This is a genomic window from Nocardia coffeae (assembly GCF_019890715.1).
Lineage (GTDB): Bacteria > Actinomycetota > Actinomycetes > Mycobacteriales > Mycobacteriaceae > Nocardia > Nocardia jiangxiensis.
The window spans coordinates 745,305-802,975 of record NZ_JAINZY010000002.1 but is presented as its reverse complement, the minus strand read 5'-3'; the positions used below and the strand labels follow the sequence as shown (position 1 = coordinate 802,975).

The 57,671-nt window shown below is 67.1% G+C and carries 47 protein-coding genes (2 of these 47 cut by a window edge); 16 read left to right on the top strand and 31 right to left on the bottom strand.

From position 1 onward, the window contains the following. The 6 genes from K7711_RS12770 to K7711_RS12745 all read right to left on the bottom strand — a co-directional run. Positions 1 to 1,086, bottom strand: partial view of a hotdog family protein gene (locus K7711_RS12770; protein ID WP_222968875.1) — the 5' portion only. Its footprint begins 930 nt before the window's first position; the window shows 1,086 of its 2,016 coding nt (coding positions 1-1,086); it begins with the start codon at positions 1,084 to 1,086; its stop codon lies beyond the left edge, outside the window. After that, positions 1,083 to 7,730: a type I polyketide synthase gene (locus K7711_RS12765; protein WP_222968873.1), complete on the bottom strand. Its 6,648-nt coding sequence runs from the start codon at positions 7,728 to 7,730 to the stop codon at positions 1,083 to 1,085. The genes K7711_RS12770 and K7711_RS12765 overlap by 4 nt, the downstream gene beginning before the upstream one ends. A 30-nt stretch (positions 7,731 to 7,760) precedes the next feature. Continuing rightward, positions 7,761 to 8,366 (bottom strand): SGNH/GDSL hydrolase family protein, encoded by a 606-nt coding sequence (locus K7711_RS12760; protein ID WP_222968871.1) that lies wholly within the window; start codon positions 8,364 to 8,366, stop codon positions 7,761 to 7,763. After that, the gene (locus K7711_RS12755; protein ID WP_222968869.1) at positions 8,363 to 9,616 is read right to left on the bottom strand and encodes an NAD(P)/FAD-dependent oxidoreductase; all 1,254 of its coding nucleotides are present in this window, start codon (positions 9,614 to 9,616) and stop codon (positions 8,363 to 8,365) included. The genes K7711_RS12760 and K7711_RS12755 overlap by 4 nt, the downstream gene beginning before the upstream one ends. Before the next feature lie 143 nt (positions 9,617 to 9,759). Then, complete coding sequence (locus K7711_RS12750; protein WP_308014666.1) at positions 9,760 to 11,436, bottom strand: AMP-dependent synthetase/ligase; 1,677 nt, start codon at positions 11,434 to 11,436, stop codon at positions 9,760 to 9,762. Between the two features lie 87 nt (positions 11,437 to 11,523). Continuing rightward, positions 11,524 to 12,456, bottom strand: coding sequence for a LysR family transcriptional regulator (locus tag K7711_RS12745; protein WP_222968867.1), 933 nt, complete (start codon positions 12,454 to 12,456; stop codon positions 11,524 to 11,526). Between the two features lie 547 nt (positions 12,457 to 13,003). Here K7711_RS12745 and K7711_RS12740 point away from each other — a divergent pair. The 3 genes from K7711_RS12740 (at position 13,004) to K7711_RS12725 (ending at position 15,643) form a co-directional block, all read left to right on the top strand. After that, positions 13,004 to 13,771: a tyrosine-protein phosphatase gene (locus K7711_RS12740; protein ID WP_222968865.1), complete on the top strand. Its 768-nt coding sequence runs from the start codon at positions 13,004 to 13,006 to the stop codon at positions 13,769 to 13,771. Between the two features lie 685 nt (positions 13,772 to 14,456). Further along, positions 14,457 to 15,185, top strand: coding sequence for a class I SAM-dependent methyltransferase (locus tag K7711_RS12730; RefSeq protein WP_222969360.1), 729 nt, complete (start codon positions 14,457 to 14,459; stop codon positions 15,183 to 15,185). A gap of 170 nt (positions 15,186 to 15,355) precedes the next feature. Further along, a complete protein-coding gene (locus tag K7711_RS12725) occupies positions 15,356 to 15,643 on the top strand; it encodes a hypothetical protein (RefSeq protein ID WP_222968863.1) in 288 nt (95 codons plus the stop codon). A 41-nt stretch (positions 15,644 to 15,684) separates the two neighbouring features. On the opposite strand, the gene K7711_RS12720 is transcribed toward K7711_RS12725, so the two are convergent. Genes K7711_RS12720 through K7711_RS12710 form a run of 3 tightly spaced genes read right to left on the bottom strand, consistent with a single transcriptional unit; the run spans position 15,685 to position 20,202 of the window. Beyond that, the gene (locus tag K7711_RS12720) at positions 15,685 to 17,331 is read right to left on the bottom strand and encodes a class I adenylate-forming enzyme family protein (protein WP_222968861.1); all 1,647 of its coding nucleotides are present in this window, start codon (positions 17,329 to 17,331) and stop codon (positions 15,685 to 15,687) included. Positions 17,332 to 17,379: 48 nt separating this feature from the next. Continuing rightward, on the bottom strand, positions 17,380 to 18,984 hold the full coding sequence (locus tag K7711_RS12715; protein WP_235747151.1) for an AMP-dependent synthetase/ligase: 1,605 nt from the start codon (positions 18,982 to 18,984) through the stop codon (positions 17,380 to 17,382). A gap of 9 nt (positions 18,985 to 18,993) precedes the next feature. Beyond that, positions 18,994 to 20,202: a CaiB/BaiF CoA transferase family protein gene (locus K7711_RS12710; protein ID WP_222968856.1), complete on the bottom strand. Its 1,209-nt coding sequence runs from the start codon at positions 20,200 to 20,202 to the stop codon at positions 18,994 to 18,996. Positions 20,203 to 20,478: 276 nt separating this feature from the next. Here K7711_RS12710 and K7711_RS12705 point away from each other — a divergent pair, with 276 nt between their 5' ends. The 3 genes from K7711_RS12705 to K7711_RS12695 are packed head-to-tail and all read left to right on the top strand — an operon-like array spanning position 20,479 to position 23,347. Then, the gene (locus K7711_RS12705; protein WP_222968854.1) at positions 20,479 to 21,273 is read left to right on the top strand and encodes an enoyl-CoA hydratase-related protein; all 795 of its coding nucleotides are present in this window, start codon (positions 20,479 to 20,481) and stop codon (positions 21,271 to 21,273) included. Between the two features lies 1 nt (position 21,274). After that, positions 21,275 to 22,411, top strand: a complete 1,137-nt coding sequence (locus tag K7711_RS12700) for an acyl-CoA dehydrogenase family protein (RefSeq protein WP_222968852.1) — start codon at positions 21,275 to 21,277, stop codon at positions 22,409 to 22,411. A 36-nt stretch (positions 22,412 to 22,447) separates the two neighbouring features. Next, a complete protein-coding gene (locus K7711_RS12695; RefSeq protein ID WP_372460126.1) occupies positions 22,448 to 23,347 on the top strand; it encodes an SDR family oxidoreductase in 900 nt (299 codons plus the stop codon). Positions 23,348 to 23,411: 64 nt separating this feature from the next. On the opposite strand, the gene K7711_RS12690 is transcribed toward K7711_RS12695, so the two are convergent. From K7711_RS12690 to K7711_RS12670, 5 genes are read right to left on the bottom strand one after another with little or no spacing between them, the layout of a single operon-like run. Then, positions 23,412 to 24,434: an Rv3169 family protein gene (locus K7711_RS12690; RefSeq protein ID WP_222968848.1), complete on the bottom strand. Its 1,023-nt coding sequence runs from the start codon at positions 24,432 to 24,434 to the stop codon at positions 23,412 to 23,414. A 16-nt stretch (positions 24,435 to 24,450) separates the two neighbouring features. After that, positions 24,451 to 25,524, bottom strand: a complete 1,074-nt coding sequence (locus K7711_RS12685; protein ID WP_222968845.1) for a phosphotransferase family protein — start codon at positions 25,522 to 25,524, stop codon at positions 24,451 to 24,453. A 6-nt stretch (positions 25,525 to 25,530) separates the two neighbouring features. Further along, the gene (locus K7711_RS12680) at positions 25,531 to 26,340 is read right to left on the bottom strand and encodes an enoyl-CoA hydratase/isomerase family protein (protein ID WP_222968843.1); all 810 of its coding nucleotides are present in this window, start codon (positions 26,338 to 26,340) and stop codon (positions 25,531 to 25,533) included. A 31-nt stretch (positions 26,341 to 26,371) separates the two neighbouring features. Continuing rightward, positions 26,372 to 27,181: an enoyl-CoA hydratase/isomerase family protein gene (locus tag K7711_RS12675; protein WP_222968841.1), complete on the bottom strand. Its 810-nt coding sequence runs from the start codon at positions 27,179 to 27,181 to the stop codon at positions 26,372 to 26,374. Between the two features lie 44 nt (positions 27,182 to 27,225). Next, positions 27,226 to 28,008: an enoyl-CoA hydratase/isomerase family protein gene (locus tag K7711_RS12670; RefSeq protein WP_372460125.1), complete on the bottom strand. Its 783-nt coding sequence runs from the start codon at positions 28,006 to 28,008 to the stop codon at positions 27,226 to 27,228. Between the two features lie 199 nt (positions 28,009 to 28,207). Here K7711_RS12670 and K7711_RS12665 point away from each other — a divergent pair, with 199 nt between their 5' ends. Continuing rightward, complete coding sequence (locus K7711_RS12665; protein ID WP_222968838.1) at positions 28,208 to 28,981, top strand: FadR/GntR family transcriptional regulator; 774 nt, start codon at positions 28,208 to 28,210, stop codon at positions 28,979 to 28,981. 11 nt (positions 28,982 to 28,992) lie between these two features. On the opposite strand, the gene K7711_RS12660 is transcribed toward K7711_RS12665, so the two are convergent. The 10 genes from K7711_RS12660 to K7711_RS12615 form a co-directional block, all read right to left on the bottom strand. Further along, entirely contained in the window at positions 28,993 to 30,042 is a 1,050-nt protein-coding gene (locus K7711_RS12660; RefSeq protein WP_222968836.1) for an LLM class flavin-dependent oxidoreductase, read from the bottom strand. Positions 30,043 to 30,077: 35 nt separating this feature from the next. Beyond that, positions 30,078 to 30,920: a 1,4-dihydroxy-2-naphthoyl-CoA synthase gene (gene menB / locus K7711_RS12655; protein ID WP_222968835.1), complete on the bottom strand. Its 843-nt coding sequence runs from the start codon at positions 30,918 to 30,920 to the stop codon at positions 30,078 to 30,080. Between the two features lie 8 nt (positions 30,921 to 30,928). Then, entirely contained in the window at positions 30,929 to 31,687 is a 759-nt protein-coding gene (locus tag K7711_RS12650) for an SDR family NAD(P)-dependent oxidoreductase (protein ID WP_222968833.1), read from the bottom strand. A 39-nt stretch (positions 31,688 to 31,726) separates the two neighbouring features. Next, positions 31,727 to 32,956, bottom strand: coding sequence for an acetyl-CoA hydrolase/transferase family protein (locus K7711_RS12645; RefSeq protein ID WP_222968831.1), 1,230 nt, complete (start codon positions 32,954 to 32,956; stop codon positions 31,727 to 31,729). After that, entirely contained in the window at positions 32,956 to 34,155 is a 1,200-nt protein-coding gene (locus K7711_RS12640) for a thiolase family protein (protein WP_222968829.1), read from the bottom strand. Before K7711_RS12640 ends, K7711_RS12645 begins: the two co-directional genes overlap by 1 nt. Position 34,156: 1 nt before the next feature. Then, the gene (locus K7711_RS12635) at positions 34,157 to 34,948 is read right to left on the bottom strand and encodes an SDR family NAD(P)-dependent oxidoreductase (RefSeq protein ID WP_222968828.1); all 792 of its coding nucleotides are present in this window, start codon (positions 34,946 to 34,948) and stop codon (positions 34,157 to 34,159) included. Beyond that, entirely contained in the window at positions 34,948 to 36,114 is a 1,167-nt protein-coding gene (locus K7711_RS12630; protein ID WP_222968825.1) for an acyl-CoA dehydrogenase family protein, read from the bottom strand. Before K7711_RS12630 ends, K7711_RS12635 begins: the two co-directional genes overlap by 1 nt. A 64-nt stretch (positions 36,115 to 36,178) precedes the next feature. Continuing rightward, on the bottom strand, positions 36,179 to 37,246 hold the full coding sequence (locus K7711_RS12625; RefSeq protein ID WP_222968823.1) for an acyl-CoA dehydrogenase family protein: 1,068 nt from the start codon (positions 37,244 to 37,246) through the stop codon (positions 36,179 to 36,181). A gap of 9 nt (positions 37,247 to 37,255) precedes the next feature. Continuing rightward, the gene (locus K7711_RS12620) at positions 37,256 to 39,202 is read right to left on the bottom strand and encodes an AMP-binding protein (RefSeq protein ID WP_222968821.1); all 1,947 of its coding nucleotides are present in this window, start codon (positions 39,200 to 39,202) and stop codon (positions 37,256 to 37,258) included. Positions 39,203 to 39,215: 13 nt separating this feature from the next. Next, positions 39,216 to 40,403, bottom strand: a complete 1,188-nt coding sequence (locus tag K7711_RS12615; RefSeq protein WP_222968819.1) for an acyl-CoA dehydrogenase family protein — start codon at positions 40,401 to 40,403, stop codon at positions 39,216 to 39,218. Positions 40,404 to 40,470: 67 nt separating this feature from the next. On the opposite strand from K7711_RS12615, the gene K7711_RS12610 reads away from it, so the two are divergent. Both K7711_RS12610 and K7711_RS12605 read left to right on the top strand, forming a co-directional pair. Then, positions 40,471 to 40,932 carry an FAS1-like dehydratase domain-containing protein gene (locus K7711_RS12610; protein ID WP_308014665.1) on the top strand — a complete coding sequence of 154 codons (462 nt, stop codon included), beginning with the start codon at positions 40,471 to 40,473 and terminating at the stop codon, positions 40,930 to 40,932. Then, positions 40,932 to 41,348 carry a MaoC/PaaZ C-terminal domain-containing protein gene (locus K7711_RS12605; RefSeq protein WP_222969356.1) on the top strand — a complete coding sequence of 139 codons (417 nt, stop codon included), beginning with the start codon at positions 40,932 to 40,934 and terminating at the stop codon, positions 41,346 to 41,348. Before K7711_RS12610 ends, K7711_RS12605 begins: the two co-directional genes overlap by 1 nt. A gap of 97 nt (positions 41,349 to 41,445) precedes the next feature. Here the strand turns inward: K7711_RS12605 and K7711_RS12600 are convergent, their stop codons facing one another. The 4 genes from K7711_RS12600 to K7711_RS12585 all read right to left on the bottom strand — a co-directional run bounded on the left by K7711_RS12600 (position 41,446) and on the right by K7711_RS12585 (position 45,767). Next, positions 41,446 to 42,423 (bottom strand): quinone oxidoreductase family protein, encoded by a 978-nt coding sequence (locus K7711_RS12600; protein ID WP_222968815.1) that lies wholly within the window; start codon positions 42,421 to 42,423, stop codon positions 41,446 to 41,448. 91 nt (positions 42,424 to 42,514) lie between these two features. After that, positions 42,515 to 44,209, bottom strand: a complete 1,695-nt coding sequence (locus K7711_RS12595; RefSeq protein WP_222968812.1) for an AMP-binding protein — start codon at positions 44,207 to 44,209, stop codon at positions 42,515 to 42,517. A gap of 200 nt (positions 44,210 to 44,409) precedes the next feature. Further along, complete coding sequence (locus K7711_RS12590; protein WP_222968810.1) at positions 44,410 to 45,318, bottom strand: HpcH/HpaI aldolase/citrate lyase family protein; 909 nt, start codon at positions 45,316 to 45,318, stop codon at positions 44,410 to 44,412. After that, positions 45,315 to 45,767 carry a MaoC family dehydratase gene (locus K7711_RS12585; protein ID WP_222969354.1) on the bottom strand — a complete coding sequence of 151 codons (453 nt, stop codon included), beginning with the start codon at positions 45,765 to 45,767 and terminating at the stop codon, positions 45,315 to 45,317. Before K7711_RS12585 ends, K7711_RS12590 begins: the two co-directional genes overlap by 4 nt. 199 nt (positions 45,768 to 45,966) lie before the next feature. Between K7711_RS12585 and K7711_RS12580 the strand changes: the two genes are divergently transcribed. Both K7711_RS12580 and K7711_RS12575 read left to right on the top strand, forming a co-directional pair. Beyond that, positions 45,967 to 47,115, top strand: coding sequence for a helix-turn-helix transcriptional regulator (locus tag K7711_RS12580; protein ID WP_308014664.1), 1,149 nt, complete (start codon positions 45,967 to 45,969; stop codon positions 47,113 to 47,115). Continuing rightward, positions 47,112 to 48,029, top strand: a complete 918-nt coding sequence (locus K7711_RS12575; protein ID WP_222968808.1) for a helix-turn-helix transcriptional regulator — start codon at positions 47,112 to 47,114, stop codon at positions 48,027 to 48,029. The genes K7711_RS12580 and K7711_RS12575 overlap by 4 nt, the downstream gene beginning before the upstream one ends. Here K7711_RS12575 and K7711_RS12570 read toward each other — a convergent pair. Continuing rightward, complete coding sequence (locus K7711_RS12570) at positions 48,001 to 48,324, bottom strand: 2Fe-2S iron-sulfur cluster-binding protein (RefSeq protein ID WP_222968806.1); 324 nt, start codon at positions 48,322 to 48,324, stop codon at positions 48,001 to 48,003. The genes K7711_RS12575 and K7711_RS12570 overlap by 29 nt on opposite strands. Positions 48,325 to 48,552: 228 nt before the next feature. On the opposite strand from K7711_RS12570, the gene K7711_RS12565 reads away from it, so the two are divergent. The 4 genes from K7711_RS12565 to K7711_RS12550 are packed head-to-tail and all read left to right on the top strand — an operon-like array spanning position 48,553 to position 53,737. Continuing rightward, complete coding sequence (locus K7711_RS12565) at positions 48,553 to 49,875, top strand: cytochrome P450 (RefSeq protein ID WP_222968804.1); 1,323 nt, start codon at positions 48,553 to 48,555, stop codon at positions 49,873 to 49,875. Positions 49,876 to 49,889: 14 nt separating this feature from the next. Further along, complete coding sequence (locus K7711_RS12560; RefSeq protein ID WP_222968801.1) at positions 49,890 to 51,134, top strand: NAD(P)/FAD-dependent oxidoreductase; 1,245 nt, start codon at positions 49,890 to 49,892, stop codon at positions 51,132 to 51,134. 34 nt (positions 51,135 to 51,168) lie between these two features. Next, the gene (locus tag K7711_RS12555) at positions 51,169 to 52,272 is read left to right on the top strand and encodes an NAD(P)-dependent alcohol dehydrogenase (RefSeq protein WP_222968799.1); all 1,104 of its coding nucleotides are present in this window, start codon (positions 51,169 to 51,171) and stop codon (positions 52,270 to 52,272) included. A gap of 25 nt (positions 52,273 to 52,297) precedes the next feature. Continuing rightward, on the top strand, positions 52,298 to 53,737 hold the full coding sequence (locus K7711_RS12550) for an aldehyde dehydrogenase (RefSeq protein WP_222968796.1): 1,440 nt from the start codon (positions 52,298 to 52,300) through the stop codon (positions 53,735 to 53,737). Between the two features lie 63 nt (positions 53,738 to 53,800). Here the strand turns inward: K7711_RS12550 and K7711_RS48910 are convergent, their stop codons facing one another. Beyond that, entirely contained in the window at positions 53,801 to 55,462 is a 1,662-nt protein-coding gene (locus K7711_RS48910; protein WP_222968794.1) for a sigma-54-dependent Fis family transcriptional regulator, read from the bottom strand. A 380-nt stretch (positions 55,463 to 55,842) separates the two neighbouring features. Further along, entirely contained in the window at positions 55,843 to 57,087 is a 1,245-nt protein-coding gene (locus K7711_RS12540; RefSeq protein WP_222968792.1) for an amidohydrolase, read from the bottom strand. 456 nt (positions 57,088 to 57,543) lie between these two features. Here K7711_RS12540 and K7711_RS12535 point away from each other — a divergent pair, with 456 nt between their 5' ends. Further along, a protein-coding gene (locus K7711_RS12535; protein WP_222968790.1) for an aldehyde dehydrogenase crosses the window boundary here: on the top strand, positions 57,544 to 57,671 show its beginning. 1,336 nt of this gene lie beyond the right edge of the window; only the first 128 of its 1,464 coding nucleotides appear in the window; it begins with the start codon at positions 57,544 to 57,546; the stop codon falls past the right edge of the window.

Genomic DNA, 57,671 nt, shown 5'->3' with positions numbered 1-57,671 from the left:
GCTGATGTAGGAGGCGCCATCCAGCACTCCACGCGCGCCGTCGAAGCTGAGCACCCGATCCACCAGCAACAGTCCGCCGGTCGGCAACCGGGTCGCGCGGACCCCGGTGTACGGCGCGAATTCGGGTCCCATCGCGATGGCCTGATCGCCCCGGGACAGGTGCACCATGTGGAATTCGTTGAGCAGCAGGCCCGATACCGCCGCGCCCGGTCCGGCTCCGGCACCGGCGGGTTCGGCCGCGGCGACCGTCACCGCCAGCGCCCCGGCCGCGGTGTGCGCGACCGCGTCCACGTGCGGCCGGGGGATCAGATCGACATCGCCGACCACCAGTTCGATCCGGCCCGCGCCGGAGCCGTCTGCGCCGTCCACCGTCGCGGTCAGGGTGCAACCGGACAAGCACAGATGCATACCGGTGAAGATCGCGAACACCTCGGCGGCCTGTACCGCCGCCGCCCGCACGTCACCGTCGAATTCCGCAGCGACCCGGCCTTTTCCGTCGCCGCCGCGCAACTCCAGTGCTTCGATCCGGGTAAGGACCAGCGGCTGCGCGGTGGCCAGGCGCACCGCCGACACCACGCCCGCACGCCGGTAGGCCGGGCCGAACACCTCGGCCACTTCGCCGCGGGTGAGTTGTTCCAGCGCAGCACGATCGAGCGTGGTGCGGGCGGATCGGGCGAGCGGTTTGAAGGCATCCTCCGCAGCGATTGCGGATCCACCAGCAGTGGCGATGAGCCGACCCGGCAGTCGAATCGCAGCGTCGGCCGCGATCGCCGCGGGAGCTGCCGTCGCGCCTGGATCCGTTGCGGCAGTGAATGCTCCGCCCCCACAGGCCCGCTGCCACAGCGCTCGCTGCAACGCGAGCTGTGCGTCCAAGGCGGCCCGGTGGGCGGCCACCACCCCGGCGCGGAGCTCCGCCAACGCGCTCGACACAGCGGGTTGTGGCGCGGCCGAACGTTTCTCGATCACCATCGGCGGGACCCGATCGCCGGTGGCCGGTGCCCGACCAGCGGACTCGACCACCTCGGTCCCGGCACGCGGCCCACCCGTCGGGTCGAAGGCGATACCGTCGAACTCCAGGACTGTCATTGCTGCCACCGCCTCACCGAGCTTCGAAACTTCTCTGTCAGGTCCGGGGTCGTCACCACGGTGACGCCCGCGAACCGTTGCAGCACTGTGCCGTTCAAGTCCGTCGCGGTCGCGTCGATGCTGACCTCGAACGACCCGCCGCGCGGATTGTCGACCACCACCAGGAACGGCTCCCCCACCGGCAGCCGTCCGTAGTACTCGGCCTTGCCGATTCCCAGCGGCAGGCAGGCCGCGTCGAGCAGCCGGTGTCCCAGTACCGGCGGGCACTGCAGGATCAGATCCGCGCAGACCGGATCGTGCAGCCGTCCGCCGTAGGAGCCCGCGCCGATTCGCGTTGCGGGCAGGACACATTCGAAGACCATCGCGGAGTCGGAGGCACTGCGCACCCGGCGCAGCCCCTGCAGGGCCGGACCGTGGAACTGCACACCGTCCTGGTAGATCCATGCCGCGCTGGACCCGGGTCCGGTCGGCACCGTCACCCGCGGTGAGCCCTCCGCCGTGCGGCTGCAGACCAACGTGGCCCGGTAGTGCGTGGTGCGGCCGCCCATCATGCGCACCTCCACCGCGACCGAATCACCGGCTGTCGTGGCGGGATCGACGACGATGTCGACCTCGTCCACCGGATGATCGAAGACGATCCCCTTGACGACCTCGAAGTCGTGCACAGCGGTGACCATCAGCCCGGGTAACCGGCGTTCGGTGACATTGATCAGCGCACCGAGCGCGAAGGTCGCGGGCAGCACGATGTGCTCGCCGACGCGGTGCGCGGCGATCACCAGCTCCTCGGTGAGCCCGGCGAAGTTGCGTCGCACCCGTGCCGGTGCGAGCGGAGGCGTCGCACTGGACAGCGCCACCGCCTCACCGACCAGCACCACGGTGTCGGCGCGGTGCGCCGGGGTGAACTGTTCGGCGAAGGCCGCGGCCCCGGTTTCCGGCGCCAGCAACGGAATTCCGCGATCCACGAAGTGCCGACGCAGTTCCGGGGTGACCATCCCGCCGTCCCAGGCGCCCCAGTCGATCGCGACACAGTGGCAGTCCGGATGGCGGGTGCGCCAGCTCGTCACGAACCGGCACAGGGCCTCGTTGGCAGCCGCGTAATCGGACTGCCCGGCATTGCCGAACAGTCCGGCGACCGAGGTGAACAGCACCAGATGCCGTGGCTGGTCCACCACCGCCAAGGCCGCGGCCAGTCCCGCGAGCTTGGGGCGCAGCACCCGGGTCACCGACTCCGCGGTCTTGTCCGCGATCATCGAATCGGCGAGTACTCCCGCGCCGTGCACGATCCCGGTCAGCGTGTCCCGCCACGGTTCGACCGCCGCACGGACCGCCGCGGCATCGGTGACATCGGCCGCCGCGTACACGGCTCGGTCGCCGAGTTCGGTCAGGGTGGAACGGATCTCACGGACCGCGCGCACCTCGGCGCAGCTCCGGTCGATCTCGCGCGGGGTCGTGCCGGTACCGGCGAGGGCGCGCACGGCGGCCGTTTTGAGATCCGAATCCGGTACGCCCGCAGCCCATTCCGGCTCGGGTGTGAGTTCGGTGCGGCCCAGCAGCACGAACCGGACCGGACTGCGCCGGGCCAGCGCGAGCACACACAGTGCGGTCACGCCGCGCGCGCCACCGGTGACCAGCAGGACATCGTCGGCCGACAGCGTCGTCGGGTCCGGAACACGGTCCGGATCCACCCACGTCACCGTTGACGCGGGTGCGTACCTGCTGGGCACCGGCGCGCGGCGCACGCCCGCCGCGTCTATGCCGATCTCGGCGGTATCGGTCGCGGCGTCGAACAGTTCGGTCACCACGTGCGCCGCGGCCACCGTCGCGTCCACTGCCGGGTCGATATCGAGTGCCCGGCAGAACAGCGTGGGCTCCTCGGCCGCGACCGTCTTCACGATCCCGCCGATGCCGCCCAGCAGCACGGACACCGGATCCTTGTCCCCGCGATAGCCGAGTTCCCCGTCGAGCCGGGTCACGGTGACGAAGGCCGCTCGTTGCGTGGCCTGCCGCAGTTCCGGCACCGCACGACCGGCGGCGAGGATGGTCTCGGTCAGGACATCCTGCGCCGCTTGCCATTCCGAGGTTGTCCCGGCGACCACGAGGACCGCGTCCACCGGATCGGTGGTCAGCGTGGCGAGGTCGGTCGTATGCCGTGCGGTCCAGCCCAGGCCCCGCAGTGCGGCGGTGAGTGCGGCGCAGTCGGCCTCGGTGCCGGCCCCGATCCCGAGCACCACCGCGACGGCGTCCGCGGGATAGGGGTCGACGAGCGTGTCCACCGATGCGACGGTGATCAGATCGACGGCGTGCCGCGGCGCACCCGCCGCGGCCTCAGCTTTTGGGTCCGCATCACCACCGGTGCTGTCCGCCAGGCGGGCGGCGATGAGATCCAGCGTGCGCAGGGTGCCCAGTTGCTCGGGACCGAGACTGGGCAGATCCGGATATCGCTCCTGCAAGGCTCCGATCACCTGCACCCGCTTGATCGAATCCACCCCCAGATCCGCCTCCAGATCCATCGTCGGATCGACCATCTCCACCGGATAGCCCGTCTTCTCCGCAACCAATTCCCGTAGCGCGGAACGCAGTTCGTCCGCCGAGGCGCCCGATGCCGGGCCCGATTCGGAGGCCGCGGAAGCGGAGGCAGCCGGTGTGGTGAGCGCGTCGGCCACCTGGTTCAGCGTGCGCAGCGTGCCCAACTGCTCCGGACCGAGGCTCGGCAAGTGCGGGAACCGCTCCTGCAACGCCCCGATCACCTGCACCCGCTTGATCGAGTCGACGCCCAGATCCGCTTCGAGATCCATCGCGGGATCGACCATCTCGACCGGATAGCCGGTCTTGTCCGAGACCACTTCCTGCAGAGCGCGGCGCAGTTCGTCAGCGGTCGCCCCGCTCGCGGGGGTCGGTGCCGCGGCGGGAGCCGGAGCTTCGGTATCGGTACCGGCGAGCAGTGTCGCCACCTGGTCCAGAGTGCGCAGCGTCCCCAACTGCTCCGGACCGAGGCTCGGCAAGTGCGGGAACCGCTCCTGCAACGCCCCGATCACCTGCACCCGCTTGATCGAGTCAACGCCCAGATCCGCTTCGAGATCCATCGCGGGATCGACCATCTCGACCGGATATCCCGTCTTGTCGGCGACCACTTCCTGCAACGCACGACGCAACGTCGCCGCATCGGCCGTGGGCTCGGCAGCCGGGGCGGCACCGTTCGACACCGTATTGCTCGAAGCAGTGGTGTTCGATACGGCACCGGCCGAAGTGCTCCCGTTGGCGGCCGGTATCGAGACCGGGCGAGCCGGCTGCGATTCGATCGGCACAGCTGCCGGAACCGACTGCCGCGCCGGACTTTCCGCGACCGGGGCAGCGGCCAGAGCACGCGGTGCAGGCTGCGGCACCGCGGCGATCCGCTGTACCGGTGCGACCTCCACGCCGCTCTCCAGCCCGGCCAGCTGCGCCAGTACCGCACTGGCGCGGGAATGGCTGTCGCTGATGGCGATTCCGTGGTCCTTCACCGCCTCGATGGCCCGGACGGTGCTCTCGTCCAGCCCACCCTGGCCGAGCGCACCGGCCAGGCTGCGGGCCAGATCCAGCTGGCCGTCGAGGTATTGGCGGTGGATGTCCAGATGCTGTACCAGCGCGGAGTCCAGAGCGCTGTAGTCCGCAACGGCGGCGGCCCCGGCCTCGCGGTGGGGCGGTTGGGATGACACGAAATTCTCCGGTAGGTCGGCCGAGCGGACCACGGGCGGCTCGGCGGCGGGGACGATGTCGGTGTGTGGCGCAACACCATTCGAGGGCGGTGCCGGCGGGGCGACCACCGGCTGCGGCGCTGCGGCGGCGGTGACCAGGTAGCCGTCGCCGAGAACGGCGGCATGGGCGGCCCGGCGGGTGTCGGGCACATACTCCGGCGCGGACAGGGTCACGGTCATACCCCGCTTCGGCGCCGCGGCGGGCGCGGGCGCGGCATAACGGTTGATCCCGCGAATGTCGAAGCCCAGCACCGCGAGTCGCACGGCTGCCCGCTTCAGGGTGAGGTCACCGTCGCCGATCGGCCCGGAGTCGGTCGCGATCGCGATCACCTCGTCGCCGAGGGTGCGCCGGACCAGCGAGGTGAGGATCTGTTTGGGCCCGAATTCGACGAAGACGTTGCATCCGGCCGCGCGCATCGCGCTCAGCGCGGACGCGAATTCCACCGGCTTGCTGAGCTGTCCGGTCAGGGTGGCCCGGTTCGCCGCGGCATCGTCGCCGTATCCGGCGTCCGGCGAGTTCGCGTAGACCGGGACAGCGGGCGCGCCGATCGGCACCTCGGCCACCGCTGCGGCGAAGCGGTCCACCGCGTGCGCCACGTACGGGGTGTGGAAGGCGCCGGAGACCGGCAGGTCCCGGGTGGCGATCCCGCGCTCCGCGGCACGGGCGGCCACCTCGGCGATTCCGGTGGCGCCACCGCCGACCACCACCTGATCGGGCGCGTTGTGGTTGCAGATCCACACATCGGCGACCCCGGCGATCAGCTCGGACACCACCTCTCGGGTGGCGCCGACCGCGGTCATGGTGCCGGCGTCCTCGCCTTCGGGGACCACCATCGCCGCGCCACGCGCGCGTGCCAGGGCGAAGTAGTCGTCGGTGGACACCGAGCCGGACGCCCACAGCGCGGTGAGTTCACCGAAGCTGTGCCCCAGCAGCCCGTCGGGCCGGAAGCCGAAGTCGTTCAGCACCCGGAACTGCCCGACCGCCAGCGCACCGATCGCAGGCTGCGCGAAATCGGTGCGGCGCAACAGGGTTTCCTGCTCGGCCTGTTCGTCCTCGTCGAATGCCGGAGCCGGGAACACCACACTCGCCAGCCGCCGCGGCGCTTCGGCGAAGACCGCGTTGGCGGCGTCGAAAGCCGCACCCACGGGCGGATTGTTCAGTGCCGCAGTCGATCCCATATCGACGTACTGGCTGCCCTGACCGGCGAACAGCGCACCTGCCGTGCGCTGCGGCAGTGCCGCCGCGCGGAAGTGGACGCCCTCCGGATGATCCCAGGCCGTGGCGTCCGGATTGCGCAGCAGCTCATCGACCGCCAGGTCCCGCAGATGCTCGGCGTGCTCGTCGTCGATCGCGACGAACCCGATCCGGGCGTGCTGCTCCGGAATATCGCCGCCGTCGCCGGATTCACTGGAGCGCAACGACTCTGCCAGGCTCGCCGCATCCGGCGCATGCCACAGGTGCGCGCGCGGCACCCGGTGCAGCACCTGCTGCCCGGACCGGTCGGCGTCGGCCTCCTCCAGCACCACGTGGAAGTTGGTGCCGCCGAATCCCATTGCCGACGCGGCGGCGCGGCGCACCGGACGCTGCGGATCGAGAATCCACGGCCGGGTGCGGGTGTTGACGTAGAACGGCGCTGTGCCCCAGTCGAAGTCGGTATTCGGCGCGGCCACGTTGATGGTGCCCGGCAACACCTTCTGATGCAGTGCCAGGGCCAGCTTCATCACACTGGCGGTACCGGCCGCACCCTTGGTGTGGCCGATCTGCGATTTCACGCTGCCCAGCGCGGCGAACCGGGATTCCTGGCTCGATTCGGTCAGCAGCCCGTTCAGCGCGGTCAGTTCGGTCCGATCACCGACCGCGGTGCCGGTGGCGTGCGCTTCGATGAGTTCCACGTCGGCGGGCGAACATTCGGCGTCGCGGTAGGCGCGATCCAGCGCGACGCGCTGTCCCTCGGCACGCGGTGCGTAGATGCTCTTGGAGCGCCCGTCACTGGAGGAACCCAGCCCGCGGATGACCGCGTAGATCCGGTTCCCGTCGCGGCGCGCGTCTTCCAGCCGGCGCAGCGCGAGCATGGTGATGCCCTCGCCGAGCAGGGTGCCGTTGGCCTCGTCGGAGAACGGGCTGATCCGCCCGGTCGGCGAGAGCGCACCGACCTTGCTGAAGCACATGTAGATGAAGATGGTGTTCTCGGTGTCGACGCCGCCGGTGATCATCATGTCGGCGCGGCGGTCCTGCAATTCCGCGATCGCGGTGCGGATCGCGGCCAGCGAGGCCGCACATGCCGCATCGACCGTGCAGTTCATCCCGCCCAGGCCGAGCCGGTTGGCGACCCGGCCCGCGACCACATTGGCCAGCAGTCCGGGGAAGGAATTCTCCTCCCACGGCGCGAAAGCCGTCACGAACCGCTGCGCGATCGCGTCGGCGTCCCGCTCGCTCAGGCCCACCGACCGCGCCGCCTCCATCAGCACCGGTGTGGAGAGCCGGGCCGCGAGCGGATGCATCAGCGGCACCGGGCCGGTGGTGCCCAGCACGACTCCGGTGCTCGCGGCGTCGTACCAATCCGACCCGACCGCCCCGGCGTCGAGAAGCAGATCGCGCGCGACGCCCAGGCTCAGCGTCTGCATGGTGCTGGTGACCTCGAGCTGATTCGGCGGCAGCCCGAACTCCAGCGGATCGAAGTCCACATCGGGCAGGAACGCGCCGCGCCGCGAGTAGGTCTTGTCCGGCGCGGCCGGGTCGGCGTCGTAGTAGTCGTCGAGCTTCCACCGCGACGGCGGAACCTCCTCGATGCAGTCGACACCGTCGACGATGTTCTGCCAGAACTGAACATGGTTGTGGGCTCTGGGCAAGAGCCCCGACATCCCGACGATCGCGATCGGGTCGCGCGCCAGGCGTCTGTCGTCCGTCACAGGGAATCCTCTCGAACCTGGTAGGCCGCGTCAGGCGGCCACGGTGGTGGCGGTGGTCGACGAGATCGCTTCGGCCGCCGCGGCCGCGAAGACGCGATGCCCGAGCGAACTGGGATGCAGGCCGTCCTCGGTCCACATCTCCGGGCGCGCCCACTCCGGGCGGGCCGCGATATCGATCAGCAGGGTGCCGGTCCGGGCGGTCACCTCGGCCAGCGCGGAATTGGCGTAGGCGAACCGCTCACGCAGCAGCTCCCGGAATCCGTCCGGAACCGGCAGGCGCGCCGGGATGTCCGGGTAGGTGGCGGTGAAAACCGTTGCGCTGCCTTCGTTCAGCGTGCCGAAGACCGTGTCGAGGTTGTCCGCGAACCGATTCCGGTCGTAGTCGCTGACCAGATCGTTCACCCCGACGACCACGCCGTACACCGCCGACCGCGCGGAAACCGCCGCGGGCAGCTGCTGCGTCACCAGAGTCGTGGTGGTCGCGCCGTGGGTGCCCAGATTACGGACGGCCCCGCCCCGCAGACCGAGCTGGCTGCCCAGGCGCGGCACCCAGCCGCGGAACGCGCCGTCCGGCCGGACATCTCCGCGACCCTCGACGAAACTGTCACCGATCGCGGTGAGCGCCACCCCGCTCATGCCGGCACTCCCGCGTCGCGGGTCAGGTGGCGGCGCTCGGACGGGAAGCCGACCTTCTCGTACAGCTCGGCCAGCTCGGCCTCGCCGAAGAACTTGTCCGGCGGGTACAGCCCCGCGATCAGGCCGAAGAACTTCTTGGAGTAGTCCGGGCTCATGCTGGTCGCGCGGAACACCGAGTCGTAGTACGGGGTCAGCGACAACTCCGAAATGCTCTGCGTCAGTTCGTAGGTGCTCGCACTCTGCGCGTCGCGCTCACGCTGGTACTCGGCCAGGGTCTGCTCGAACGGCCGTACCCCGGACAGGCTCTCGTCCACCAGATCCGACAGCAGCTGAGCGTACTTGAACGCGTCGGTGATGCCCCAGCCGGTGAACGGGTCCTTGTGGTATCCGGCGTCGCCGACCAGCGCCCAGCCCGGTCCGAAGGAGCGGCGGCGGTAGTTGTCCGGGTACAGCATCGGCCGGAACGGCTCCACCCGCTTACCGGTATCCCGCAGCCGCGCACCGATTTCCGGGTCCACCTGGTCCACGATCTCCTGGACACCGGCATCGGGATCGGCGCGGAACTCCCGGAACCGGTCGCGCTTGCGCATGACCGCCACCAGGGCCAGGCCGTCGTGCGTGGGCCAGGAGGCGAACTGCTGCTCACCGAATCCGGTGCGGTGCTGCATACCCCAGTCGACGCCCTCGTAGTAGGAGTAGAACACGAAGCACGCCGCCGCCGAGCCCTCGTAGACCTCGGCGCCGACCTGCTTGGCGACCGTGGAGTTGGCGCCGTCCGCGCCGATCACCAGCTTCGCCTCGAACTTGTGCTCGGCTCCGTCGGGGGTCCGACCGCGCAGGCCGGTGACCCGGTCACCGTCGAATTCCAGTGCGCTGACGGTGAATCCCTCGATCACCTCCGCGCCCGCGCCGCGCGCGGCATCCACCAGCATCTTGTCCAGTACGGTGCGCCGCGGGCAGTACACGGCGTCGATGCCGTCCGCCGACGGATCGGCCATCCCGTTGATCACGATGTCGGTGTAGGTGAAGTTCAGGTTCCGCACGGGCGGGCAGCCGGTGGCCACCAGCTGATCCAGCAGTCCCCAGGACTTCAACAGGCTCAGGCCCGCCTGGTGGATGTAGTGGGTGGAGACGGTGTCGCTCGGGAAGGTGGCGCGGTCCACGGCGAGCACGCGGTAACCCTTACGAGCCAGCAGCATGGCCAGCGGGGCCCCCGCGACGCGAGATCCGACCACGATGACGTCGTACATGTGCCCATCACTTTCGCTAGAGGAATTCCGGTTTCGAGTTTGTTCGCGATGCCGTCCGAGAACTACCGGCGGACACTGCAATTCATCGGCCGATCGGCCTCGGCTATCGCGACGGAGAAATTGATGAATAATTTGCGGCAGGTTCACTCACGCGCAATATAGAGCTGCCCGATATCGTCGGCATACGCCTCGGCGATCGCCGCGCGACGCAATTTCAGCGACGAGGTGAGCAGTCCGTTCGCAATCGTGAAGTCACCGGCGACGATCCGGAACGCGCGAATCGATTCTGCCCGGGAGACGAGTTCGTTGGCCTCGTCGACCGCCGCCTGCACGGCGGTGGCCGGATCGCTGTCCGGATGTTCGGCCCGCCACTGGTCGGCGTGCTGGGCATCCAGGGTGACCAGGGCGGTGACATAGGCCCGGCCGTCCCCGAGCACCATGCAGTTGCTGACCAGCGGGTGCAGCCGCACCCGATCCTCGAGCGGCGTCGGGGCGACGTTCTTGCCGCCCGAGGTGACCAGAATCTCCTTCTTGCGCCCGGTGATTCGCAGATGCCCGGCGTCGAGTTCGCCGATGTCACCGGTGTGCAGCCAGCCGTCGGCATCGACCGGCCGCTGCTCGCTCGCCGCACCCCAGTACCCGGGCGTCACGTGCGGGCCGCGGACCAGAACCTCCCCGTCCTCGGCGGCGATGCCGACCGCGGTGCCGGGAATGGGACGGCCCACGGTGCCCAGCCGGTTGGTCTCCGGAGCATTGACGGTCACCGCGGTGGCCGCCTCGGTGAGGCCGTAACAGTTGAGGATCACCACCCCCACCCCGGCGTAGAACCCGGCCGTCGAATCGTCCAGGGACGCACCGCCGGAGATCACATGGCGCAGCCGACCGCCCAACGCCGAGGCGATCGGTTCCACGGGCAGCGCCGGATCGCGCCGACGCAGCAATTCCAGCCCGCGCGTCACCGCCTCGTGCTCCGCGCCCTCGGCGAGCAGCGCGCGGCAGTGTTTGCGAATCTTCTCCAGCCCGTAGGGAATCAGCGGCAGGAAGGTGGGCCGCAGCCGGGTCAGGGCCGGGACCAGATCCGGAATCCCCGGCAGCAGATAGGTTTCGGTACCGCCGAACAGGCACGCGAACAACATGGTCTGGCCGAAGACGTGCGAGAGCGGCAATGCCAGCACGGTCGTCCCGTCGAACAGCGTCCCCGTCTGGCGGACGGTGTTGGCCGCCGAGGTGTACATGTTGCGGTGGGTGATCATGCACCCTTTGGACAGGCCGGTGGTGCCGCTGGTGTACACGATCATGGCCAGGTCGTCGGCGCGCACGTCGTCGGTCGGCGCCTCCGGATCGGCGCCGATCGCGTCCTGCGCCCAGCGCGAGATCTCGGTGAAGGTGAAGACCGCGCCCGCACCGGCGGCCAGCAGGCGGACCGCGTCGTCGTCGGTCTCGGCGGCGAAATACGTACTGCCGCTGTCGGTCAGGATGTGCTCGATCTGGCTGGGCGAGGAGGTCGGGTAGATCGGTACCACGACCGCGCCCAGCGCCAGCACCGCGCAGTCGAGCAGAACCCATTCCATGCTGGTGCGGCCCAGGATCGCCACCCGATCACCGTGCCGCACACCACGTTCGGCCAGCGCCGCGGCGACCGCCCGGATTCTGGCGTCCGCCTCCGCCCGGGTCAGCACCGTCCCGTCCGGGTAGCCCAGCAGCAGCCGGTGCGGATCCTGCCGGGCGCCGCCGGAGACAATCGAGTACAAACTCTCGAAATCCGCCGGCTGGATTCCGTTCTCGGTAACCGATATCTCGATGTCTGAGACTGTATTCACGCCTCCGAATTCTTCTCGGCGGCGACAAATACTGTCCGGGTCGCGGCCGCATTCCTACCGCGCGAACGTCAGGGCCTATCGAAGTGGTCAGGCGGAAATCGCCGGGGCAGTATCGATCTCCGATTCCTCCGGAAACTCCACACAGTCCAGGAACAGTGAGACGGCCGGATTCGTCTCCTCGGCATTCCACACCGCATACAGATCGAGAGTAGGTACCGGATCCACCAGTTTCACCGCCACCGAGGTGCTGCCCGGCACAACCATTCCCATCGAGATCGCGCGCGGCAGCGAAGCGAAGCCGACCAGCGGGCGCACCGCGACCATATGCGCGGTCGCCCCCGGATCGTCGGCCATCTGGGCCACGGTCAGCGAGATGCCGTTGTCGGCCGCCGCCCGCAGGATCGAGTCGTACATCGCCGGGCACTGGTCCCGCGCGAACAGCACACACTGCTGGCTCGCCAACTCGGCGAACCGGACACCGGGGCGCTCCGCCCAGCGATGCAACCGGCCCACCACCGCCACGAGCGGCACCCGGTGCAGCAACCGGCGGTAGCGGAACTCGGCGGTGCCGGGATGTCCGTACACCAGCGCGATATCCAGTGAGCCGTCCGATAGCCCGGCCAGTTGCGGCCCGGTTCGCTTCTCCCACAACGACACCACGATGTCCGGGTGGTCCGAGGTCATGCGGGCCAACGCCTTCGGTAGCACATGACGGCTGGCAGGGAGGTTGTAGCCGATGTTGAGGGTGCCCGACCGGCCCGCCGCGGTGGCCCGCGCCGAATGTGCCGCCCGCTCCAGTTGAGCGACGATCTGGCGGGCCTGACCCTCGAATTCCACTCCGGCCGCGGTCAACCGGACATCGTGCGAGTTGCGTGCGACCAGTTGCACGCCGACTGATTTCTCCAGCTTCTGCAGCTGGGCGCTCAGACTGGGCTGAGTGAGGTGAAGGCGCTGCGCTGCGCGGCCGAAGTGTAACTCCTCGGCGATGGCGATGAACGAAACGAGATGTCGGATCTCCACAGCCGACTCCTTCCGTGGTACTCAGCACGCTAAGCCCGGGCAGGTAACTGAGGATGAATCACACGGTCACGACAGACAGCGTGTGCGTTGCTAACCCGTGAACCACCGCCGGGCTCACCCCTGGGGCGTCAGCTCTTCGGTGCCGATACCACCGGAGATTCCCGCCACCGCGAGCCGAGTGACCAGGCGATCCGTGTGCGACGCTGCCGATCCGGGCCGCTCGCCCGGAAAGCCGGGAACTGGAAACACCCCTTGCCGACGCGGTACTCGTTGCGCGCCTTCGAAAACAACCCTGATGCGCGACCCGACGCACCGCCGACGAGCATACCACCCGCGCCGGCGTGGACCCGGTCCAAATCGGCGATCGCATCGCCGAGCCGATCTCGCCCCCATTTCTGTTGTGGCGCAGCGAGGTCCGGCCACCGGGCCGACCGAGACAGGGCCGCGCGAGGTGTGGTCCGGACGCCGCGGTCGCGGTTCAATATCATCGAGAGCGAGAAGCCGCCGATGCACTGGACGAAACCGGAAACCGATGACAAACGATGAGATGGCGGTCGCTGGCCGTGCCCTGCCCCTGCGCGGGGCGTGCAACGCTCGTGATCTGGGCGGACTGCGGACCGAGGACGGCCGCCGGGTGCGACGGCTGCGCGTGCTGCGGTCGGACGCACTGACCGAATTGGACGACGGCGACGTCTCGTACCTGCTGCGGGACTGCGGTCTGCGCAGCGTGATCGATCTGCGTGCTCCGACCGAGGCCGAGGCCGATGGGCGTGGGCCGGTGGCCGATTCGGTGCCCGTCTACCGCAACATCCACATCTTCGGGGCCGGTCGACTACGCCTGGACCTGTTGCAGGTGGCCGCCGACGGAACGATGTTCGATCGCTATCTCGAGTACCTCGAACACAGCCCCGGCAATATCGTCGAGGTCCTGGATCTGCTGGCCGAGGCGGGCAACCTGCCGGCGCTGGTGCACTGCGCCGCGGGCAAGGACCGCACCGGCGTGGTCGTGGCCGTCCTGCTGGGCGTCATCGGTGTTCGCGCCGACGATATCGTCGCGGACTATGCCGCGACCGGGGCGAATGTCGAGGCGTTGCGCGCCCGGGTACAGCAGGCGCGCTCCGCCCGCGAGCGCAGCGCCGATCTCGCCGAGATACCCGACTGGGTCTTCGCCGCGGAAGCCGACACGATACGAAAGTTGCTGGCGCACTTCGATGTCGAACATGGCGGACCGCCCGAGTGGGCACGTCGGGCGGGATTGGGTCAGGCCGCCCAGCAGCGCCTCGTGGACAGCCTGCTCGAACCAGCGGACTCGTAGCTTCAACTCGTCGGCGGTAGCGGCCAGTACGCGACCTGGTACCTCGGATTGTTCCGTGCGAGGTCCTAGACTGGATCATGAATCGACAGTTTCGAACGTCGCGCAAACAGTACAGACGGCTACGGCCTCGGCGCGTGCTCGGCGTGATGTCCTTGTCGGCATCCTCGCCTCGGCCTGGGCGGTCTCCCCTGTTGCGCACACGACGTGCGAACGGCGACCCGTCGATCCCTCGAGGAGTTATCGCCCGGAACAGGAGGCCCCGATGTCCACCATCCACTTCAAGGAGACCACGAGTTCGACACCGGAACAGTTCGTGGCGGCGCTGACCGATTTCGGGCCGGGCCGCTCAGAGGTGTTCGGCAACAGCGCCGACGAATATCTCGAGGTCCACGACCAGGGACAGCGTGATGCCGATGTCACCGAGGGATCACACGGCATCTGGGAACGCCTGCATTACGACTGGTCGAACCCGGACCGCGTCGTCATGACCACCACCGACTCGAACCTGTGGGGCGGCCACTCGGGTCACACCTACACCTTCACCCGCCGGCCCGACGGGATGACCGACGTGGACGTGGTCGTCGTGCGCGAGGGCAAGAACCTCAAGGGCCGGGTCCTGGGAGTCGTGGTGGGGACCGTCGGCAAACGCGTCCTGAAACAGGCGCTCGACAAGACCGTGAAAGCCATCGAAACCCGAGACGGTGACGGGGCATCAGCAGAAGGCGCGACCACACCGGCCGAGTTCACCTTCGAGGGCGCCTACAAGGGCGACGCCGGACCGTTCTGGGATGCCAAGCCCCCCTGGAGCCTGGGCGAGCCGCAGCCGGAACTGAAAGCGATCATCGAGCAGGGCAAAATCCACGGCGACGTCCTCGATGTGGGGTGCGGCGAGGCGGCGATCTCCCTGTATCTGGCCGAACACGGCTACACGACGGTCGGATTGGACTCCGCCCCGACCGCCATCGAACTGGCCCGTGCCGAAGCGTCCCGGCGCGAATTGACCACCGCGTCGTACGAGGTCGCCGACATCGCCTCGTTCACCGGCTACGACGGCCGTTTCGGCACCATCGTCGACAGCACCCTGTTCCATTCGATCCCGGTCGACCAGCGCGAGGGATACCAGCAGTCGATTGTCCGCGCCGCCGCCCCCGGAGCGTCCTACTTCGTACTCGTGTTCGACCGCAAAGCCCTCCCCGATCCACCCGCCGGTTTCGGCCCCAACCCGGTCACCGAAGCCGAACTGCGCGAAGTGGTCTCGAAGTACTGGGTGATCGACGAGATCCGCCCGGCACGCATCCACGGCACCAATCTCCCGAAGGACAAAGCGTTGCCGATCTCGTTCGAAGACGTCCGAGACGAGCCGGGTGGCCGCAGCTCGGTGCCCGCCTGGTTGTTGCAGGCACACCTGGGCTGAACCGACCCGCCGGCGATCGCGGGCCTCGGCCTGCCGAGGCCCGCGTCGAGGCATGCTCGCACGAGCGGCAGTAAATCGGCTGCGCCAGGCAGCGAACGAGAACTACTGTGAGAGCGCGGGATACCGCGGACGGCGTCGAGTGCCGGGCGGGTTGTCGGAGGGTGTGAAGAATGTTCGGTCGGAAAAAGGAAGATCCCGGCATCGTCGTGCTCGGCATGAGTGAAGCCGAACTCGTCGCTGTACTGGGACGCACCAGAAAACAATCGAGTACCGAGGATCTCCTCGCGTCCTATGGGACGGTGGTCGGCGGGCAGCGGCTACCCAGTCGGCGATTCCTGGTCTACGACAACAAGCCTCGAGGCTACGACACAAACCTGGTGTTGCAGGACGGCAAGGTTGTGCGAGTGCAGCAGACCTCCAGGCGCACCGGCGAAGTCGTGCGCGACGAGGGCGACTAGAGCATCGTCGGCTCGGCCGCCGCAGGTCTGGGCTCCGGCCGTCACGAAAGCAGCTCGCGCAGTTTGTATTTCATGATCTTCCCGCCGACGGTTTCCGGCATGCGGTCCACGACGACTATCTGTTTGGGAGCTTCGTGACCGGCCAACCGGGCGCGGGCGAAGTCCAGCAACTCGTCGACAGAAATTCCGTCGGTTTGCCGTAGCGTGACCACGGCAACTACTCGTTCGCCCCACTTCTCGTCCGGGAGGCCGATCACAGCAACTCGCTCGACCGCGGGATGCGTGGACAGCACTCCCTCGACCCGCACACTGGAGATGTTCTCACCGCCGGATTTGACGATGTCTTTGTAACGGTCGACCATGATCTGCATACCGTCAGCGTCGTAGGTGCAGCTGTCGCCGGAATGGAACCAGCCACCCCGGAAAGCTTCTTCGGTGGCGGGAACATCGTTGTAATATCCTGCGGTCAGCACCGGGCTCCGGTAGACCGCTTCCCCCGCTACGCCGGGTTGACCGCGCAGACTCTCCCCGTCGAAATCGACGATATTCGCCGCGAGCATCGGGTTCGGATGCCCCACGTAATTGACCCCGTTCATGGACTGCCGGAATTTTTCGGGTTCACTGTCCGGCCAGAACCGATAACACGACATCGCCTCGGTCTGTCCGAATACCTCCAGCATCTTGACGTCGTCGCCGCAGGCCGACCGCAGCCGCTCGCCGATATCCGGTCGGATGGCGCCCCAGGAGAACATCACCACCGTCAAGCTGGTCAGGTCGAAGCGCTCTTGCTCCATGGCGATGTCGGCCAGTTTCAGCACCCATGCGGGCGAGCCCGCCCACACCGCGGTGACGCGCTGCGCAGTCACGGCTTCGGCCAGGCCCACCGGATCCGGACGTCTGCCCAGCACCATCGTTCCGCCGGAGATCAACGCAGGTAGGACGGTGGAATTGTGCCCGCAGTGGTACAGGATCGGCAGGAACGTGCACATCGTCAGGTCGCGCTCGTTGTCGAGACCGCGGGACAACGACATCGCGTAGGCGAAGGCCGTTATGTAGGAGTAGGTGTGCGAGGTCATCGATGCCTTGGGCATCGACGTGGTGCCGGAGGTGAAGACCAGGCTCCAGATATCGTCGGCGTGCAGTACTTCCTCGACCTCGGTCTCCGGCTTTCCGTCGATCCAGTCGGCAAACGAACGCGTACCGGCAGGCACCGGGCCGCCGATCGGAATCGTCACGGTATTCAGGATTCCCGCAGCATCGAGCACTCCGCTCGTACGCGGCCGAAATTCCGCGTCGACCACAGCGAATTTTATTTCGACGTGCTCGATGACCCAGATCAGCACATCGGGAGCCAGATTGGGATTCACTGGAACAGCAACCAGCCCGGCCTTCGCGATACCGAACAGCAACAGCACGGCCTCGACGGAGTTCTCGCAATACAGCAGCACACGATCGCCACGCCCGAGCCCCTCCTCCCGCAGCGCATGCGCAATCCGATTCGCACAGGCATCCGCTTGCCGATAGCTGACTCGGGAGAATTCTTCGCTGCCGTACGCACCCGCCCACCCGACCAGCGCGAGCTTATCGGGTTCACTCCACGTCACGCGTTCCAGGACATCCCCGACAACCATACGATTCCAGCGCTGATCGGCACGACGCCCGTGCAAAGTTGTGACATCGAAATCCATTGCAACTCTTTTCGTCTGCCGACTTCTCGAAAACCTACGAGCTCTGCCTCACGTGTACATCCGGTCGATCTCCGTCGCGTACTTGTCGTCCACCGCGGACCGCCGGATTTTCATCGTCGCGGTCAACTCGTCCGACCCCGGTTGCCATTCCGCGGGCAGCAACACCCAATTGCGAATCGTCTCGGCTTTGGCGAGAACCGTATTCGCCTTCGCTATCGCACGTTCGATCGCGGCGCGGACTTCCGGATGGCGTATGAGCTCCGCGATCGGCCCCGCCAGACCTAGGCTGCGCGCGAATGCGGCGAGGTTCTCCTCGTCCGGAACCAACAGGGCAGTCACATAGCGCCGCCCCTCGGCGATCGCCACCACCAGCGACAACAGATCGGTGCGGTTGATCACCGCCTGTTCGACGACAGTGGGAACCACGTTCTTTCCGGTCGCCGTGACCAGCACGTCCTTCTTGCGACCGATCAGGAACAGATATCCGTCATCGTCGATTCGCCCCAGGTCGCCGGTGTGCAGCCAGCCCTGTTCGTCCAGCACTTCGGCGGTTCGCTCGGGGTCGCCGAGGTATCCGCTCATGACGTTCGAGCCCCGCACCAACAGCTCTCCGTCGGAGGCGACCGCGCCTTCACACGAGCCGAGAAAGACTCCGACCGACCCTTCCACGATTCGCTCGGGCGGGTTGACGGTGCACATGATCGCCTCGGACATTCCCCAGATATTCGAGACCGGACTGCCCAGATCGGCGAAGAAACGCAACAACTCCTGCGAGGACGGCGCTGTGGCGACGCCGCGATATTCGGTCTCGCCGAGCCCCAGGGCGGCGATCACTTCCGGACCGCTGAGGTTCGGCTCGGCGGCCCGCAGGGCGCGTGCGCGGGCCGAGAGTTTCTCGTAAACCCTTGGGACGGCGAAGAACCGGGTCGGCCGCACGCTGATTATCCGGTCGTAGAGTACGGCCGCGTCGGGCACGCAGTAGATCGTCGATCCGGTCGCCAGCGCGAAGTAGTAGCTCATGAACCGTTCGGCGATATGGGTCAGCGGCAGGTAGGACAGGACTCTGCCCGCCCGCCCCATCGGCGCTACGGCATCGGTACTGCGCAGGCTCGACACGATCGCGCGATGGGCCAGTTGCACAGCCTTCGGCGCTCCGGTGGTGCCGGATGTGAAGATCAGCGTGGCGATGTCCTGCGCGCCGGGCTGTGGCCGATCGGCGACATCAGTCGCCTCGCCGGGCTCCGGAATATCCGTCGCACACACGACTCGCGCCACGGCAGACTCGCTCGCCAGGCTTCGAGCCGTGGCGAGGTGATGGTCATCCGCGATCAGTATCGGCGGCGACGCCACCGCCAGCAGACCGGCGAGCCGCGCGGGCGCGTCACGCGGATCGATCGAGAACGGAACTCCTCCCGCGACCAGAACCGCCATATCGGCGATGTGGAACTCGGGACTGTTGTCCATCACCAGTGCGACTCGTTGTCCCCATTCGAGCCCCCAGGAAAGCAGCCTGGCCGCGAGCGAATCCACTTGTCGCGCATACTGATTCCACGACATGCTGCCGCCGGGGCCGATCAGCGCGGGCGCATCGCCACGGTCCGCCACAGCAGCCCGGAACAGCGCGACAAGTGTGTCACCGGTGTAGACGGTCATGCTCGTCACTCATCCTTCTGTACTGCTGGGCGATGGCACACCGCGCCGCAGCGCTCCCGTCCCGAGGGCGGCGGCGATCGCGGCGCGCGGGACTCCCCACTCGATCAACGCCGACACGGTGTGTTCCCCGGGAACGGGTGGCCGCCGATCCACCTCCGCGGGAGTCCGGCTGAACCGAGGCGCCGGCGCGGGCTGCACGAACCCGTCGACCTCGACGAACGACGACCGGGCGAGGCTGTGTTCGTGGACCGCGGCTTCGGTGGCGTCCAGGACCGGCGCGATACACACCGATCGTCCGCGGGCGGCCGCCACCCATTCGTCCCTGGTCCGCTTCCCGACCGCATCGGCGAAGATCAGTTTCATCCTCGGCCACTGGGCGCGATCGTTCTGGTCGGGCAGCTCGTCCCGGATGTCCAGGAGCTCGATCAGCTCCCGGTAGAAATGCGGTTCCATCGCCGCCACCGACAGCCATTTTCCGTCGGCGGTCTCGTACGCGTCGTAGAAGGGCGCACCGCTGTCGACAATGTTGGTCCCGCGCTCGGCACTCCAGGTCTCGTTCTGCCGGAATCCGAAGAACGCCGTTCCCAGCAGTGCCGCGCCCTCGGCCATCGACGCGTCGATCACCTGGCCGAGACCCGATTCTCGACGTTCGACCAGCGCGCCCAGCACACCCAGCGCGAGCAGCATGCCTCCCCCGCCGAAGTCACCGATGAGGCTCAGCGGCGGAGTCGGCGGCTGACCCTGCCGACCGATCATCGACAGGACTCCGCTCAGCGCCACATAGTTGATGTCGTGTCCGACCTCCTGCGACATCGGACCGGATTGGCCGTATCCGGTCATCCTGCCGTAGACGAGCCCGGGGTTGCGGGCGGCGCAGTCCTCGGGGCCGAGCCCGAGCCGTTCGGTGACACCGGGGCGAAAGCCCTCGATGAGGACGTCGGCACGGTCGATCAGTTGCAGGGCCATCTCGCGGCCGTCGGGCTGTTTGAGGTCGATGGCGACCGATCGACGACCACGGTTGATGAGTTCCGCGCGGTGGTCGCTGTTGGGTCCCACCAGGCCGCCACCCGTCACGCGGTCCACGCGAACGACGTCGGCGCCCAGGTCGGCGAGCAGCATCGCACAGAACGGCCCTGGTCCGATCCCGCCGAGTTCCACCAATCGAATACCTCGAAGCGGCCCGGTGCAGCCGGATTCGCCGGAGCCGTTGCTGTTCACGAGTCCTCCGTTCCTCGCCGATCAGGCTGCGCGTAATCCGCTGCGGCCCAACACGTCGATGTGATCAGATACTGAATAATTGCAATGGTATGACCAGAAAGTCAACAGGGTCGGAGCGAGCAGCTACGCACCCCATCCGCACCCGAACGAGCACACCCCCGCCCCGCTCCTCCCTTGCGTGCGAGACTCGACTAACGTTACTGTTGTGCAAATGGTCAGTCCTAATGACCACAAACTTGGCCCCCTGCTCACCAACCGGAAGGACACCGGAGTCTGATGACCGATTTCACCGATATCACCTATGAAGTGGACAACGGACTGGCGTGGATCACCATCAACCGCCCGGAGCGCTACAACGCCTTCCGCGCGCAGACGGTCGACGAGTTGGTCATGGCCTTCAAACGCGCCTGGGCGAGCAGCGAGGTAGGGGTCATCGCCCTGACCGGCGCCGGTGACAAGGCGTTCTGCGCCGGCGGCGATCAGAAGCAGCGCATGGAAACCGGTGACTACGGTCCGTCGGCCAGCGGCCTGTTCGAGGTCGAGGCGCTGCACCGCGTCATCCGCGACGCTCCCAAGCCCGTGATCGCGGCGGTCAACGGCCTGGCGATCGGCGGTGGCCACGTGCTGCACGTGCTGTGCGACCTGACCATCGCCGCCGACACCGCGCAGTTCGGACAGAACGGCCCGCGCGTCGGCTCCTTCGACGCCGGCCTCGGCTCGGGCTACCTGGCGCGAGTCGTGGGCGAGAAGCGGGCGCGCGAGATCTGGTTCATGCTCCGGCGGTTGTCCGCGCAGGAGGCTCTCGACTGGGGTTTGGTCAACAAGGTCGTCCCCGCCGCGGATCTGAAGGCCGAGGTTCGCGCCTGGGCCGATCAGATGCTCGACTTCTCGCCCACCGCGCTGAAGGTGCTCAAGCAGTCGATGAACACCGACACCGAGCACTTCGTCAGCATCGGCACCATGGCGTACTCCACGCTGGCGATGTTCGGCGAAACCCCGGAGGCGCAGGAGGGGATCAACGCCTTCAACGAGAAGCGCAAGCCCGACTTCACGCCGTTCCGGGGTAAGTGAGTTGTTGTTCTCGACAGAACAGCGCGAGTTCGCGGCGGCGATCACCCGGTACTGCCACCGCCACCTCGCGACCGTGGCACAACGCGACGCCGTCACCGAGGGCGGAACCCTCGCCAACAGTCCGCAGGTACTCGCGGACATGGCCCGGAACGGCTGGCTGGGTGTGTCCCTGCCGGCCGAGTTCGGTGGTGGCGGCGCCGGATTCGTCGACGAGTGCATCTTCCTCGAGGAGGCCGCTCGCGGCCTGGCGCCGATCACCGGGTACTCCACCGGGCTCACCGCGGCGCAGACGTACATGCGCTGGGGCACCGACGAGCAGAAGAAGACGATCGTCGCGAATATCACCGGCGGACGGCTCGAGGCCATCGCGCTCAGCGAACCCGGCGCGGGATCCGACCTGGCGGGCCTGCGGGTCAGCGCGCGCCTCGACGGAGACCGCTACCTGATCAACGGCCAGAAGACGTGGATCTCCGCCGCACATGTCGCCGAGCACATCCTGGTCCTGGCCCGTGAGGACACCTCGGGCACCAAACATCAAGGCATGACCTTGCTGATGGTGCCGACCGACGCGCCGGGCCTGACGATCCGCGGTATCGCGACCATGGAACCCCGGACCTGCAACGACATCTTCTTCAGCGATGTGGCGGTCCCGGTGTCCGCGGTCGTGGGCGAACCGCGCAACGCGTGGAAACAACTCATGCGCGGCCTGTCCATCGAACGCCTCATCATCGCCGCGATGAGCGTCGGAGGTGCACGACGCGCCCTCGACGACGCGGTCGCGTACGCGCGCAAGCGCGAGCAGTTCGGTCGGCCTCTGGCCACCTTCCAGGCGCTGCGGCATCGCCTCGCGGACCTGGCCACCGACATCGAACTGGCCCGCACGTTCGTCTACGACGTGGCGACGAAGATCGATGCCGGACTGGAGGACGATCTCGCACGCGAGAGTGCGATGGCGAAGATGCGGTGCACCGAAGTCGCGAAACACGCGACGTTGGAGGCGATGCAGATGATGGGCGGCTACGGCTACGCCCGGGAGTACGGCATGGAAGGCCAGGTGCGCAGAGCTCTCGCACCCCCGATCTACGGCGGTACCAACGAAATCCAGCGCGAGATCATCGCCAAACACATCGGTCTGTGAGCGGATCGCCGACACGACCATCGAGTTACGAGGTACATGATGACCGACACGATTTTCTCGCCGACGCTGTTGTCCGGGAAGAGAATCCTGATCACCGGCGGCGGCACCGGACTCGGCCGCGGCGTGGCGCGCCACCTGGTGGAACACGGCGCGGAGGTTCATCTGTGGGGACGGCGTGCGGCGGTCCTGGCCGAGGCGGCCGCCGAGGCATCCGCCTCCCGGCCCGGATCGGTGCACTACCACACCGTCGATGTCCGGGACTACGAGAACGTCGATGCGACGATGGACCGGATCTGGTCCGAGCACGGCGCGTTGACGGGTGTGCTGAACAACGCGGCCGCCAACTTCATCGCGCAGACGAAGGACTTGAGCCCTCGCGCTTTTCAGGCGATCACCAGCACCGTGATGAACGGCTCGTTCCACACCACCCACGCCGCGGGCAAGCGCTGGATCGCCGAGGGGCTGCCCGGCTCGGTCCTGTCGACGCTCACCACCTGGGTGTGGACGGGATCGGCCTTCGTCGTCCCGTCCGCCATGGCCAAGGCCGCGGTACATTCGATGACCATGTCGCTGGCCGTGGAGTGGGCCAAGTACGGGATTCGGCTCAATGCCCTTGCCCCCGGGCCCATTCCGACCGATTACGCCTGGGAGATGCTCAATCCGACCGACAAGTCGTCGGTCGGGGCCACCCAGGCCGATCAGATCCCAGCCGGACGCACCGGAACGGTCGAGGAACTGGCCAACTTGACGATGTTCCTGCTGTCGGACGCGTGTGACTACCTGACCGGGCAGACCATCGCCATGGACGGCGGGCAGATGCTCGCCGGCCCCGGCACCTTCGCCGGTCTGACCAGCCTGACCGACGCCGATTGGCAGCAGATCAAGGAAACGAGCAAGGCTGCCTCCGAGTCCAGCAAGGCTCAGCGAAGCGTGTGAGCCGGTCGGTTCGCAGAACGAGAAAGGGTGCGCATCCACAAGATGCGCACCCTTTCCGCTGCGATCACAGCGACGGCCGGTACAGGTACTTGCTGCTGCGGGTCGACGCGAATTCGAAGATCCCCGAACCGTGTACGTCACCGAGGGTGAACGCGCACAGCCGATCGGTCAGCGCCGAATCGAGTGAGCGCGGCGACACCGAACCGTCGAGCCGATAACGATCCGATTCGATGTGGTCGATCCGGGCCGAAACACCGTGGTGGCCACCATAACCGGCGCCTGCCATGTAGCCGCCGCCCGCGCGGGCGTCGGCGTGGACCAGATACCGCTCCCCCGCCGCGGTCTCGACCGCGACATCCCCTTCGACCAGATCGAGGTCGGGCGTGAAGCTCAGGGCGTGCCGGACGTCGGTGATCGGATCCAGCACACCGCTCTCGTGCATGACGGCGCCCTCCAGCAGAATCCTTTCCTGCGCACGGGTTTCCACGAGCAGGAAGCCGATCGAGAATTCCGGGAACTGGGCCTGATACCAGATGTGCAATCCCTGACCGCCCGACATCGTCCGCACCCCGCGCGAGCGGTCCCGCTGCCCGTACCAGCCGTCCACGTCGTAGCGCTGTTCCCCGACGCGGACGGTTCCTTCGTACCGGCCGGACTGGAACAGGTGGTCGAACGAGGTGCGCTCGGCAGAGCTGTTCGTGACCGCCACCTCCCCGAACCACGCCGGTGTGCGCGCTCGCCAGGTCACCTCGAATTCAGCATCGATCTCGTTGGGGCCCAAGCGAAGTCGCCAGAGCTGATTGGGCTCCAGCACCTCGAACCGGAACGGTCCGGCGCCGTCCCGGTTCGTCGCGCTCAGCAGTGTGGAGAAGCGCAGATTCCGCTGCTCGCGCTCGCGGCTCACGACCACGAACCCGTCCGCGGTGTCCTTGGCGGGGTAGATCCCGAAACCCATGATCACCGAGGGGGCGAGGGTATCCACCGGGTGCAGGTTGAACATCAGGCGATCGAAGAAGCCGTTCGGCAGATCGGACACCTCGGGTCCGAGGAGCGGATCGTGAAAGGTGTCGCTGGATGTGCTTGCCATCGAAACTCCTTGTGGGTCAGACGAAATACGTCGAAGCGCGGGACTTCGGCCGAGCGGCGGTGTCGGCGCTCGCCAGTCCGGCCGCGCGCCGGGCGTCCTCGAGGAAGCTGCGCACCAGTGCGGGATCGGCGTAGTAGGGATCGCCGATCCCGTCGAGTACGCGGCGGCGGCTGTATTCGTACAGGACGGCCAGTTTCCACAAGGAAAGCGTGGTGTACCAGGCGAGATTCCCGACGTCCCGTCCGGTCCGGTCGCTGTATCGTTGGACGAGTTCGTCTTTCGAGGGATACCCGTCCTCGAGCATCGCGGCCCCGAGTTCGGCGGTCGGATTCATCGGCCGTCCCGGTTCGGGCACCGTGGCCAGCAGGTAGCCCACGTCGAGCAGCGGATCGCCGATCGTCGCGAGTTCCCAGTCCAGCACCGCCTGCAGCCGGCCCGGAGTATCCGGCGCGAGCACCACATTGCCGATTCGGAAATCGCAATGAATAAGGGCCGCACCGGATTCCGGCGGAATATTCGCTTCCAGCCAGGCGTCGACCTCGGCGAAATCGGCGGGCGGAGCGCCCTGCTCGTCAGCGACGAGACGGCGCATCCGTTGCAGATGCCGGGCGTTGAAGCCCTCGGGGCGGCCGAGCCGTTCGAGCCCCACCGCGCGCCAATCCACCGCGTGCAGATCCGCGAGCGAGTCGATCAGGCTGTGGCCGATCGATCGCCGCTGGTCCGCGCTGTCCAGCGGCGCGGGGGTACGCACGGTCACCACCGGGCCCGGAGCGAAGCTCATCACGTAGAACGGTACGTCGAGCACCTCTCCCCCCTGGGCGACCGCGAGCACCTCGGGCACGGGCACGGCCGTGGACCGCAACGCCGTGAGCAGTGTCGCTTCCCTGAGCATGTCATTGGCGCCCGGGGGAATCGGCGGCGGTGGCGGACGGCGCACGACCACGCGGGTGTCACCGCCGGTGACCAGGAAGGTCAGATTCGAATGTCCGTCACCGATGCCCTCGGTGGTGATCGGGCCCGAGAGGATGTCGTGACCGACGAGGAACTTCTCCAGCGCCCGTCGGGTCTCGGGGGTCCAGTCCCAGCTCATCCCGGCTCACCGACCGGTGAACTGTGGAGTGCGCTTCTCCTTGAAGGCCGCCAGCGCTTCGGGCATGTCATCGGTTCTGGTGAGCAGGGCCTGTCCACGGTTCTCGAGTTCGAGAGCCGCCTCGTAGGAACCGATTTCGGTGTTGCGCTGGATGGCGCGCTTGGACATCCGCACTCCGCCGGGCGAGTTCTGCGCGATCTGCCGCGCCATCGCCAGCGCCTCGTCCAGCAGTTGTTCCGCGGGCACCACCCGGTTGACCAGCCCGATCCGCTCCGCTTCGGCAGCCTCGACAATGCGTGCGGTGTAACCGATTTCCGCCGCGTGTGCCGGTCCGACCAGACGGGTGAGATTGAACGAGGTGCCCAGTTCGCCCATCGACAGTCCGACCTTGACGAAGGCGGCGCTCATCTTCAGCGTCGGCGCCGCGAGGCGGATATCGGCGGACAGCGCCAGCGCCATGCCGCCGCCGGTCGCCGGGCCGTGGATCGCGGCGATCACCGGAAACGGCAGATTCCGGATCGCGTGGATTCCGCCGCTCGCGGTCTCCTGGAACTTCAGGAATTCCCGCACGCCCATCTCGGTGATCACCTGGATCTCGTCGAGATCGAATCCGGCGCAGAAGGCGCGATCCCCCGCGCCGGTGAGGATGAGCGCACGCAATCCGCTGTCCCGCAGCGCCCGGCCCGCGGCCAGGTACTCGTGGAACATCGTGACGGTCTGCGAGTTCATCCGGTCTGGACGGTTGATGCGCAGGACGCCGATATCGGGTTCGACCTCCTCGAAGGCCAGCGTCTCCAGAGCGGGAAATTCAATCATGTCTCGGCCTCACGTCGTTGGGGTCCTGTGGTCACTTGCCCTGGAAAACCGGCGAGCGCTTCTGTTTGAAAGCACTCAGCGCCTCGGCCATATCCGGGCTCCGGGTCAGCAGCGCTTGTCCCCGGTTCTCGAGCTCCAGGGCTGCGGCGTAGGAACCGACCTCGAGGTTCGCCTGCAGCGCCCGCTTCGACAACTGCACGCCGCCAGGCGAATTCGCGACGATCTGGTCCGCGAGCGCGAGCGCGTCGGCGACCACATCGCCGTCACCGGTCGCGTTGACGATGCCCAGTTCCGCCGCCTCCGCCGCCTCGACGATCCTTCCGGTGAAACAGATCTCGCTGGTCCTGGCCGGCCCGATCAGCCGGGTCAGCAGCCACGAAGTACCCAGATCGCCCGCAGACAGGCCGATTCGCACGAACGCGGCATTGAACTTCGCCGCAGGGCCCGCCAGGCGGATGTCGGCGGCCAGCGCCAAGGCCAGGCCGCCGCCCGCGGCCGCGCCGTTCACCGCGGCGATGACCGGCACCCGCAGTGAACGAATCGCACTCAGCGCACGGGCCGCGCGCTCCTGTTGATCCAGCATGCCCAGCGCACCCAGACTCGGCAGCGCATCGGCGTCGGCGAGGTCGTATCCGGAACAGAACGCCTTGCCCGCACCGGTCAGGATGACGACGCGACAGTCGTCCTCGGTCTCCAGTCCCCAGGCGAGTTGCTCGAGTTCGACGAACATCGTGTTGGTCATCGCGTTGTAGCGCTCGGGCCGATTCAGCGTGACCACGACGACCCCCGGCCGAACCTGTTCGGCCAGCAAGGTTTCGAATTCTTTTTCCAGGGTTTTCATCGGACTCCTCATGACGTGGGCCTGGTGTGATCAGGTGGCGTTGCTCAGCGGAACTGCGGTGTGCGCTTCTCGACGAAGGCACTGATGCCCTCGGCCGCCTCACCGTCCTCGAACAGCGCCTGGATCTGATCGACCTCGTATCGCGCTCCCTGCGCGAGCGGCAGATCGAACGCCGCGTCCACGGTGCGCACGACCGCCAGCTGCGCAGGCAGCGACGGCCCGAGCAGACTCCGGGCCCACTCGAGCGCGGCATCGGTCGCGGCGCCGCCGGTCAACCGATCCACCAGGCCGATCCGGAACGCCTCCTCGGCCTCCACCTGCCGAGCGGTCAGCATGATGTCCAGCGCGCGGCCGCGACCCACCAGCCTCGGCAGCCGCTGCGTACCACCTGCTCCCGGAATCAGTCCGAGTTTGACCTCCGGCAGGCCGAATCTGCCACCGGGACCGGCGACCCGGAGCGTGCAGGCCATGGCGAGTTCCAGGCCACCGCCCAGCGCTACCCCGTCGACCGCGGCGATGGAGATCCATGGCGCGGCCGCGAGCCGGTCGTTGACCTCCCGCATCCGGTCCCCGTACGCGGTGAAGGTCGCGGCGTCGATCGTCGACAGATGCTTGATATCGGCGCCCGCGGCGAAGAAGCCGGCCAGCGCGGAACCGATGATCATGACCTTCACCCCGCCGGCCTTCTCGGCCGCGTCCATCGCGAGGTGCATACCGTCCAGCAGCGGGATTCCCAATGCGTTGGCGGGTGGCCGTCGCAGGGTCACCATCGTGATCCCCGGTTCTACCGTCTCCCAGGTGACCACGTCCTGTGCCAGCTCTGCCACGTCGTCCTCGCATTTCAGCTAGTTGTCGACACGCTGCGGCCGACTCCTTCCCATCGGAAGCTATCCACCCGACAGACTGAAGTCAACCATTATTTTGGTATGACCAAAATACCTCCAGCCCTCGAGAACCGCAAACTCGCATGGCAGGACTCTTTGCTGATAGATTAGGTACGACCAAATACACAGAAAGCAGGTAAGGATGCCCGACTCGCCCTCGTCGAGCACGGTTGCGCGACACCCGGTCCGGCTGCAGCCGATGCAGGTGCCCAAGGCCTCGGATGTCCTCGCGAACGACCTCCGCGAGCGCATCCTGCGTGGCGAGTTCCCTTCCGGCACCGCTCTGCCGCCGGAACGTGAACTCGTCACGCAGACACAGATGAGTCGAACAACGGTCCGCGAAGCGCTCCGCATCCTCGAGGTCCAGGGCCTGGTGGTCATCAAGACCGGCCGCTCCGGCGGTGCGTTCGTCCAGCAGCCCGGCGGCGACGCGGTGGCCTCCTCGGTCAGTCTGCTCATCCGCGGCCAGCAGTTGCGGCTGACCGCGCTGCTGGAGACCCGCGAGGCGATCGAGCCCGCGTGCGCGGGCCTGGCCGCGAAGTACCGCACCGACGACGACCTCACCGCCCTGGATGCGGCCAACGCCCTGCTCGGGGATCTCGACATCCCGCTCGAGCAGTTCCTCCAGGCCAACGTCGACTGGCATCTCGCGGTCGCGACCGCGAGCCACAACGAGCTGCTCACCGGCTTCATGACCGCACTGTCGAATGCGATCTACAGCTCGACGGAGAACACCGCGTTCGTCGACGACGAAGTGCGCAAGACCACCTACAAGGCGCACAAGACGATCACCGACGCCATCCGCGCGGGCGACCCCGCGGTCGCCACGCGGCGGATGACCAAGCACGTGCACGGCTATGCCGAGGCCGTGGTCCAGGTCGAGCAGCGTACCGAGATCGAGCTGCGCGAGAGCTGAACGCCTTCGCCTCACACGGACACGCGGTCCGCGAGGTGAATTCGCAAGCCTGCCAGGATCTCGGCATTGACCGCCCGGGTCTGGTGATCGCTCAGGCCCCACGGCGGCGGCACCAGGTCGAGGTGGTCGAAGCCCGCCGGGATCCGGGCCAGCGCCGCGGGAAACTCGGCCGGCCGGCACACGATCGCGATGGTGTCGACGATATCGTCGGTCACCGCGTCGATGAGCGCCTCGTGGTCGCGGTCACGGGCGGCCTGGCGGATCTTCTGTTGCTCGGCGCTCCACCCGTGTAGTTCGAACAGCCGATCGTAGACGCGGGACGCGGCGTACTGACCGATGGCGTAGGCCGCCTGACGGCGTGCCAGATCGACATCCTCGTCGATCGCGCACATCCGGATGCCCATCACGGTGACCTCGCCCGGATCACGCCCGGAAACCGCTGCGCCGACAGCGATTTCGTCGGCGACGGGCCCGCGGACGTAGTCCGCGGTGAACATCGGATGCCCGACGATTCCGTCGGCCAGCTCGCCCGCGGTGCGCAGCATCAGCTTGTTCACCCCCGCGATCCAGAGCGGGATCTCCGGCCGGATCGGTTCGGGGACATCGGATGTGGGCGAGATGTGCACGTGATAGAAACGGCCGTCGTGATGAACCGGCCCCTCGTGCAAGCGCCACAGGGCTTTCAGCACGGTGAGCAGCTCGGCCATCCGTGCGGCAGGCGCCTCGCCCGGCACACCGTGCCAGGACTCCATCATCGTCGGCGTTCCGTTGCCGAGGCCGAGAATGATTCTGCCGTTGGACAATTCGTCCAGATCGCGGGCCTCCGCCGCCCACATCAAGGGGCTGCGGCCCACGCCGTAGGCGATGTTCGTGCCGATGCCGATCGTGCTCGTCCCCGCAGCGAGCGCCGCCATCGGCACGGTGGCCGAGCGGCTGTACAGCTCGCTCGTCCACACCGCCGCGCAGCCGACCTCCTCGGCCTCCCGGGCCAACTCGGCCATCGTCTCGAACCGCCCGGGGCCGCGACCGACCCCGAATGCGTTGACCCCGAACGTCGTCATCGCCGGATCCTTCCATTGTCTCGAGCTCGACTGTTTCAGGCTCGACGGGGAAACCGGTCGAACTCCGGACGCCGCTTGGCCTTGAATGCCTCGCGGCCTTCTTGTGCCTCTTCGGTGGCGTAGAAGAGCAGATTCGTGTCGTGTGCGAGTTGCTGAATTCCGGCGAGGCCGTCCTCGGCCGCATGGAAACTCGCCTTCATCAACCGCAACGCCATGGGCGAGAGTTCCATCATCCGCCGACACCACGCGAGAGTCTCGGACTCCAGATCCGCCAATGGGACAACTGTATTCACCAGGCCCATGTCCAACGCCTCGGTGGCGTCGTACTGCCGGCACAGGAACCAGATCTCCTTGGCCTTGCGCACCCCGACCATCTGCGCCAGCAGCCCGGCGCCGAAGCCTCCGTCGAACGAGCCGACCTTGGGCCCCACCTGTCCGAGCCGGGCGTTGTCCGCCGCGATCGTGAGGTCACACACGATTTGCAGCACATGCCCGCCGCCGATGGCGTACCCGGCGACCATCGCCACGACGGGCTTGGGCAACCGGCGGATCTGCACCTGCAGATCCGTGACGTGAAACCGGCCGACCGCATCGGGCCGGTCCGGATCGGTGAGGTAGCCGGTGTCGCCGCGCACTCGCTGGTCGCCGCCGGAGCAGAAGGCGCGATCACCCTCACCGGTCAGCACGATGACACCGATCGAGGGGTCTTCCCGGGCATGGGTGAGCGCGTCGGAGATCTCCACCAGCGTCTGCGGGCGGAACGCGTTGTGCACCTCGGGCCGGCAGATGGTGATCTTGGCGATTCCGTCGGGGGTGCGCGAGTAGTCGACGTCGCCGTAGCGGCGAACGGTCGACCATTCCTGGTTGTTCTCGGTCACCGCGCGCCCTACGCCATCGTCAGGCCGCCGCTGACACTCAGCGTCTGCCCGGTGATGTAGCCGGTCTCGTCGGAGGCGAAGAACGCCACGGCCGCAGCGATATCCGACGGCTGCGCCAGCCGCTTCATCGGCACCGCACGGGTCATGCCGCCCAGCACCTTGTCGGCGTCCTGTCCGGAGTTGTCGGCGAACTTGCGCAACGCGGGGGTGTCCGTGGGACCGGGGCACACGGTGTTGACGGTCACGCCCTTGGTGGCGACCTCACGCGCGAGGGTCTTGGTGAAGGCGATGATCCCGCCCTTGGCTCCGGAGTACACCGCCTCCAGCGACGACCCGACACGCCCGGCATCGGAACCGATATTGATCACCCGGCCGAAACCACGCTCGACCATGCCCGGTACGACGGTGTGATTCACCCGCAGGGCGCCCTTGAAATTGATGTCCAGGATCTTGTCCCAGAACGCCTCGTCGGTATCGAGGAATTTCATGAAATCGTCCCAGCCCGCATTGTTCACCGCGACCTCCACCGGGCCCAGCGTCTCGGTGATCTGTGCGACGGCCGCCTGCACCGAGGTGGTGTCGGTGACATCGATCGGCACGGCGATCGCCTGGCCACCGGCCGCGGTGATCTCCTTGGCCGTCTGTTGCGCCACTTCGAGATTCAGATCCGCCACGGCGACCCGGAACCCGGCCTCACCCAGCCTGCGCGAGATTCCCGCACCGATCCCCTGGGCTCCGCCGGTGACGAGCGCTACCCGATTACTCATGATTGTCGATTCCTTTCGATGACAGATGTGGTGATTGCGTCAGGAGGCGAGCTGTACCGCGTCGGCGAGTTCGTCCCGGAACTCCGGCGCCGCAATGGCGATCAAGCGGCGACGGCGTTCGGCGAGCGGCTGGCCACGCAGGTGCGCGACACCGTGTTCGGTGACCACGCAGTCGACGTCGGCGCGCGCCGTGGTGACGACCCCTTCGTCGAGGCCGAATTTGATGGACGAGCGTCCACGTACGGTGGAACGCAGCGCGATCACCGAGCGTTTCCCGGTCAGTGCCGCCGCTCGGGCGAAGTCGACCTGGCCGCCGACCGCGCCGAGATACGTTCCTCGGCTCATCTCGGCGCCGACCTGGCCGGTCAGGTCCACCTCGATCGCGAAATTGATCGCGACGAGCGTCGAGAGTTCGGAAAGCACTTGCGGCGCATGGGTGTAACTCGTCGGGCGGAACAGGATGGGCAGCTCGGCGACCCGGGCATACAGCTCGGCCGATCCCAATGCCGTTCCCGCCACCGAGAATCCGCGATCGAGTTGCTTCCATCCACCGGTGATCACGCCCTTGTCGATCAGCCGGAGCACGCCGTCGGTGATCATGCCGGTGTGCACGCCCAGATCGCGATGCCCGCTCAGCGCGTCGAAGACGGCCGCACCGATGGACCCGATGCCGACCTGCAGCGTGTCACCGTCGTCGACCAGGCCGGCGATATGGGACGCGATGACGCGATCGACGTCGCCGATGGGACGGCGATCTTCCTGCTGTAGCGGGCGATCGGTCTCGAGCACCGCGGCGAAGCGGCTCAACGGAATTCGTGGCGAACCGGGGATCACCGGCATCCGCCGGTTGATTTCCGCGAACAGCAGTGGGGTGTGCGCGATCGCGTCGGCCATGTAGTCGACGCCGATGCCCAGCGAACACATCCCGTCCCGGTCGGGCGGCGACACCTGCAACAGCCCGGCATCACACGGCAACCTGCGTTCGGCGAACATCCGGGGCAGCGCCGAATAGTGGCACGGCACGACCTCGAGCCGGTCGGTGGCGCCCAGCTCCCGCAGGGCGCCCAGGCCGCCGTAGGAGACCATCGTGTCGGTCGGCGACATCGATTGCGCCAGTTGGTCGTTCCAGCTCAGACCGGTGAACAGGCGCAGCGGTCCCGCCTCCGGCGCCTGGGCGAGCAGCTCGTCCACGAGCGGGCGCGGCTCCGCGGCGGCCTGCCCCCACCAGACGCCCATTCCCGCACGCAGCTGCCCGCCGAAGTCGACCATCAGTTCACCCGTTCGATGAGTGTGCCGGTACCGAGCCCGCCGCCGCAGCACATGGTCACCAGGCCCAGATCGCTGTCCCGCCGTTCCATCTCGGACAGCAGAGTGGCGATCAGCCGGGCTCCGGTGGCGCCCACCGCATGACCGAGGGCGATCGCTCCGCCGTTCACGTTGACCCGGTCCATATCGGGCTTCAGCTCGCGCTGCCAGGCCAGCACCACCGAGGAGAACGCCTCGTTCACCTCGAACAGGTCGATGTCCGCGACCGCCAAACCGTTGCGCTCCAACAGTTTGCGGGTCGCCGGGATCGGTCCGGTGAGCATGATGATCGGGTCGACTCCGACGGTCGTCTGGTCGGCGATCCGGGCGCGGATCCGCAGACCGTGACGTTCGGCCGCCTCCCGCGTGCACAGCAGAACCGCTGCCGCGCTGTCGCAGATCGGGCTGGAGGTGCCCGCGGTGATCCGGCCGTTCTCGGCGCGAAAAACGGTGCGCAGCTTGGCAAGCGTCTCGAGGGAGGTTTCCGGGCGCACGGTCTGGTCGCCGGTGCGCACCTCGCCATCGAGTTCCATCCGCACCATCTCGGCGGTGAATCGGCCCTCGGCGATCGCGTCGGCGGCCAGGGCGTGCGAACGCACCGCGAACTCGTCCATTTCGGTGCGCGAGATGTTCCAACGCTCGGCGATCAGCTCGGCGCTCTCGCCCTGGGTGACGAAGTCGTAGCGCTCGCGCAGCGCCGCAGGCCACGGCTCGCCGTACAGTTCGCTGATCTTGGCCGGGGAGTTCATCGGCACGTGCCCCATATGCTCCACGCCACCGGCGATCACGATGTCGTGCACGCCCGAAGCCACCAGCGCCGCAGCGAAATTCACCGCCGTCTGGGCCGAACCGCAGCGCCGGTCCAGAGTGGTCGCCGGGACCTCCGCCGGGTATCCGGCCTGCAACCAGGCATTGCGGCCGATATTGCGGGACTGCTCACCGAACGGCGCCGTGCACCCGATGACCAGATCCTCCACGATCGCGGGATCGATTCCCGTACGTCCAACCAGATCCTGGTGGCAGGATGCCAGCATCGCGTTCGGGTGGATATCCCGGAACCAGCCCTTCTCCGGATGCGATTTACCGATCGGAGTCCGCACCGCCTCGGCGATGACGACCTCGCGGCCAGAAGCGGTGAACGGGCCAGTGACTTTCGCACCCACCTCAGATCACCGTCCCGCCGTCGACCGGCAGCACCTGGCCGGTGATGTAGCCCGCGGCGGCCGAGGCCAGGAAGACGAAGGTCGGGGCGATCTCGTCCGGATACGCCCAGCGGCCCAAGGGAATTCGCGCCAGCGTCTTGGCCGCGAGCTTCTCGTTGGTGCGGATGTTCTGCGTCATGGCCGTGGCCGCCAGCGGAGCCACCGCGTTCACGGTGACCGACTGCCCGGCCAGCTCGCGGGCCAGGGATTTGGTCAGCCCGATGATGGCCGCCTTGGCGGCGCCGTAGTTCGCCTGGCCGATCGTTCCGGTCAGGCCCGCCGCGGAAGTGACGTTGATGATCCGGCCGGTGCCGTCCTCGGGCAGGTACTCGAGCGCGGCATGGCTGCAGTGGTAACTACCCATCAGGTGGGTGTCGAGCACCTTGCGGAAGCGCTGCTCGTCCATCTTCGGGAACATCGCCGGAGCGATCACACCGGCGTTGTTCACCAGGATGTTGAGCGTCCCGTTGCCGAGCCGGGCAGCGGCGGCCATCGCGTCGCGGGCATTGTCGCCGTCGCAGACATCGAGGGTGAACGGCTCCGCGACGCCACCGGCCGCGGTGATTCGTTCACTCACCGCGCTCGCCGCGTCCTTGTCGATATCGGTCACCAGGACCGCGGCGCCGGCCGCGGCGAACGCCTCGGCGACCGCGGCGCCGACGCCACCGCCCGCGCCGGTGACCAGTGCGGTGCGGCCCTCGAGGCCGAAGACCCGGATGCCCGCCGGTGCGGGGTTCGTTGCCGAATCGGTCATCAGTAGCTCCTGGGTAGGCCGAGCACGTGCGAGCCGAGGTAGTTGAGGATCATTTCCTGGCTGATGGGTGCGATGCGGGTCAGCCGGGCTTCCCGGAAGTACCGGGCCACGTTGTACTCCTCCGAGTAACCCATGCCGCCGTGCGTCTGCAGCGCCCGATCCGCGGCGTCGAAGCCCGCGTCGGCGCACAGGTACTTGGCGGTGTTCGCCTCACGCCCGCAAGGCTTTCCGTTGTCGTAGAGCCACGTTGCCTTGCGCAACATCAGTTCCGCGGCATCGAGGCGAGCGAGCGAATCCGCGAGGGGGAACTGGATTCCCTGGTTCTTACCGATCGGACGGCCGAAGACCTCGCGGTCGTTGCCGTACCGGACACCGGCCCGCATCGCGGCACGGCCGATCCCCAGCGCCTCGGCGGCCACCAGCATCCGTTCCGGATTGAGGCCGTCGAGAATGTACTTGAAGCCTTGGCCTTCTTCACCGACGCGGTCCTCGACCGGGATCTCCAGGTTGTCGATGAACAGTTCGTTGGAGGTCACCGCGTTGCGGCCCATCTTCTTGATGGGACGGATGTCGACCTTGTCGCGATCGAGGTCGGTGAGGAACAGCGTCAGGCCGTCGGTCTTGCGCGGCGAATCCTCGAAGCGCTGCGTCCGGGTGAGCAGCAGGATCTTCTCGGACTCCACCGCTTTGGAGATCCAGACCTTGCGTCCGTTGACGATGTACTTGTCACCCTCGCGCTTGGCGAAGGTCGTGATCTTGGTGGTGTCCAGCCCAGCGCCCGGCTCGGTGACACCGAAACACACGTGCAGATCACCGTTGACGATGCGCGGCAGCGTGCGCTGTTTGAGCTCCTCGCTGCCGTGCACGATGACCGGGTGCATCCCGAAGATCGACAGGTGCATCGAGCTGGCGCCGTTCATCCCCGCGCCCGACGCGGCCACCTGCTCGAGCAGGATCGAGGCCTCGGTGATGCCGTAGCCGTGTCCGCCGTACTCCTCGGGTGTGGTGATGCCCAGCCACCCGCCCGCAGCGAACGCGTTGTAGAACTCCGTGGGGAATTCGTGATTCGCGTCCTTCTCCTGCCAATACTGATCGTCGAACTTGGCCGCCAGCTCCGCGACCGCGTCACGGATCGTGACCTGGTCCTCTGTCAGTTCGAAATCCACGTCCGTACTCCATCCGTCAACTCAGGCAACTATATCAATGGACTGACCAAAAGCGGAACAGGGGTCAGTCGGCCGACGCAGATTCGTCTAGCAATGCCGCGGCAACCCGTTCGTTCCAGACCCGAGGCGGGCCGAAGAGGGTGCGGTCGAGTTTCGCGCGCTTGTAGAACAGGTGCAGATCGTGCTCCCAGGTGTATCCGATCGCACCGTGCACGGTGAGCGCCGATTCCGCGAGATCCGCGACCGTCCCGGTCACCTGAGCCTTCGCCACCGCGGCGATCATCGGCGCATCGTCGAGTCCGGCATCGATCGCGGCCGCCGCGTACAGCGCCGTCGAATAGGACGCCTCGACCGTCACGAGCATCTGCGCGGCGGCATGTTTGACGGCCTGAAACGATCCGATGAACTGCCCGAACTGCTTGCGCTGCTTGCTGTATTCGACCGCGAGCTCGAGCATCCGCTCCGCGCTGCCCAGCGCGTCGGCGGAGGTCAGCACACCGGCCAGCGCCGCCGTGGCGGACAGCGAGCTTGCCAGCGCCGCGTGCACCTCGATGATCGGCGCGCGGTCGAATTCAGCCCGCCCGGCGACGCGGGAGCGATCGAGCAGATCCTCCCGTTCGACAGCGGCGTCGGACGCGGACACCCGAGCCAGCCCGGGACCGTCCGGACCCGTCACCGGGACGATGAACACATCGGTTTCGAGAGCTCCCAGGACGTGGCGCACCACGCCGGTCAACCGCCCTTCGGTCACGGACAACGGCGCCCAGGTCGGCAGCCGGTCCGCTGCGATCGCAATGGTGAACCGCCGCTCGCCCGCCAGCTGCTGGGCCAATTCCGGTTCGGTCAACAGCGGTGCGGCCAGGGCGGCGGCGAGCCATCGCGAATCGGGTACAGCGGCGCGGCCGAACTCCCGAGCGGCGAGCGCCAGCTCGAGGACTCCGCCGCCCTGCCCGGACACCTCCTCCGGATAGCCGACGCCCCACCAGCCGTCGCGGATCAGGGCCTCGGCGAACGGATTCGCCTCGCCGGAGACCTGCAGCTTGCGCACCGTCTCGGTCGGGAATTTGGCGGCGATCCACTCCCGCAGCGATGCGGCGAACATCTCCTGCTCGTCGGACAGCTCCCAATGCATCGCTTCTCCTCAGCTGGTACTCGGGCGGTGGACGAGATCGCGAATTGCGCCCACCGCCTCGGGGTTCTCCGCACCCGACAGATCACCGGGGTCGGCATCGATGGCGGCGGCGCGCACGGCACGCCGCAGGATCTTGGCCGAGCGGGTCTTGGGCAGGGCCTCGACCATCCACACCTTCGACGGCGCGAATGGCTTCCCCAGGCCGGTCGCAACCAAGCGGCGCAAATCCTCGGACACTCCCTCGGTGTCGACGCCCTTGCGCGGCACCCAGAACGCCCAGACGGTCTCGCCCTTACGGGGATCCGGAATGCCGACGGCCGCGGACTCGGCGACCGCCGGATGCGTCGCCAGGACAGCCTCCACCTCGGCAGGAGCCAACCGCTTGCCCGCGACGTTCATGACGTCGTCGGACCGGCCGAGGATGTACCACTGCCCGTCCCCGTCGGCACGGGCATAGTCGCCGTGACACCAGATCCCACGGAAGGTGGACCAGTAGGACTCCAGATAACGTTCCGGATCGCACCACACCCCGCGGGTCATCGCGGGCCACGGCTGCCGACACACGAGTTCACCGATGGTGCCGCGCAGCGACTGTCCCTTGTCGTCGACCACGTCGACGTCCATACCCAGCGAAGGGCCGCCGAGGGAACAACTCGGGATCGGCTCCACCGGATAGGGCGCGAGGAACGAGCCGCCCACCTCGGTGCCGCCGGAGAAATTGATCACCGGGACCCGGCCACCGAAGACCTCCTCGGCGAGCCAGTCGTACGAGTCGGGATCCCAGGGCTCACCGGTGGATCCGAGAGTGTGTACCGAGCTCAGATCCCGTTCGGCGATGTCGGCGAGCGAGGCGGACCGCAGCGCGCGGATGAGGGTCGGCGAGACGCCGAGCATCGTAATTCGGTGTCGCTGAACGAGATCCCACAGTCGGCAGGTGTCCGGGACGTCGGGCGAACCCTCGTAGAGCAGCAGAGTCGCGCCGTTGGCATGGGTACCGAAGGCTGCCAGCGGACCCATGACCCAGCCCATATCGGTGATCCAGCAGAACGTGTCGCCCTCGTCGATGTCGAAGGAGTACGCCACCTCGGTGGCCACCTTGATGGTGAACCCGGCGTGAGTGTGCACCGCCCCCTTGGGTTTTCCCGTCGTGCCGGAGGTGTAGCCGAGCATCAACGTCTGCATGGCCGGGAAGGGACGGAATTCGTAGGGCTCGGCGTCCAGGAGCGAGGCCCACGGTGTCACGGTGACATCGGCGTCGGCGAAATCCAGTGCGTCACCGATGTTCTCGACCGTGATCACCGAACGCACCGAGGGCGTCTGCGCGAGCGCCTTCGCCAGTTCGCCCGCCATCGCGACCTTCCGGCCGCGGCGTAGCGTCCCGTCCGCGACGATCACCGCCTTGACCTGCGCGTCGTTCAGCCGGGAAGCGATGGCGGGAGCGGCGAACCCGGAGAACAGCGGCACGATGATCGCGCCGATTCCGGCCGCGGCGTAGCACGCGACGATCGCTTCGGGAATCATCGGCAGGTAGATCGCTACGGTGTCGCCTTCTCCCACACCGAGACCGGCCAGTCCGGTCGCGGCCCGGCCCACCTGTTCGGCGAGTTCGCCATAGGTGATCGTGTGCACGGACCCGTCCTCGGCCTCATGCACGATCGCCGCCCGATCAGCGCTGTCGTCCAGCCAGCGGGTGAGGCAGGCGTCCACCGCGTTGAAGGTGCCGCCCACGAACCAGTCCGGGAATTCGACTCCCTTCGACAGATCCAGGACCGAGTCGTACGGCGTCGCGAACGGAATGCCCAGATCGTTGATCGCGGCGTCCCAGTACCAGGACACGTCCGCGGTCGACCGCCGCCGGAGTTCACCGATCGAATCGATGCCGTGCGCCCGCGCCAACCGGGTGACGTTCGCGTTCTCGATGTATTCGGGTGTCGGATTCCACACGTAGGTGCTCATCACGCCGCCTTTCTCAGCTGCGGGGCATTCCGAGCACGCGCTCGGCAGCGATGTTGCGTTGGATGAAGGTCGAGCCTCCGGCGATGGCGGTTCCGCGGGCCTGATAGGCCAGGCGCAGCCAGCGCTGCTGATCGCGGTCGGCCGAGTCGGGGTCGTCCGCGAGGCCGAATTGCCCGCCGAGTTCGGCGATTTCGAGACCGAAGTCCGCGATGTCCTCGACCAGCGGGCAGAAATAGAGCTTGCCGATGGAGGTGACCGGCCCCGGGGGCTCACCGGACGCCGCGCTGGTGATCACCCGCTGACCGATCAGGTAGTGAGTCAGCGCGCGGCCGTACAGATCCGCGATGCGCTGGCGCACATCGGATTTGCCGCTCAGCACCGCACCCTGCTCGTCGGTCTTCTGCTTGACCTGCGTGATCAGATCGCTCACCGCGCGAGTGGTGTTCACCCGCCCGGTCGCGATGCCGACCCGCTCGAAGGCCAGCGTCCCCATCGCGACCTTCCAGCCGCCGTCGACCGCGCCCACGACCGCTTCGTCGGGCAGGAAGACGTCGTCGAGGAACACCTCGTTGAACTCGGCCTCGCCGAGCATGTGCGCCAGGGGACGCACCGTCACACCCTGCGACGACATCGGCAGCAGGAAGTAGGTGATGCCCTTGTGGCGATCACCACCGCCGGTGCGCGCCAACAGGATCGCGTTGTCGGCGATCTGCGCGCGCGAAGTCCAGATCTTCTGGCCCTGGATCCTCCACCCGCCCTCGGCCTTGGTCGCCTTGGTGCGCAACGAGGCGAGATCCGAGCCCGACTCCGGTTCGGAGAACAACTGGCACCAGATTTCCTCGCCTGTGAGGATCGGCTCCAGATAACGCTGCTTCTGCGCATCGTCACCGAAGGCCACGATGGTGGGCCCGGCGAAGTCCTCGCCGATGATGTTGAGTCGTTCGGGCGCTGCGGCCCGGTCCATCTCCTCGTTGAAGATCGCCTTGATCTTCGCGTCCGCACCGGCGCCACCGAATTCGACAGGCCACGACAAGCCGGCGAAACCCGCATCGAACAGCGTGCGCTGCCACACCGACCAGAACTCGCGCTTGTCCTCGAGCCGCGCGGGTTCGGGCCAGGGCAACGTCGGCAGGGTTTCGGTCAGCCAGTCACGAATGCGGGTTCGGAACCGCGCTTCGTCCGGCGAATCGCTCAGATCCATCTCCACCTCCACATGTTTACGGACCAACGTTACAATAGGTCAGACCAAAAAACCAAGGGAGGTGACCGTGCCGAGTTCCACGGTTCGGGAGTTGTCCGTCGGCAGCACCCTCGACGTCGTGTCGTTCGAGGTGGAGGCCGGGAAAGTGCGAGAGTTCGCCACAGCGACGCATACCGACGATCCGGCTCATACCGACAAGGAAGCCGCTGCCGCAGCGGGGTTTCCGAATGTCCTCGCCACCGCGACACATGTGGTCGTGGCGGGCCACCATCGAGATCAGCAACAGTTCGTTCAGGCGCTGGGCCTGGCGATCGAGCGGGTGGTCGTGGGTTCGGTGGAGTGGCACTACACCCGCCCGCTGGTCGCCGGCGACCGGCTGACCGGCACACGACGAATCGCCGACGACACCACCCGCGAAGGCACACGCGGCGGCACCATGCGGCTGGTCACCCTGGAGACCCAGTGGGTCGACGACTCGGGCGAGACCGCGGTGACCCAGCGTGAAGTCCTGATCGAGAAAGGCGCATGATGACGCGACCACCGACAACACTGAACCTCGGCCGGCAGCTCGAGACCAAGCGGATCGGGCCGATAACCCAGACCGATATCGTCCGATTCGCCGGTGCCGGTGGGGATTTCAATCCACTGCACCACGACGGCGACTACGCGGTGCGGGCCGGATTGCCCGGCGTCATCTCGATGGGCCAGATGCAGGCGGGCATTCTCGCGGCCTGGGTCGCGGACCTGGTGCACGTCGAGCATCTACTGACCTACTCGGTCCGGTTCGCCTCGCCGCTGAGTATCGGCGAGACGCTCGAACTCGGCGGGACGGTCGAGACGATCGATAGCACCACCTCGATCGCGACCCTCTCGTTGCACGCGAAGTCCGCCGGCCGAGTGGTGATCACCGGCGGCGCACAAGTGCGAATCCTGTTGCCCCAATAGAGTTTCGCGACATCCTTGCTCGACCGGAAAACTCGGGAGAGGCGGCGTCCCAGTGGTACGCCGCCTCTCGCCCGGTCCTAGCGTCCGGATCGCCTCGCTAGGGAACGAGCACGATCTTGCCGAACAGACCACCGGATTCGAGCCGTCGATGCGCCTCGGCGGCATCGCTCAGCGGGTAGGTCGCGGCGATGGCCGGTGGTGCGACCCTCCCGGTCGCGACCAGGTCGAGCAACCCCCGGAAGTCCTGCGGCGAGCCCATCGTGGTGCCCAGCAGGCTGTACTGGCCGAAGTAGAACCCTCGCACATCCATATCGGCGCGTTCGGCGACGTTGGCGCCCAGGACGACGATCCGGCCACCCGGCCGCAGTGCCTGCACCGAACGTTCCCACAGCCCCACCGGATCGAGGATCACATCGAAACCGTCGCCCGCCGGAGCAAGGGCCTTCGCCTGCCGCGGCCAGTCGTCATCGCTGTGCAGCACTCCCCCGGCCGCGCCGTTGTCACGCGCTCGGGCCAGCTTCTCCGGCGAGGACGCGGTCACGAACGTCTGTGCGCCCAGGGCGTTCGCCAATGCCAGCGCCATCGTGGCGATACCGCCGCCCGCCCCGATGACGAGCAGCGATTCGCCCGCGCGCAGCCCGGCCCGGGTGACCAGCGCACGGTACGAGGTGACCCCCACCAGCGGCAACGCCGCCGACTCCGCCCAGGAAAATCCGAAAGGCTTGGGAGCCAGGCATTCCTCCGGCACACAGACGCGCTGCGCATAGGTTCCCGGAATCCGGTCGCCCAGAATTTCGAACTCCGTCGACGGAGCGGTCGAACGCTCACCCCAGAACAGCGACGGCAGCACGACCACCTCCTGCCCGGTGTCGGTGCGCACCCCCGCACCGTCCGCACCGGGGGTGTGCGGCAGGGGTGACCGGTATCGCCCGCGGCGCACGAGCACGTCATGCCAGTTCAACGCACTCGCGCGCAGATCGACCGTCACCCAGCCCGGCCGCGGGACCGGGTCGTCGATCTCGCCCGGCGAGAGTTGCTCCGGGCCACCGTAATTCGACATCACGATGGCTTTCACCGGCTCACCCGCCACCTGGTCACCATCGCGGTCGCATCCGCCTCGTCCGTGGCGATCCCGCGGATGACAGCGACCGATCGACCGGCGATATTCACCGGGCGCCCGCCGCCGTGGGTTGGTTCAGCTCTGCGGCGATCTGCATCCGCAGGATGTGTTTCTGGATCTTTCCGGTCGCCGTCATCGGCAACTGATCGACGGCGATGACGCGCTCGGGCGTCTTCTGGACCGCAACGCCCCGATCGGTCAGATAGGTGCGCAGCTCCTCGACGGTGGGCGCACTGTGCCTGGACTTGGCGACCACGAAGCAACACACCTTCTCACCGAGCCGCTCGTCGGGCATGCCCACGACGGCGAGTGCCACCAGATCCGGATGATCGGCGAGCTTGTCCTCCACCTCGCGAACGCTGATGTTCATCCCGCCGCGAATCACGATGTCCTTGGTGCGACCGGTGACCCGGACGAATCCGGTCGCGTCCATGATGCCGAGATCGCCGGAGCGCGAGAATCCTTCGGGGGTGAAGAGTTCGGCGGTCTCCTGCGCCCGGTTCAGGTACTCGATCATGTGTGACGGGCCGCGATAGGCGATATCGCCCTCGACGCCGCGCGGGACCTCGACACCGTCCGGGCCGACGATCTTCACCTCGGCCCCGGGCAGTGCCGCGCCATCGGAGGTGACGGCGCGCAACGGATCCCCTTGGACGCGGCAGGTGGTCGTCGTGAGGTTCTCGCTGCGTCCGTACAGCGACAGCACGTTCGTCGTCGGCAGCTCGGCTTTGGCATGTTCGACCACGGCGGCCGGGATCGGCGCTCCAGCACAGGTCCACACCCGCAGTGAGGACAGATCCGCCTCGGGATTCTCCTCGGCAGCGGTGATCAGGGTCTGCAGGAAGGTGGTCGCGGTAACCGCTGCGGTGCAACCGAACTTCTGGATGTCGGCCAGACCCTTGACCGGGCTCCACTCGGCCATCAGGTGCGAGGACGCGCCCACGAGCAGCGGCATCAGCACACTGGTCACCAGTCCCGTGGTGTGCGTGATGGGCGATGGACCGAACTGCACGTCGGACTCGGTGTGCCCGAAGGCGACCGTCAATGCGCGCGCACCGGATGCGTACGTGTTGAACGTGTGCACGCACCCCTTCGGACGCGAGGTCGTGCCGGAGGTGTAGACGATGACGAACGGATCATCGGGATGCACCCGGATGTCGAGCGCGGCATCGATCTCCGCGAGATCGACATCGCCGACGATCAGGTCCTCCAGGACGGTGATGTCCCGGCCCGCCAACGATTCACGCTGATCTCCCGGAGCCCGTACCGCGACGATCGCACGCAGGGTCTCCGAGTTCCGGCGGACCTCCTCGAACATGGACAGGTAGTCGAAGCCCTTGAACGCCGCCGGTGCGATCGCCATCCGGACCGAGGCGTCCGCCACCACGTACGAGACCTCGTCTTCGCGATAGATGGGCATGACCGGCACCAGCACCGCGCCGATCCGCGACACCGCCGCCGCGACGACTACGAAAGCGGCCCAGTTGGGCAGCTGAACGGCCACTCGATCACCGGCGGTCAAGCCGGAACGACGCAGCCCCAGGGCAAGTCGCTGCGACTGCTCGTACAGCTGCCCGAAGGTGAGCGCGTGGGTGCCGTCGGTCAGGAACACCTTGTCCGGGTTGGTCTCGGCACGCGAGCGCAGCAGTTCGGTGAAGTTGACATCGGCCCACTGCCCGCGTGCGTAGAACTGCTCGATCTGCGCCTGGGTGTATCTGCCGAGGTTTCGCTCGCTGGTCATGGTGCCCGTCCTCTACCGTGTGCGACACACACACTTCGTCCAAAGATTAGAATGGTTAGACCTAATAGCGCAACCGTTTCGAGCGATCCGCATCACACCTCGAGCATCTGCCGAGCAATCGGACCGCCCCGCCCCGAACCAAGCCTCCACTTCACGGGAGGGGTCGTCACTATTTGGACAGACCAAACATACCATTGCTCTTAGATCTCATTGGAACCTTTTATGGCTGTGATGTGGTTCACCAGCGCCAAGACCCGCTCGGCCTGCTTCAGATGCGGAAGATCGAGCATTTTCCCGTCCAGCGCAACGGTTCCCACATCGGCCGAGAACGCCTCGACCACTCGGCGGGCGAATTCCACTTCATCCGGCGCCGGTGTGAACGCGGCGTTGATCGTGTCGACCTGCCCGGGATGAATGGCGATGCGTCCGCTGAACCCCTCGGCGCGCGCCCGGCGAGAGGACTGCGCGAGTCCTCGATCATCACCGATGTCCACGTACAGCGTCTCGACGACCTCGACCTTCGCGGCACGCCCAGCCATCAAGGTCAGCGATCGAACCAGGCGGTAGGTGGCAGCCCACTCACCCGACGCGTCGAGGTTCGTCGAAGCTCCCAGGGCCGCGCTCAGATCCTCCGCGCCCCAGGTCAATCCATACAGTCGAGGGATACCGGCCGCGGCGAAATCGCCGAGCCGGAACGGCGCGCGGGCGGTTTCGGTGGCGACGGGCAGCACCCGGACACTTCCGGGCTCGAGCCCGTGCGCGGACTCCAATGCCTCGAGATAGTGATGCACCCGGAGGACATCCGCGGGACCGTCGATCTTGGGAATCATGATCCCGGCCGGTCGCGCGGCCACGACAGCCGCCAGATCCGCGAGCGCGTACTCGGTGCCGAGCGGATTCATCCGCACCCACAGCTCGGGACCGCCTGCGGCACAGGGCCCGTCGGCGATGAACTCTGCGACGAGTTGCCGAGCCATCGGTTTGCGGCCCGCGCTGACCGCGTCTTCCAGATCCAGGATCACCGCATCCGCGGACGAGCCCGCGACCTTGCCGATCTTCTTCTCACTGTCCCCGGGCACGAACAGGAACGAGCGGATCGGCGCGGTCACTGCGGCTTCCTGCGCTGCAGGCCCGACCGCTTGCACGAGGCGACCAGCTCCTCGCGCTGGTTGAACGCCTGATGCAGGAACACCACGATGCCCTGATCCGGCCGCGACCTGGAATCACGCAACTCGAGGACTTCGGTGACGACGTGCAGGGTGTCGCCGTGGAACACCGGCTTGGGGAAGCGCACCTCGTCCCAGCCCAGGTTCGCAACGGCCGTGCCCAGCGTGGTGTCCCCGACCGAGATCCCGACCATCAGCCCCAGGGTGAACGCACTGTTCACGATCCGCTGACCGAACGCCGAGTCCTTCATGTACTCCTCGTCGAGGTGCAGCAGCGCCGGGTTGTGCGTCATCGCCGTGAACAGAACGTTGTCCGCCTCGGTCACCGTTCGCCGAATCGGATGCTCGAACCTCTGCCCCACCGTCAGCTCGTCGAACCACACACCAGCCACGTTCGTCACCTCCACGTTCACAGAAACAGTCATATGGTACGACCAAAAGCGTACGACATTCCGCCGCAGCCCGGCAACGAGTCGGCGACTACCATTTTGGACATACCATTTGCGTGGTATGGTGTGCCGCAGGTCACATGACGTCGTCGTCGACGAACACCGCCGCACGTCGTTGACCGTTCGGCTCGAGGAGTGGATGGTGGTTGGGCAATCAGCGACGACGCAGACCAGCTACAACAGCGACGCGTACGTAGCCGAACGAGCATTCACCCAGTTGCTGGAGTTGATCGGCCCGGATCCGGAGCTGTTGCGGCTGCAGGAATTCAATCCGAGCCTGTCCCTGATCCGCGACTACATCAGCCGGGCGCTGCGCGCGGGGCTGCCCTCCCCCGAGGTGACCGCCGACGTCGCCACCATCCTGATGACCGTCGACGGCGCGATCCGCGCGGACCTGTCTCAACGAATTCGCTTGCACAGCAAACAGTTCGGCGGTCTGACACGGGTGGTGCGAGCCATCGACGACAACCCCGACGCTCCCTTGGCACAGGTGCTGACCCGTGAGCTGTGCACGGCACTGGGCTACGGCAAGGCGATGTACTCGCTGGTCTCCGGATCGTCCTGGGCGCCGGTGTGGATCTCGGTCAACCCCGAACTGCGGGGTGGTTTCGATCCGCTGGTGGCCGCGGTGAACGGCAGTGCGATCCCGCTGCACGACGCGCCTCGAGAAGCGGAGCTGGTGCGCCGTCGCCGCCCGTACGCGGTCGGCCCTTCCGAGGTCAGGCGCCATACCTATCGGCCGCTGCTGGACCTGAGCCGACCCGCGGGGTACATCGCGGCCCCCATCGTCGTGGCCGAGCGCGCGATCGCGATCGTGCACGTGGACCGCCACGACAACGACCTGACCGAGGCGGACTTCCATCTGATCACCACACTGGCGCAGGCGTGTGCGCTGGCGACCGAATCGGCACGACTGCGCGCGGCAATCGCCGAGCAGAACCGGCGCACCACAGCGGAATTGGACCGGCTCAACCGCGCGCTGCGCGAACTCGAGCACGGCGGATTGACCCTCGACGACCTCGGCGAGCACTGTCCCGAACCGGAAATCGACGCCGAGATCGGTTCGCGCACAGCACATTATCCCCCGGCGCTCACCGCTCGTGAACGCGATGTGCTCGCCCTCGTCGCCACGGGCGCCACCAATGCGGCGATCTCCCGTCGGCTGTGTATATCCGACGGGACCGTGAAGTCCCATGTACAACGCATATTCAAGAAGATCGGCGTGAGCACCAGAGCCGAGGCCGCCGCGATGTATGCAGGCCGTGCGCCCGCAGCGGAACCACCCGCATGAACACCCCGGCCCACGAGCCGACCGCCACGGAGCTGGTCATGGCCATGCAGCACGCCTCCGGACAGGAACTGATCGAGCTGGGCCGCCGATTCGCCGATCAGCTCGATCGCGAAAAGACACTGCGGGACAACGAGATCAATCAGCTCCGACGCAACACCCAGCGCCTCGATCGGGCGATCGCCGAGCTCATCGCTACCGCCTCCAGCGCGGAGTTGCTCGCTCGGGCGTGCGCCGCGCTGGCGGATATCTGCTCGGTCGGCCCGGTCCTGGCGTCGGGAATCGATCTCGGATCGCATCGGGCGATGCCGGTCACGATCCAGCGGTCCGATGTCGAACATCCTGTCCCACAGGAATATTCACTGACGGCAGGGTCGGCGGAGGCTCGGGTCGTCGAGTCGGGCGTACCGGTCGTCGACCGGCCGGTCGACGCACTGCGGGAATTGTTTCCGCACGTCTGCACGATCCTGCCCGTCGTAGTGGACGATGGGCCCGCCGTGCTGATCCACATAGCGGGCGAATTGGATTCCGCACGAGCCAATTCGGCCGAGCTGCTGATCGAGGTCCTGGGTGGCTGCCTGCAACGACTCGGTCTGGTCGCACGGCGAACTCGACAACTCGAGCTCCTGCGTTCGAGCGGCATCATCCGCGACCAGCCACCGCTCGCCGTGGAGACCGGCGCACCGGCGCGGGCCGCATGGACCGAACCACTGACCGAACGCGAGAGCGAGGTCCTGCGGCTGGTGCTCACCGGGGCATCCAATACCGCCATCGCCACAGAATTGGTGATCACGATCGACACCGTGAAGTCTCATGTGAAGCGCATTTTGCGCAAGGTGGGGGCGACCAACCGCAGTGAATTGATCGCCCGCCATTCGGCCACCGGTCTCACGAACCGTCCGACTGCGCAACCGTGACGGTGATCGTGTCCATTTCCGCGTGCAGAACCAGCTGGCACGCCAGCCGGGAGCACGGTCGCGCGCCGTCGAGGAATTCGAGCAGATCCTGCTCCTCGCCCGACGGCTCTGCGAAGGCGCCGGCGGACTCGCCCTCGATGTAGACGTGACACGTTGCGCATGAACAACTTCCGCCGCACTCGGCGATGATTCCCGGCAGGTTGTTGCGCACGGATCCATCCATCACTGTCTGTCCCGCGGGAACGTCGACCGAACTGGCCGAGCCATCGGGCAATTGATAGACGACGGTGGGCATGAAGTCCTCCTCACGACAGATGAAGTGCTGAACCAGGCAGCGAATTCAGTCTGCGAAGCGGATAACACCGGCACATCCCCACGATGGTCGATTGATACCGGCCATCGGGGTGAGAACCCCACGCAATTGCACCCTTTCTACCGACATTCTTGCGGCAACGGTGTGATGTGACTCACCCATCCCGCTGCCACGCTGGGAACACTTCCCGATCGAGCGAGGAGAGGTTTTATGAGCACCACGGAGCAGGCCACCGAGTTGATCCCGGACACCGTCGCCCGGCAGATCGTCCTTCCCGAGGGCCACCGTGACAACGACGCGCTGTTCGCCGCTTACCGCTGGTTGCGCGAGAACAATCCGCTGGGCCGTGCGGTCGTCGAGGGATACGATCCGCTGTGGCTGGTCAGCAAGCACGCCGACATCATGGAGATCGAGCGACAGCCCGAGATCTTCACCAGCGCCGGCGGCCAGGACAAGGGCTCGGTCAACCCCATTCTGGCGAACCGGGCCGGTGACGAGTTCACCAAGAGCATCAACAACGGCAGCCTGCGGATTCTCGAGACGCTCACCTATCTCGATCCGCCCGAGCACACCGAGATCAAAGATATTGCGCTGGACTGGTTCCGGCCGCAGAACCTGGCCCAGTGGGAGTCTGTGATCCGCGGCCTGGCCAAGTCCGCGGTGGCGCGGCTGCTCGAGACCGACGGGCGCATCGACTTCGTCAAGGACTTCGCGCTGCAGTACCCGCTGCACGTCATCATGAGCCTGTTCGGCGTGCCCGAATCCGATGAGCCCCGGATGATGTCGCTGACCCAGGAGTTCTTCGGCACCGCCGATCCCGACGCCGCGCGCGAGGATGTGGAGCAGCTCAGCCCGGACGCCGCGGCCAAGCAGTGGGTCGCCACGATCCAGGACTTCTACGCGTATTTCGAAGCGCTGCTTCAGGATCGGCGACAGAGTCCGCGCGACGACCTGGCCACCGTCATCTCCCAAGCCCGCAACTCCGACGGCGAGTACTACCCGAACGAGACGGCCTACGGCTATTTCATCGCCATCGCGACCGCGGGCCACGACACGACCTCCAGCACCCTCGCCGGCGGCATGCTCGAATTGGCGCGCAACCCCGAACAGCTCGAACTCGTGCGCAACGATCTGTCGTTGGTGCCGCACCTGGTGAACGAGTCGCTGCGCTGGGCATCGCCAGTGAAGCACTTCATGCGCACCGCAACGCAGGATTACACGTTGCGCGGGCGCGAGATTCACGCGGGCGACCGCTTCATGCTGCTCTATCAGTCGGGTAACCGGGACGCCGAGGCCAACCCGAACCCGGACACTTTCGACCTCACCCGTCGCCCGAACAAGCACATCGCGTTCGGCTACGGGCCGCACATGTGCATCGGACAGCATCTGGCCAAGCTCGAACTCCGGGTCATGCTCGAAGAGCTCGTGCCGCACGTGAAGTCGATGAGCCCGACCGCCGACACGCGGTTCATCCAGACCAACTTCGTGGGCGGGCTCAAGAACATGCCCGTCGCGATCGAGTTCGATCGGTAACCACGGTGCACACGATGGACCCGGCGCACACCGTGGTGATCGTCGGTGCGGGGCAGGCCGGTGGAACGCTCGCCGGTCTGCTCCGGCAACAGAAGTTCCCCGGGCGCGTGCTTCTGGTCGGCGCGGAGTCCGACCCGCCCTACCATCGACCGCCGCTGTCGAAGAAGTACGACGGCGAGGACTACCTCCAGTGGCTGCGTCCCGAATCGTTCTACGCCGACAACGACATCGAGCTGCGTCTGGCCGACCCGGCGGTCGGCATCGACCGCGCGGCGCGCACGGTGAGCCTGCGGTCCGGTGCGGTCCTGCCCTACGGGACCTTGGTCCTCGCGACCGGCGCCAAGCCTCGCGCACTCCCGGTTCCGGGAGCCGATCTGCCCGGAGTGCTCGCCTTGCGCACACTCACCGACGCCGTCGCTCTGCGCACCGCGGTGCTGGCCGACGCGCGGCTGGCCATCGTCGGCGCGGGCTATGTCGGATTGGAGGTCGCCGCCGCGGCGCGCGCTCGCGGCTGCGAGGTCACAGTGGTCGAACGCGAGGAGCGGGTCCTCGCCCGCGTCGCCAGCCCGGAGCTGTCCCGGATTCTGACCGACAGCCATCGCGCGCGTGGCACTCGAATCCTGACCGGGACCGATGTCGGCGCGGTGCTCGGTGACGGCCTGCGAGTGCGCGGCATCCGGCTGGCCGACGGCACCGAAATCGATTGCGACACAGTGCTCGTCGGGATCGGAGCGGTGCCCGAGGATAACCTCGCGCGGGACGCGGGCCTCGAGTGTCTCGCGGGAGTCGTCGTCGACGCTGCCGCGCGCACCAGCGACCCGCACATCCTGGCGATCGGCGATGTCACCCACCGGATGCACGAGGGCCTGGGCACACTCGTACGGCTGGAGAGCATTCCGAGCGCGACCGAGCAGGCCAAGCAGGCCGCGGCGGTCATCACCGGTACGGCGGTTCCCCCGCACGAGGTGCCGTGGTTCTGGTCGGACCAGTTCGACCTGAAGATGAAGATGGCGGGCGTTCTCACTCCCGGCACCGAGGCCGTCCTGCGCGGCGATCCCGGTTCGGGCTCGTGCGCGTTGTTCCACCTGGATTCCGAAGGAATTCCGCGCAGCGTCGAAACCATCAATGCCGCAGCCGATTTCATGGCCGGAAAGAAGTTCATCGGCAGCCGGACCCGGTTGAACCGGACCGCCTTGGCCGACCCCGGCACTCCCCTGCGCGAGGTCACGCAGGACTCGATCACACCCCCGGCCGCCTGACCGCGCCCGGTGTAGCAGAACGAAGGATACGAACATGCAGGCACTCGCCGCAGTCGCACGCACGCCACAGGGCGAATTCACGCTCGAGACCATCACCATCGACGGCCCGAAGTCCGGCGAGGTGCTGGTCAAGGTGGAGGCCGTCGGAATATGTCACACGGATCTGGCCGCCCGCGACGGGGCACTCCCGGTCTCCCTGCCCGCGGTGTTCGGCCACGAAGGCTGCGGCGTCGTCGAGGCGGTCGGCGCGGGCGTCACCAAGGTATCGCCCGGTGACCGAGTCGGGATCACCTTCGCCAGCTGCGGGACCTGTCCGTCGTGCCTGGCCGAATTCCCCTCCTACTGCCACAATTTCATGCACCTCAACTACGACGGCGTGCGCGTCGACGGCACCGGTCCGCTGTCCGGCGGTGACGAGGCGATCACCGGTTTCTTCTTCGGACAGTCCTCGTTCGCCACCTACAGCCTGGCGCTGGAACGCAATGTGGTGAAAGTGCCCGCGGACCTTCCGGCCGAGATCATCGCCCCGATCGGCTGCGGCATCCAGACCGGCGCCGGAGCGGTGATGCGTTCGCTCGCCTGCCGGGCGGGTTCGGCGCTGCTGGTCGCCGGCGCCGGTTCGGTCGGACTGGCCGCGGTGATGGCCGCAGTGGTGCGCGAGTGCGCGACCGTCATCGTCGTCGAACCACACGCCTCGCGCCGGGCCCTGGCCCTCGAACTCGGCGCGACCCACGCACTGGACCCCGCCGACGGTCCGGTCGCGGAGCAGGTGCGCGCCATCGTTCCCGGCGGCGTCGACTACGCCATCGACACCTCGGGTATCCCGGCCGTCATCGACGGCCTGGTGAAGTCGATGACCTTCCACGGAACCCTCGGCCTGATCGGGGTTCCCGCGAATCCCGAAGCGGCACTGCCGCTCACGGTGATCGAAACGCTGGTGCTGGGGATCACCGTCATCGGCATCATCGAAGGCGACAGCGTCCCGGACGAATTCATCCCCGAACTCATCGATCTGTTCCGGGCCGGGCGATTCCCGATCGACAAGCTGGTCTCGACCTTCCCGTTCACCAAGATCAACGACGCCGTCACCGCACAGCATCACGGCGAGGTGCTCAAGCCGGTTCTCGTCCACGAGTGATCCGTTCCCCGCAGAAAGCACAACCATGACCATCGATTACACCGATCTCTATCTCGACGGACGCTGGGTCGCACCGGCCACGAATTCGGTTGTCCCCGTGATATCCCCGAGCACCGAAGCACGCATCGGCTCGGTCCCCGAAGGCAGCGAAGCCGATATCGACGCCGCGGTCTCAGCCGCCAGAACAGCTTTCGACGATCCCTCCGGCTGGGCGCACTGGGACGGCAAACGTCGCGCGGACGCACTCGCGCTGTTCGCCGAGCAATTGCAGGCGCGCGGCGAGGAGACCGCCACCCGGGTCAGCAGTCAGAACGGCATGCCGATCAGCCTGGCCCGCCAGTTCGAAAGTGGTTTTCCCGCACTGTTGTTGCAGTACTACGGCGAGATGGCGGTCGATTCCCAGGACGAGGTCCGCCCCGGCATGCTGGGCGGTTCCACTGTCGTGACCCGATCCCCGATCGGCGTCGTCGCAGCCATCGTTCCGTGGAACGTCCCGCAAGCTATCACCTTCCTGAAGCTCGCCCCCGCCCTGGCGGCCGGCTGCACCGTCGTGCTCAAACCGGCACCCGAAACCGTCCTCGATGCCTTTCTCATGGCCGAGGCCGCGGCCGCGGCAGGTCTGCCGCCCGGAGTCCTCAACGTCGTGCCCGGGGGTCGCGAGCTCGGCGCCTACCTCGTCGGTCATCCGGGAGTGGACAAGGTGTCCTTCACCGGCTCCACCGCTGCCGGTCGGGCGATCGCGCGCACCTGCGGCGACCTGCTCCGTCCGGTCACCCTGGAGTTGGGCGGCAAGTCGGCCGCCATCGTGCTCGACGACGCGAACCTCACCGACGACATCGAATCCTTCTTCGGCGCAACGATGTTGAACAACGGACAGATCTGCTGGCTGTGCACCCGCGTGCTGGCGCCGGCCACGCGCTACGACGAGATCGTCGACATCGTGACCGACCTCGCCCGCAACACCGCCGTCGGTGATCCGCTCTCGGACACCACGCAGATGGGCCCGTTGGTCTCGCAGCGGCAACGCGATCGTGTGGAGGGCTACATCGCCGCCGGGCGAAACGACGGTGGCCGCGTCACCACGGGCGGTCAGCGAGTCGCCGAGCGTGGATGGTTCATCGAGCCGACGGTTTTCGCCGACGTCCGCCCCGAACACACCATCGCACGGGAGGAGATATTCGGCCCTGTGCTGTCCGTGATCAGCTACACCGACGAGGACGATGCGGTGGCGATCGCCAACAGTTCGCAATACGGTCTGGGCGGCACGGTCTGGACCGCCGACGCCGAGCGGGGCGCCCAATTCGCCCGGCGAATCGCCTCGGGCACAGTCGGAATCAACGGGTATGCCAACGACCCGACCGCGCCGTTCGGCGGAATCAAGAACAGCGGAATGGGCCGAGAACTGGGCCCCGAAGGTCTGTCGTCCTACCAGAACCTCAAGAGTATCTACCTCGACGTTCGCTGATACCACACGCCCGGGGTTCTCCCTCGGGCGTGTAAGGCGAACGCCCGCTTCAGGTTCCGGCCGTCAGCCGGTGATGCGCAGGGCGCGCATCCGGCTGTAGAGGGTGGTGCGGCTGATGCCGAGTTGCCGGGCGGCACGCTGTTTGTTGCCGCCGCAGGTACGCAGGACACCGACTATCGCCTCGTATTCGGCGCGTTCGAGCACTCCCACCCCTCGTCGCGGGCCGGACCGATAGCGCTCGGGCAGATCGCCGGGCGTCACGGAACCGGCCGAGCGGCGCTCCAGGCTCGCACACACGACCGCGTGCAGTTCCCGTACATTACCCGGCCACGGCTGCGCGGCGAGTGCGGCCAGCGCCGCGGCTGTGAAGTGCACATCCGCGCCCGCGCCAACAGTTTTCGCTATGTCGCGCACCAGATTCGGGATATCGCCGGTGCGCTCGGACAGCGCGGTGAGTTCGATGTGTTGCTCACATGCGGCAGCCAGCACGGCCGAATATCCGGTCAGCTCACCCACGCGGCGACCCGTGAGCACCGCCCGATTCGGCATCGAGTCCAGCAGCCGGTGCAGGCGCACGCCGCACCATTCCGGCAGCAGGTGAACATCTTCCGCGATCAGGACCGTCGCGGCATCCTGCGTGAGCATCTCGGTCAGCTGCTGCCAGTCCCGATCCGCCACGGTGTCGGCGCCGTCGAGTAGCGCGACCGGGCTGTCGCCGGCCAACGCGTGTGCCGCCGTGGTCCGGCCCGTTCCGGGCGCGCCCCCGACGTATACGGGCCGATCGGTCACGGCGGTTGCCTCGTTCAGTGGTTGCGAATTCCCCTGTTCGGCATCGTGTTCGAGCGGAACCGGCGTGAGTTCGAGCAGAACGGCATCGAGTCCGGGCTCGACCACTCGCATCCGGGCGGAAATCAGCTGGCCCGACAACAATTCGATCACCTCGGTGCGCTCGGCCGATCGCCGCGCAGGACGAACCGTCATCTCGGCGGCCAGCATGCTGAGCCGGGAGTGATCGGCGGGGCTCAGCAGTTCGGTGGCGGCCGGACTCGCCAGAATCACACCGGCAGCGACCCCGATCACGGGCCGGTCGTGCCCGCTGGTCGCGATCTGGAACTCCGCGAGCAGCCGCCGCTCGGTGCGGCGGCCGATCTCCAGCAGGTTCGCCTCCACATCCCGGATAGATTGCGCCACAATCGGTTTCAACAGCGGCGTGTAATCCGCGGACAGGCAGGTGATGTCGAGCACGCCCTCCAGCCGTCGCGTCACCGGATGCACGATCGGCTGGCCGTAGCAGCTGAACGCCTTGAACGGCTCGAGGAAGTGCTCCTCACCGTGCACCAGGACGCCACGGCGCAACTCGTGCGCGGTCGCGATGGAATTCGTCCCGGTGGTTTCCTCGAGGAAGACGCCGCCCGCGACGGCACCCACCCCCTCCAGGCGATCGCGCAGCCTCGTAGAACCGACCGGATCGTCGGCGATGCGCGAATCGCGGTCGGCCAGCAGCACACAGCAGGGCGCGTCGGACAGTTGATCGGCGAGCCTGGACAGCACCGGCGTCGCGGCGGTGATCAACCGGGTGCGGCGACGGGCGGCATCGGGTTCGAACCGCATGTTCGCCGCTCCGGGATCCAACCCGCTGATCCGCGATCGCTTCCAGGACAGCGCGATCTCCGGCCGCAGCCGGACGTCCGCGGTCTCGACTCCGTTGTCGTCGTCCGGGTACACCGCACCCCTCCTGCCACGTCTCGCCGGCGCGTTCGCGACGGCCCGACTACCTCGTCCGGCCGCTCCGCCGGACCCTGACCCGACCCGGATATACGGCGCGACCGACCCCCATCGGCCGCAGCGCCGCCGTCGGATGAGGATGCGGCCGCCGGAGGCACTGCGTCGCACCGATGTGTACTGAGTCACAGTAGATATGGGTATTGAATGCAGACAAATACTGATTTCAGTCCGATTGAGATGTGCAGGTTATCAATAGGGCTTCGGGTAGGGACCGGGCATTCGACCGAGGGAACCGGACACCGCGGGCTCATCGGTAACAGCCGAGATGCTGGGGTATGTCGACGACCGAAATCTGCCCGGCCGCGGCCCGATCAGGGACGCTACTGGGGACCTGCGCTGGCGCCACCGAGCCAGGCCAGGGCGGCGGTGGTCAGGGCTTTGACGCCGGTGTCCAGGGTGGGTTGCAGAACCGGCGCGAAGAACGGGCTGTGGTTGACCGGAATATCCTGAGCTACAGCGCCTTTCGCCTCTGCTTCGGCGTAGCTCTGCGGGTCGGCGCCGCCGATCCCCCAGTAGGTGTACGGCACTCCGAATGCCCGGGGCAGATCGCTCATGTCCTCGCTGGCGGTCTGCAGATCGATGGTGTGCGCGTCGGTACCGAAGTAGTCCGCGAACGCCCGAGCCACCTTCTCGGTCGGCGCCTCGTCGTTGATAGTCGGCGGAAAGGCTGCGATGCGCTCGATTTCAGGCTCTTCGGGCGATCGGGAGGCGGTGGCCTCGGCGCGGACGATGCGTTCGACCGCATCGAGGACCTGCTTTCGGGTGGCGTTATCGTACGTGCGGATGTTCAGTTGCAACACGGCGCGGTCGGGAATGACGTTGGGGCCGGTTCCGGAGGTGATGCTGCCGACGGTCAGCACGGCCGGAGTGGTCGCCGCGAGTTCACGGGACACCACTGTCTGCAAGCGCACCACCACCATCGCGGCCATCACCACCGGATCGATCCCGGCCTGCGGCATGGAACCGTGCGCGCCCCGTCCGTGCAGGGTGATCTTCAGGCTGTCCGCGGCCGACAGGAACGAACCCGCGCGGGTGCCGACGTACCCGGCCGGGTATGGCAGAACATGTTGCGCGAGAACGACATCCGGGTGGGGACAAGTGTCGGCCAGACCGTCCCGGACCATGGCGGTCGCACCGTCACCGTTCTCCTCGGACGGCTGGAACAGCACCACCAGCGTCCCGGCCCAGGCATCGGTCGCCGCGGCCATCAGGCGTGCGAATCCGGCCATCGCGGCGACGTGGACGTCGTGCCCGCACGCGTGCATCACGCCCTCGGCCTCCGACGCATACGGCAGCCCGGTCTGCTCGGTCACCGGGAGCGCGTCCATATCCGCACGCAACATGACCGTAGGCCCCTCGCCGTTGCGGAGCACACCGATCACACCGGTACCGCCGATGCCCTCGGTGACCGTGTACCCGGCCTCGTGCAGCACGCCCGCGGCCCTACCGGCCGTGCGATGCTCCTGAAAACCTAGTTCGGGATGCCGGTGCAGGTCACGATAGAAGTCCTCGACCCAGTCACGAATCTTCTCGAGACCGCCCAGCACCGTGGCACTACTCGTCATGACCGATGTCCTTTCCTGATGCGGGTGGAGCCGGATGTCCTGCGGGTGGAGAGCTGCACTCACGCCGACAGTGAGGTCAGCAAACATTCAGTATCTATTCGCCTCTGGATCGAACACACTGAAAGATAGTCTAAATCGGCAGGACAACCACCGCAGTCGACAACAGAGGCAGCGCTCCAGCAATCATCCGAGGACGGCGCAGGCTATTCGCTCGATTTCGCGCGAGACCGCCCGGATCACGTGGCGCAGCCGGTCGACAGTGCTGGTCGGCACCACCGATGCCCTGCCACCGGCCGAGTGTTCATGATTTGAACACAGCAGCCCCTCGCCGCGCTTCTACGTTTGCTGTGTCGCCGAGATCGATACTGCGGCCGCGGATTCCGAACCATGCACCCCTCGGGTTCGTGCCGACTTACCAACGATCGCTTGTCCCGCAACAACTTCCAGGAGTCGACGATGACACTGTCCGCCCCCGAAACACTCATCTACAGCAGCTTGTTCATCGGCGGCGACTGGGTGAAGCCCAGCACGGACCGGGTGATCACCCCGATCGATGCGAGTACCGAGCAGCCGCTGGGCAGCGT

Bases quoted from the DNA above. Each gene is read 5' to 3' on its own strand.
- K7711_RS12635 (WP_222968828.1), bottom strand. From the start codon at position 34,948: ATGACCGATTCGGCAACGAACCCCGCACCGGCGGGCATCCGGGTCTTC.
- K7711_RS12540 (WP_222968792.1), bottom strand. From the start codon at position 57,087: ATGACGAGTAGTGCCACGGTGCTGGGCGGTCTCGAGAAGATTCGTGAC.
- K7711_RS12650 (WP_222968833.1), bottom strand. From the start codon at position 31,687: ATGAGTAATCGGGTAGCGCTCGTCACCGGCGGAGCCCAGGGGATCGGT.
- K7711_RS12755 (WP_222968869.1), bottom strand. From the start codon at position 9,616: ATGTACGACGTCATCGTGGTCGGATCTCGCGTCGCGGGGGCCCCGCTG.
- K7711_RS12620 (WP_222968821.1), bottom strand. From the start codon at position 39,202: ATGAGCACCTACGTGTGGAATCCGACACCCGAATACATCGAGAACGCG.
- K7711_RS12570 (WP_222968806.1), bottom strand. From the start codon at position 48,324: ATGCCCACCGTCGTCTATCAATTGCCCGATGGCTCGGCCAGTTCGGTC.
- K7711_RS12695 (WP_372460126.1), top strand. From the start codon at position 22,448: ATGATGACCGACACGATTTTCTCGCCGACGCTGTTGTCCGGGAAGAGA.
- K7711_RS12565 (WP_222968804.1), top strand. From the start codon at position 48,553: ATGAGCACCACGGAGCAGGCCACCGAGTTGATCCCGGACACCGTCGCC.
- K7711_RS12595 (WP_222968812.1), bottom strand. From the start codon at position 44,209: ATGACCAGCGAGCGAAACCTCGGCAGATACACCCAGGCGCAGATCGAG.
- K7711_RS12645 (WP_222968831.1), bottom strand. From the start codon at position 32,956: ATGGTCGACTTCGGCGGGCAGCTGCGTGCGGGAATGGGCGTCTGGTGG.
- K7711_RS12690 (WP_222968848.1), bottom strand. From the start codon at position 24,434: ATGGCAAGCACATCCAGCGACACCTTTCACGATCCGCTCCTCGGACCC.
- K7711_RS12665 (WP_222968838.1), top strand. From the start codon at position 28,208: ATGCCCGACTCGCCCTCGTCGAGCACGGTTGCGCGACACCCGGTCCGG.
- K7711_RS12660 (WP_222968836.1), bottom strand. From the start codon at position 30,042: ATGACGACGTTCGGGGTCAACGCATTCGGGGTCGGTCGCGGCCCCGGG.
- K7711_RS12760 (WP_222968871.1), bottom strand. From the start codon at position 8,366: ATGAGCGGGGTGGCGCTCACCGCGATCGGTGACAGTTTCGTCGAGGGT.
- K7711_RS12740 (WP_222968865.1), top strand. From the start codon at position 13,004: ATGGCGGTCGCTGGCCGTGCCCTGCCCCTGCGCGGGGCGTGCAACGCT.
- K7711_RS12625 (WP_222968823.1), bottom strand. From the start codon at position 37,246: ATGCATTGGGAGCTGTCCGACGAGCAGGAGATGTTCGCCGCATCGCTG.
- K7711_RS12725 (WP_222968863.1), top strand. From the start codon at position 15,356: ATGTTCGGTCGGAAAAAGGAAGATCCCGGCATCGTCGTGCTCGGCATG.
- K7711_RS12705 (WP_222968854.1), top strand. From the start codon at position 20,479: ATGACCGATTTCACCGATATCACCTATGAAGTGGACAACGGACTGGCG.
- K7711_RS12555 (WP_222968799.1), top strand. From the start codon at position 51,169: ATGCAGGCACTCGCCGCAGTCGCACGCACGCCACAGGGCGAATTCACG.
- K7711_RS12685 (WP_222968845.1), bottom strand. From the start codon at position 25,524: ATGAGCTGGGACTGGACCCCCGAGACCCGACGGGCGCTGGAGAAGTTC.
- K7711_RS12550 (WP_222968796.1), top strand. From the start codon at position 52,298: ATGACCATCGATTACACCGATCTCTATCTCGACGGACGCTGGGTCGCA.
- K7711_RS12560 (WP_222968801.1), top strand. From the start codon at position 49,890: ATGGACCCGGCGCACACCGTGGTGATCGTCGGTGCGGGGCAGGCCGGT.
- K7711_RS12720 (WP_222968861.1), bottom strand. From the start codon at position 17,331: ATGGATTTCGATGTCACAACTTTGCACGGGCGTCGTGCCGATCAGCGC.
- K7711_RS12680 (WP_222968843.1), bottom strand. From the start codon at position 26,340: ATGATTGAATTTCCCGCTCTGGAGACGCTGGCCTTCGAGGAGGTCGAA.
- K7711_RS12675 (WP_222968841.1), bottom strand. From the start codon at position 27,181: ATGAAAACCCTGGAAAAAGAATTCGAAACCTTGCTGGCCGAACAGGTT.
- K7711_RS12605 (WP_222969356.1), top strand. From the start codon at position 40,932: ATGACGCGACCACCGACAACACTGAACCTCGGCCGGCAGCTCGAGACC.
- K7711_RS12575 (WP_222968808.1), top strand. From the start codon at position 47,112: ATGAACACCCCGGCCCACGAGCCGACCGCCACGGAGCTGGTCATGGCC.
- K7711_RS12615 (WP_222968819.1), bottom strand. From the start codon at position 40,403: ATGGATCTGAGCGATTCGCCGGACGAAGCGCGGTTCCGAACCCGCATT.
- K7711_RS12715 (WP_235747151.1), bottom strand. From the start codon at position 18,984: ATGACCGTCTACACCGGTGACACACTTGTCGCGCTGTTCCGGGCTGCT.